At 74.4% G+C, this 55,784-nt stretch carries 46 protein-coding genes; 34 read left to right on the top strand and 12 right to left on the bottom strand.

Annotated elements, in window-relative coordinates; genetic code table 11:
• Positions 1 to 499: 499 nt before the first annotated feature.
• Together tsaE and ACFC1F_RS20295 are read left to right on the top strand one after the other, a co-directional pair.
• Positions 500 to 1,027 carry a tRNA (adenosine(37)-N6)-threonylcarbamoyltransferase complex ATPase subunit type 1 TsaE gene (tsaE, locus tag ACFC1F_RS20300; protein ID WP_376160053.1) on the top strand — a complete coding sequence of 176 codons (528 nt, stop codon included), beginning with the start codon at positions 500 to 502 and terminating at the stop codon, positions 1,025 to 1,027.
• A gap of 245 nt (positions 1,028 to 1,272) precedes the next feature.
• On the top strand, positions 1,273 to 1,491 hold the full coding sequence (locus ACFC1F_RS20295) for a hypothetical protein (protein WP_376160051.1): 219 nt from the start codon (positions 1,273 to 1,275) through the stop codon (positions 1,489 to 1,491).
• Between the two features lie 92 nt (positions 1,492 to 1,583).
• On the opposite strand, the gene ACFC1F_RS20290 is transcribed toward ACFC1F_RS20295, so the two are convergent.
• Entirely contained in the window at positions 1,584 to 2,156 is a 573-nt protein-coding gene (locus ACFC1F_RS20290; RefSeq protein WP_376160058.1) for a hypothetical protein, read from the bottom strand.
• 371 nt (positions 2,157 to 2,527) lie between these two features.
• Between ACFC1F_RS20290 and tsaB the strand changes: the two genes are divergently transcribed.
• From tsaB to ACFC1F_RS20265, 5 genes are all read left to right on the top strand, one after another.
• The gene (gene tsaB / locus ACFC1F_RS20285; RefSeq protein WP_209414091.1) at positions 2,528 to 3,184 is read left to right on the top strand and encodes a tRNA (adenosine(37)-N6)-threonylcarbamoyltransferase complex dimerization subunit type 1 TsaB; all 657 of its coding nucleotides are present in this window, start codon (positions 2,528 to 2,530) and stop codon (positions 3,182 to 3,184) included.
• Positions 3,185 to 3,243: 59 nt separating this feature from the next.
• Positions 3,244 to 3,723 (top strand): ribosomal protein S18-alanine N-acetyltransferase, encoded by a 480-nt coding sequence (rimI, locus tag ACFC1F_RS20280; RefSeq protein ID WP_376160056.1) that lies wholly within the window; start codon positions 3,244 to 3,246, stop codon positions 3,721 to 3,723.
• Complete coding sequence (tsaD, locus tag ACFC1F_RS20275; RefSeq protein WP_376160049.1) at positions 3,716 to 4,804, top strand: tRNA (adenosine(37)-N6)-threonylcarbamoyltransferase complex transferase subunit TsaD; 1,089 nt, start codon at positions 3,716 to 3,718, stop codon at positions 4,802 to 4,804. Before rimI ends, tsaD begins: the two co-directional genes overlap by 8 nt.
• Positions 4,801 to 5,064: a hypothetical protein gene (locus tag ACFC1F_RS20270; RefSeq protein ID WP_376160047.1), complete on the top strand. Its 264-nt coding sequence runs from the start codon at positions 4,801 to 4,803 to the stop codon at positions 5,062 to 5,064. The genes tsaD and ACFC1F_RS20270 overlap by 4 nt, the downstream gene beginning before the upstream one ends.
• Positions 5,065 to 5,155: 91 nt before the next feature.
• Entirely contained in the window at positions 5,156 to 6,082 is a 927-nt protein-coding gene (locus ACFC1F_RS20265; protein WP_376160045.1) for a polysaccharide deacetylase family protein, read from the top strand.
• A 44-nt stretch (positions 6,083 to 6,126) separates the two neighbouring features.
• On the opposite strand, the gene ACFC1F_RS20260 is transcribed toward ACFC1F_RS20265, so the two are convergent.
• The gene (locus tag ACFC1F_RS20260; RefSeq protein WP_376160043.1) at positions 6,127 to 7,323 is read right to left on the bottom strand and encodes a methyltransferase domain-containing protein; all 1,197 of its coding nucleotides are present in this window, start codon (positions 7,321 to 7,323) and stop codon (positions 6,127 to 6,129) included.
• The gene (locus tag ACFC1F_RS20255) at positions 7,320 to 7,634 is read right to left on the bottom strand and encodes a hypothetical protein (protein WP_376160041.1); all 315 of its coding nucleotides are present in this window, start codon (positions 7,632 to 7,634) and stop codon (positions 7,320 to 7,322) included. The genes ACFC1F_RS20260 and ACFC1F_RS20255 overlap by 4 nt, the downstream gene beginning before the upstream one ends.
• Positions 7,635 to 7,882: 248 nt before the next feature.
• Between ACFC1F_RS20255 and groES the strand changes: the two genes are divergently transcribed.
• The 3 genes from groES to ACFC1F_RS20240 all read left to right on the top strand — a co-directional run bounded on the left by groES (position 7,883) and on the right by ACFC1F_RS20240 (position 11,091).
• Entirely contained in the window at positions 7,883 to 8,188 is a 306-nt protein-coding gene (gene groES, locus ACFC1F_RS20250) for a co-chaperone GroES (RefSeq protein WP_014136232.1), read from the top strand.
• Between the two features lie 134 nt (positions 8,189 to 8,322).
• The gene (gene groL / locus ACFC1F_RS20245) at positions 8,323 to 9,951 is read left to right on the top strand and encodes a chaperonin GroEL (protein ID WP_209414095.1); all 1,629 of its coding nucleotides are present in this window, start codon (positions 8,323 to 8,325) and stop codon (positions 9,949 to 9,951) included.
• Positions 9,952 to 10,083: 132 nt separating this feature from the next.
• Positions 10,084 to 11,091, top strand: coding sequence for a LysR family transcriptional regulator (locus tag ACFC1F_RS20240; RefSeq protein ID WP_376160039.1), 1,008 nt, complete (start codon positions 10,084 to 10,086; stop codon positions 11,089 to 11,091).
• Positions 11,092 to 11,196: 105 nt separating this feature from the next.
• Here the strand turns inward: ACFC1F_RS20240 and ACFC1F_RS20235 are convergent, their stop codons facing one another.
• On the bottom strand, positions 11,197 to 11,523 hold the full coding sequence (locus ACFC1F_RS20235; protein ID WP_148644417.1) for a WhiB family transcriptional regulator: 327 nt from the start codon (positions 11,521 to 11,523) through the stop codon (positions 11,197 to 11,199).
• Positions 11,524 to 12,084: 561 nt separating this feature from the next.
• Between ACFC1F_RS20235 and ACFC1F_RS20230 the strand changes: the two genes are divergently transcribed.
• The 4 genes from ACFC1F_RS20230 (at position 12,085) to ACFC1F_RS20215 (ending at position 16,849) form a co-directional block, all read left to right on the top strand.
• Positions 12,085 to 12,696, top strand: coding sequence for a response regulator transcription factor (locus tag ACFC1F_RS20230; RefSeq protein WP_014136228.1), 612 nt, complete (start codon positions 12,085 to 12,087; stop codon positions 12,694 to 12,696).
• 500 nt (positions 12,697 to 13,196) lie between these two features.
• The gene (shbA, locus tag ACFC1F_RS20225) at positions 13,197 to 13,796 is read left to right on the top strand and encodes an RNA polymerase sigma factor ShbA (protein ID WP_148644972.1); all 600 of its coding nucleotides are present in this window, start codon (positions 13,197 to 13,199) and stop codon (positions 13,794 to 13,796) included.
• Positions 13,797 to 14,056: 260 nt separating this feature from the next.
• A complete protein-coding gene (guaB, locus tag ACFC1F_RS20220; protein WP_376160037.1) occupies positions 14,057 to 15,559 on the top strand; it encodes an IMP dehydrogenase in 1,503 nt (500 codons plus the stop codon).
• A gap of 162 nt (positions 15,560 to 15,721) precedes the next feature.
• Positions 15,722 to 16,849 carry a GuaB3 family IMP dehydrogenase-related protein gene (locus ACFC1F_RS20215; protein ID WP_148644419.1) on the top strand — a complete coding sequence of 376 codons (1,128 nt, stop codon included), beginning with the start codon at positions 15,722 to 15,724 and terminating at the stop codon, positions 16,847 to 16,849.
• A gap of 93 nt (positions 16,850 to 16,942) precedes the next feature.
• On the opposite strand, the gene ACFC1F_RS20210 is transcribed toward ACFC1F_RS20215, so the two are convergent.
• Positions 16,943 to 17,506: a hypothetical protein gene (locus ACFC1F_RS20210; RefSeq protein WP_376160035.1), complete on the bottom strand. Its 564-nt coding sequence runs from the start codon at positions 17,504 to 17,506 to the stop codon at positions 16,943 to 16,945.
• Positions 17,507 to 17,758: 252 nt separating this feature from the next.
• Here ACFC1F_RS20210 and ACFC1F_RS20205 point away from each other — a divergent pair, with 252 nt between their 5' ends.
• Positions 17,759 to 19,768 carry a protein kinase gene (locus tag ACFC1F_RS20205; RefSeq protein ID WP_376160033.1) on the top strand — a complete coding sequence of 670 codons (2,010 nt, stop codon included), beginning with the start codon at positions 17,759 to 17,761 and terminating at the stop codon, positions 19,766 to 19,768.
• A gap of 15 nt (positions 19,769 to 19,783) precedes the next feature.
• Here ACFC1F_RS20205 and ACFC1F_RS20200 read toward each other — a convergent pair whose 3' ends face one another.
• Complete coding sequence (locus ACFC1F_RS20200) at positions 19,784 to 20,338, bottom strand: SHOCT domain-containing protein (protein WP_376160031.1); 555 nt, start codon at positions 20,336 to 20,338, stop codon at positions 19,784 to 19,786.
• Positions 20,339 to 20,395: 57 nt separating this feature from the next.
• Between ACFC1F_RS20200 and ACFC1F_RS20195 the strand changes: the two genes are divergently transcribed.
• The 7 genes from ACFC1F_RS20195 to ACFC1F_RS20165 all read left to right on the top strand — a co-directional run bounded on the left by ACFC1F_RS20195 (position 20,396) and on the right by ACFC1F_RS20165 (position 32,982).
• Complete coding sequence (locus ACFC1F_RS20195; RefSeq protein WP_376160029.1) at positions 20,396 to 21,490, top strand: hypothetical protein; 1,095 nt, start codon at positions 20,396 to 20,398, stop codon at positions 21,488 to 21,490.
• Between the two features lie 148 nt (positions 21,491 to 21,638).
• On the top strand, positions 21,639 to 23,381 hold the full coding sequence (locus tag ACFC1F_RS20190) for a protein kinase (protein WP_376160027.1): 1,743 nt from the start codon (positions 21,639 to 21,641) through the stop codon (positions 23,379 to 23,381).
• Between the two features lie 121 nt (positions 23,382 to 23,502).
• Positions 23,503 to 25,146 (top strand): succinic semialdehyde dehydrogenase, encoded by a 1,644-nt coding sequence (locus tag ACFC1F_RS20185; protein WP_376160025.1) that lies wholly within the window; start codon positions 23,503 to 23,505, stop codon positions 25,144 to 25,146.
• Between the two features lie 47 nt (positions 25,147 to 25,193).
• The gene (locus ACFC1F_RS20180) at positions 25,194 to 27,011 is read left to right on the top strand and encodes a GMC oxidoreductase (RefSeq protein WP_376160023.1); all 1,818 of its coding nucleotides are present in this window, start codon (positions 25,194 to 25,196) and stop codon (positions 27,009 to 27,011) included.
• 394 nt (positions 27,012 to 27,405) lie between these two features.
• Complete coding sequence (locus ACFC1F_RS20175; protein ID WP_376160021.1) at positions 27,406 to 28,965, top strand: hypothetical protein; 1,560 nt, start codon at positions 27,406 to 27,408, stop codon at positions 28,963 to 28,965.
• A gap of 1,122 nt (positions 28,966 to 30,087) precedes the next feature.
• Positions 30,088 to 31,683: a glutamine-hydrolyzing GMP synthase gene (guaA, locus tag ACFC1F_RS20170; protein ID WP_209414104.1), complete on the top strand. Its 1,596-nt coding sequence runs from the start codon at positions 30,088 to 30,090 to the stop codon at positions 31,681 to 31,683.
• A gap of 207 nt (positions 31,684 to 31,890) precedes the next feature.
• The gene (locus ACFC1F_RS20165) at positions 31,891 to 32,982 is read left to right on the top strand and encodes a ubiquinol-cytochrome c reductase iron-sulfur subunit (RefSeq protein WP_376160019.1); all 1,092 of its coding nucleotides are present in this window, start codon (positions 31,891 to 31,893) and stop codon (positions 32,980 to 32,982) included.
• 11 nt (positions 32,983 to 32,993) lie between these two features.
• Here ACFC1F_RS20165 and ACFC1F_RS20160 read toward each other — a convergent pair whose 3' ends face one another.
• Complete coding sequence (locus tag ACFC1F_RS20160) at positions 32,994 to 33,218, bottom strand: hypothetical protein (RefSeq protein WP_376160017.1); 225 nt, start codon at positions 33,216 to 33,218, stop codon at positions 32,994 to 32,996.
• On the bottom strand, positions 33,215 to 34,681 hold the full coding sequence (locus ACFC1F_RS20155; protein WP_376160015.1) for a PspC domain-containing protein: 1,467 nt from the start codon (positions 34,679 to 34,681) through the stop codon (positions 33,215 to 33,217). Before ACFC1F_RS20155 ends, ACFC1F_RS20160 begins: the two co-directional genes overlap by 4 nt.
• 262 nt (positions 34,682 to 34,943) lie before the next feature.
• Between ACFC1F_RS20155 and ACFC1F_RS20150 the strand changes: the two genes are divergently transcribed.
• The 6 genes from ACFC1F_RS20150 to pcrA all read left to right on the top strand — a co-directional run bounded on the left by ACFC1F_RS20150 (position 34,944) and on the right by pcrA (position 42,376).
• A complete protein-coding gene (locus ACFC1F_RS20150; protein WP_209414137.1) occupies positions 34,944 to 36,284 on the top strand; it encodes an ATP-binding protein in 1,341 nt (446 codons plus the stop codon).
• Positions 36,285 to 36,294: 10 nt separating this feature from the next.
• Positions 36,295 to 36,981 carry a response regulator transcription factor gene (locus tag ACFC1F_RS20145; protein WP_209414136.1) on the top strand — a complete coding sequence of 229 codons (687 nt, stop codon included), beginning with the start codon at positions 36,295 to 36,297 and terminating at the stop codon, positions 36,979 to 36,981.
• A 91-nt stretch (positions 36,982 to 37,072) separates the two neighbouring features.
• Positions 37,073 to 37,375 carry a hypothetical protein gene (locus ACFC1F_RS20140; RefSeq protein WP_376160013.1) on the top strand — a complete coding sequence of 101 codons (303 nt, stop codon included), beginning with the start codon at positions 37,073 to 37,075 and terminating at the stop codon, positions 37,373 to 37,375.
• Positions 37,375 to 39,075, top strand: coding sequence for an alpha/beta hydrolase (locus tag ACFC1F_RS20135; RefSeq protein WP_376160011.1), 1,701 nt, complete (start codon positions 37,375 to 37,377; stop codon positions 39,073 to 39,075). Before ACFC1F_RS20140 ends, ACFC1F_RS20135 begins: the two co-directional genes overlap by 1 nt.
• Positions 39,072 to 39,632, top strand: coding sequence for a hypothetical protein (locus ACFC1F_RS20130; protein ID WP_376160009.1), 561 nt, complete (start codon positions 39,072 to 39,074; stop codon positions 39,630 to 39,632). Before ACFC1F_RS20135 ends, ACFC1F_RS20130 begins: the two co-directional genes overlap by 4 nt.
• Positions 39,633 to 39,709: 77 nt before the next feature.
• Positions 39,710 to 42,376 carry a DNA helicase PcrA gene (gene pcrA, locus ACFC1F_RS20125; protein WP_376160007.1) on the top strand — a complete coding sequence of 889 codons (2,667 nt, stop codon included), beginning with the start codon at positions 39,710 to 39,712 and terminating at the stop codon, positions 42,374 to 42,376.
• A gap of 60 nt (positions 42,377 to 42,436) precedes the next feature.
• On the opposite strand, the gene ACFC1F_RS20120 is transcribed toward pcrA, so the two are convergent.
• Positions 42,437 to 43,246: a M23 family metallopeptidase gene (locus tag ACFC1F_RS20120; protein ID WP_376160006.1), complete on the bottom strand. Its 810-nt coding sequence runs from the start codon at positions 43,244 to 43,246 to the stop codon at positions 42,437 to 42,439.
• Between the two features lie 335 nt (positions 43,247 to 43,581).
• Here ACFC1F_RS20120 and ACFC1F_RS20115 point away from each other — a divergent pair, with 335 nt between their 5' ends.
• Positions 43,582 to 43,989, top strand: coding sequence for a cobalamin B12-binding domain-containing protein (locus tag ACFC1F_RS20115; RefSeq protein WP_148644434.1), 408 nt, complete (start codon positions 43,582 to 43,584; stop codon positions 43,987 to 43,989).
• Positions 43,990 to 44,051: 62 nt separating this feature from the next.
• Here the strand turns inward: ACFC1F_RS20115 and ACFC1F_RS20110 are convergent, their stop codons facing one another.
• Positions 44,052 to 45,638, bottom strand: coding sequence for a DUF5691 domain-containing protein (locus ACFC1F_RS20110; RefSeq protein WP_376160004.1), 1,587 nt, complete (start codon positions 45,636 to 45,638; stop codon positions 44,052 to 44,054).
• A 52-nt stretch (positions 45,639 to 45,690) separates the two neighbouring features.
• Complete coding sequence (locus ACFC1F_RS20105; RefSeq protein ID WP_376160002.1) at positions 45,691 to 47,013, bottom strand: SWIM zinc finger family protein; 1,323 nt, start codon at positions 47,011 to 47,013, stop codon at positions 45,691 to 45,693.
• A 176-nt stretch (positions 47,014 to 47,189) separates the two neighbouring features.
• On the opposite strand from ACFC1F_RS20105, the gene ACFC1F_RS20100 reads away from it, so the two are divergent.
• From ACFC1F_RS20100 to sucD, 5 genes are all read left to right on the top strand, one after another.
• Positions 47,190 to 48,272, top strand: coding sequence for an AAA family ATPase (locus ACFC1F_RS20100; protein ID WP_376160000.1), 1,083 nt, complete (start codon positions 47,190 to 47,192; stop codon positions 48,270 to 48,272).
• 37 nt (positions 48,273 to 48,309) lie between these two features.
• The gene (locus tag ACFC1F_RS20095; RefSeq protein ID WP_376159998.1) at positions 48,310 to 50,646 is read left to right on the top strand and encodes a DUF5682 family protein; all 2,337 of its coding nucleotides are present in this window, start codon (positions 48,310 to 48,312) and stop codon (positions 50,644 to 50,646) included.
• A gap of 23 nt (positions 50,647 to 50,669) precedes the next feature.
• Positions 50,670 to 51,842: a VWA domain-containing protein gene (locus tag ACFC1F_RS20090; protein ID WP_376159996.1), complete on the top strand. Its 1,173-nt coding sequence runs from the start codon at positions 50,670 to 50,672 to the stop codon at positions 51,840 to 51,842.
• A gap of 338 nt (positions 51,843 to 52,180) precedes the next feature.
• Positions 52,181 to 53,353, top strand: coding sequence for an ADP-forming succinate--CoA ligase subunit beta (sucC, locus tag ACFC1F_RS20085; RefSeq protein ID WP_209414114.1), 1,173 nt, complete (start codon positions 52,181 to 52,183; stop codon positions 53,351 to 53,353).
• 19 nt (positions 53,354 to 53,372) lie between these two features.
• A complete protein-coding gene (gene sucD / locus ACFC1F_RS20080; protein WP_209414115.1) occupies positions 53,373 to 54,254 on the top strand; it encodes a succinate--CoA ligase subunit alpha in 882 nt (293 codons plus the stop codon).
• Between the two features lie 78 nt (positions 54,255 to 54,332).
• Here sucD and ACFC1F_RS20075 read toward each other — a convergent pair whose 3' ends face one another.
• Positions 54,333 to 55,490: an RNA polymerase sigma factor gene (locus ACFC1F_RS20075; protein ID WP_376159993.1), complete on the bottom strand. Its 1,158-nt coding sequence runs from the start codon at positions 55,488 to 55,490 to the stop codon at positions 54,333 to 54,335.
• Positions 55,491 to 55,784 lie beyond the last annotated feature (294 nt).

Here is a 55,784-nt window from a genome sequence, read left to right as displayed (position 1 = left end):
CCCCGGCGCCCCGGGGGCGGGGGGGGGGGGGGGGGTGGGCTGGGGGGGGGGCGGTGGTTTGCTCTACCACCCCCCGCAGGGGCCGGGCGGCTCGGCGGGGTCCCGCCCCGGCCCCCCCGGCGTACGGGACGACCGCGGGGCGCCAGGTGCGGGCGGACGTTCTGGGCAGCGGCCGGGGCCTGGCCGCTGGTGGCCGTCGTTCCGCGGACGGCGAGGGCGGCGAGGGCGGCGAGGGCGGCGAGGGTGACGGGGGCGGGGGCGGTGGCGATGACGGAGGCCGAGGCCAGGGCGGCGACGGTGGAAGTCGCGAGACCGCGACGGACTTCATGGAGTGTGACTTCGCGCGGGGGTCTTGAACCGCCGGCCCCGGCCGCCAAGGCGGTGATACCGGTGCAGACCGGGCCCGGAGCGCGGGCGGGCGGGGATGTGGCACCGTAGCGGGGGCGCCCGGTGGTCGGCGCGCCGCCGTACGGAACGCACCGAAGGGCTTGATTCACGCATGGGCTCGCACGCCACCCTCACCGTCGCCACCCCCGAGCGGATGGGCCGGCTCGGCCGCGAGCTGGCCGCGCTGCTGCGGCCCGGGGACCTCGTCCTGCTCTCCGGCGAGCTGGGTGCGGGGAAGACCACGCTGACCAGGGGTCTGGGGGAGGGGCTCCAGGTGCGCGGGGCGGTCACGTCGCCGACCTTCGTGATCGCGCGGGTGCACCCGTCGCTGGTCGGCGGCCCGTCGCTGGTGCACGTGGACGCGTACCGGCTGGGCGGGGACCTCGACGAGATGGAGGACCTCGACCTGGACGTCTCGCTGCCGGAGTCGGTGGTGGTGGTCGAGTGGGGCGAGGGCAAGGTCGAGCGGCTGTCCGAGGACCGGCTGGAGGTCCGGATCGAGCGCACCCTCGGTGGCGCGGCGGACGAGGACGACGCGGACGAGGACGACCTGCACGACGACGACCTGGACCCGCGCCGGGTGGTGCTGACCGGGATCGGACCGCGTTGGGCCGGGGTGGAGCTGGCGAAGCTCGCCTGAGCCCGCGCCCGACCCGTCCGGCTCCGCCCGACCCGTCCGGCTCCGCCCGACCCGCCCGGCTCCGCCCGACCCGGCGGGCCCTCGCTTCTGCCCCCCGTCCCCCCGTCGCCGCCCCCGTCCCTCCTCGCCGCGCCCGGCCCCGTCGCCGACGGTTGCCGACAGGCTGTCGGCAAAGTGTTGCGGGCGGGGGACCGGGCGTGATGGGATAGGTGCTGCGGTTAGGTCTGCCTAACTAGGGAGGCGCCATGTCGAGCACCACCCCCGCCCCGGAGCGCGCGCCGCGCGGCACCGGGGCCGGAGAGCCCGCCCGCAGTGTCCAGGGCGCGCCGATGCGAGCCCTGCTGGCCGCGTGTGCGGCTGCGGAGGCGGTCTCCACCCCGCCGGAGCGCCGCGAGGGCGCCAGGGCGGCAGGGGTGCCGGACGAGCCTGCCGGGCCGGCGGCCCGAACCCCGCGCGCGGCCTGAAGCCGCCGCCTGCGCCCATCCCGCCTGCGTCCCTCCTACCTGCGCCCCTTCCGTGGGTGCCCCGCGGGGCACCCCGCAGGGCGCCGGGCGGGTCAGGCGATCACGACCACCTTGGTGCCGTTCGGCGCGAAGTCCCAGAGCAGCTGGCTGTCGGGACGGCTGCTGCGGATGCCACCGGTCTTGGTCTTCGGGTCGGCGGTCGGCGTGGCGCCGTCCACGGCCGCGCTGAAGCCGAACACCACGCCGTTCTGCTGGGCGAAGCGCACCACGTGCTCGATCTGGCGGCCGTCGGTGCCGGTGCTGGTGGGGGTCCGGCTGTAGACCGGGTAGCTGCCGGGGACCGGCTCCACCGAGCCCGGCGTGACCGCGAACTCGGCCACCACCTGCGGGTTCTTCTTGGGGTCGACCAGCCAGACGTGGTGACTGCCGACCGAGTAGACGACCCGCAGGCCGGTGCCCGAGACGGTGGGCAGCGCGGGCGAGGTCGGGGTGGCCGAGGCGGTGGGGGTGGCCGAGGCGGCCGGTCCGTTCGACGACGCGGACGCGGTGGTGCTGGGGCGGGCGCCGCCCGCGCGGTCCTGCGCGCCGTTGGCCTGGAAGGCCAGCAGGCTCACCACCGCGAGGGCCCCCAGGGTCAACCCCGTGACCACCACTCCAGGACCCATCTTCGCCACGTGTGCTCCCACCGCCGTCCCAAAACCCGTCGGCCCCATCGTGCCAGGTCCGTCCGCCGGGACCCGCACCCCGTAGGACGTGTGTTCCGGATCCGGACACCTTCTCGATCGGGCGGGGCGGAACCGGGAACGTAGACGGAGCAGGGCAGGTCGGAAACCCGGGCCGGAAGCCAAGGCGGAACCGGGAACGTAGGCGGGGCAGGGCAGGTCGGAAACCGGGCCGGAAACCGGGCCGGAAACCGGGGCCGGGAGCCGGACGGCACTCGGGCGGGACCCTGCCGGGACCCGGACGGCACCCGGGCCGTGGCGGGCGGGGCAAGACCGGCGGCCGTCCCCCGCCCCGGCCGGTCTAACCTTGACCCGTGCTGCTGCTCGCGTTCGACACCGCTACCCCCGCCGTCACCGCCGCCGTCCACGACGGCACGGCGGTCCTCGCCGAGACCGACCAGGTCGACGCCAGGCGTCACGGTGAACTCCTCCTGCCCGCCATCGACCGGGTGCTCCGGACGGCAGGCGTCGACAAGCACCGGCTGACCGGCATCGCGGTGGGCGTCGGCCCGGGCCCGTACACCGGGCTGCGGGTCGGCCTGGTCACCGCCGCCGCGCTCGGCCACGCGCTCGGCATCCCGGTGCACGGCGTCTGCACCCTGGACGCGATCGCCCACCAGGCCCGCGCCGAGGGCCTGGCCGGCGAGCCGTTCACGGTGGCCACCGACGCGCGCCGCAAGGAGGTCTACTGGGCCTCGTACGACGCCGACGGCCGCCGCACCGAGGGCCCCGCGGTGGACCGCCCGGCCGAGCTGACGCCGCATCCGCGCGCGGTCGGCGCCGGCGCCCTGCTCTACCCGGACGCCTTCCCGGGCGCGCACGGGCCCGAGCACGTCTCGGCCGGCGCGCTGGCCGGCTTCGCCGCCGCCGAGCTGGCCGCGGGCCGAGAGCTGCTGCCCAACGTGCCGCTCTACCTGCGCCGCCCGGACGCCCAGGTCCCGGCCGGCTACAAGGCGGTGCTCCCGGCGTGACCGGTCCGAGCAGCGCGACCCGCCCCGCCGGCGCGGCCGCCACCGCCACCCTGCGCCCGATGCGCTGGTGGGACATCGCCCCGGTGATGGAGCTGGAACTGGAGCTCTTCCCGGAGGACGCCTGGTCCACCGGGATGTACTGGTCCGAGCTGGCCGAGGCCCACCCCGGTGGCACCCGCCACTACACCGTCGCCACCACCGCCGACGGCGCGATCGTCGGCTACGCCGGGCTGATGGTGGTGGCCGGCGAGGGCGACGTGCAGACCATCGCCGTCGACCACCGCCACCAGGGCACCGGCCTCGGCGCGGCACTGCTGGCCGACCTCGTCCGGGAGGCCGCCCGGCGCGGCTGCACGGAACTGCTGCTGGAGGTGCGGGTCGACAATCCGCGCGCCCAGCGGCTGTACGAGCGGTTCGGCTTCGAGCCGGTCGGCATCCGTCGCGGTTACTACCAGCCGGCCAACGTCGACGCGCTGGTCATGTGCCTCCACCACCCAAGCACCGAACCGAAGGACCTGAAGGAAACCCGCCATGGCTGACGAACCGCTCGTCCTCGGCATCGAGACCTCCTGCGACGAGACCGGTGTCGGCATCGTGCGCGGCACCACGCTGCTCGCCGACGCGGTCGCCTCCAGCGTCAACGACCACGCCCGGTTCGGCGGTGTGGTGCCCGAGATCGCCAGCCGCGCGCACCTGGAGGCGATGGTCCCGACCATCCAGCGCGCCCTGGACACCGCCGGCGTCAAGGCGAGCGACCTGGACGGCATCGCCGTCACCGCCGGCCCCGGCCTGGCCGGCGCGCTGCTGGTCGGCGTCAGCGCCGCCAAGGCCTACGCCTGGGCGCTGGACAAGCCGCTGTACGGGGTCAACCACCTCGCCTCGCACATCTGCGTGGACCAGCTGGAGCACGGCCGGCTGCCCTCGCCCACGATGGCCCTGCTGGTCTCCGGCGGCCACTCCTCGCTGCTGCTCAGCGAGGACATCACCAGCGACGTCCGCCCGCTCGGCGCGACCATCGACGACGCGGCCGGCGAGGCCTTCGACAAGGTGGCCCGGGTGCTCGGCCTGGGCTTCCCCGGCGGCCCGGTGGTCGACCGCACCGCCCGCGAGGGCGACCCGAAGGCGATCGCCTTCCCGCGCGGCCTGAGCGGCCCGAAGGACCCGGAGTACGACTTCTCGTTCTCCGGCCTGAAGACCGCCGTCGCCCGCTGGGTGGAGGCCAGGCGCCGGGCCGGTGAGGAGGTGCCCGTCGCGGACGTGGCGGCGTCCTTCCAGGAGGCGGTCACCGACGTGCTGACCCGCAAGGCGGTCAAGGCCTGCCGGGAGAACGGCGTCGACCACCTGATGATCGGTGGCGGGGTGGCGGCCAACTCTCGGCTGCGCGAGATGGCCCAGCAGCGCTGCGACAAGGCCGGTATCCGGCTGCGGGTGCCGCGTCCGGGCCTGTGCACCGACAACGGTGCGATGGTCGCCGCGCTCGGCGCCGAGATGGTCTGGCGCGACCGCGCGCCGTCCTCCTTCGACCTCTCGGCCGACTCCTCGCTGCCCGTCACCGAGGTCCACGTCCCCCACACCGACTTCCACGGCCAGGCCTACCAGGCGCTGGGCGGGGAGAAGTGACCACCACCGCCGCCATGTGGGAGGCCCGGGCCGCCGACGGGCGCGGCGCGGAGCTGGCCGAGTGGGTGCGGGAGACCGCGCTGCCCGCGCTGCGCGGCTCGGCCGGCCTGGTCCGCACCGAGCTGTTCGGTGCGCCGGGCGACCGCGTACTGCTCGTCACCTGGTGGACGGGGGAGCCGGTGCCGGTGGCAGAGCCGCCCGCCGGGCTGGTCGGCCGCCCGGTGCACCGCTGGTCCTTCGTCAGCCAGCATGTGGAGTAGCCGCTCGTAAGCCTGTCCGGGAACCGAACACCCGGCCGCTACCGTGCACATAGCTGAGAGACGGCTGGACGGGACCGGGGAGCGCGGCGCGGTGAAGAGGTACGGGCGGGGCAGGGCGAGGACGTACGCGGTGGGGGCGCTGGCCCTGCTGGCCGCCGCCACGGGATGCGGCAGCGGCGGCAGCGGCGGGTCCGGCAAGGCGGCCATGGTCGCCACCACGCCCGCCGCGGCGCAGTCCTCCGGCGCCGCCTCCGGGACGCCCGCCGGCCGGACCCCGGGCGCCACCACGCCCGCCGCGGCGCCGGCCGCCGGGGACGCCGCGGCCTGGGCGAAGTGGAACCTCAAGCCGCTGCCGCCCGCCCCCGCGCCGCCCGCCGACAAGCCGGTGAAGCTCCAACGGACGGGCCCGGTACCGGTGTTCAGCGACGTGAAGACCGCCGACAAGGTCGTCTTCGTCACCATCGACGACGGCGCCGAGAAGGACCCGAAGTTCGTCGAGATGCTGACCGACCTCAAGGTGCCGGTCTCGATGTTCCTGACCCGCGACATCGTCAAGGACAACTACGGCTACTTCAAGCCGCTCCAGGCGCTCGGCAACCACGTCCAGAACCACACCGTGGACCACCCGGTGATGAGCAAGATCCCGGCGGAGAAGCAGAAGTCCGAGATCTGTGACGCCCAGTCCGCGCTCACCCAGCAGTACGGCACCGCGCCGCTGCTGTTCCGCCCGCCGTTCGGGGACGGCGCCAACACGCCGACCCTGAACACCTCCGTGCAGCAGTGCGGCCCGCGGGCCATCGTGCTCTGGCGCGAGTCGATGCAGATCCACGACATGCAGTACCAGGCGGCGGACCAGAAGCTGAAGTCCGGCGACATCATCCTGGCGCACTTCCGCGGCCCGAAGGAGCTCAAGGGCGCGACGATGACGCAGATGTTCGGCGAGCTCCTGGCCCGGATCCAGGAGCAGGGCTTCGCAGTGGCCCGGCTGGAGGACTACATCCAGGCCCCGACCGCCTAGGCTCCCGACCTCCCAGGCCCCCGTCCGCCTGGGTCTCCGACCGCCTACGGCGCCTGGACCGGCCGGCCGAGCATCATCAGCGGGCCGTGGTCGGTGCGGCTGAGGATCACCGTGACGGAGTTCGGGCCGCTCGGCTTCAGCTGGCGGCGCAGCTCCTCCGGGGTGATCGCCATCCCGCGCTTCTTGATCACCACCGTGCCGACCCCCCGCTCGCGCAGCAGCGCCTTCAGCTTCTTGATGTGGAACGGCAGCACGTCGGTGAGCTCGAAGGCGTGCGCGTACGGGGTGGCGACCAGCTCGTCCGAGGTGACGTAGGCGATCTTCGGGTCGATCAGCCGGCCCTTCACCTGCCCGGCCACCTCGGCGACCAGGTGGGCGCGGATCACCGCACCGTCCGGCTCGTACAGGTAGCGGCCGACCGGGCCGGCCGGCGGGTCGGGCAGGTCGCCGCCGACGAGTGAGGCGCCCTGCGGCAGCAGGGTGGCGCGGTGCGGGCGCCGGGCCCCGGTGCCGAACCAGAGCACCGCCTCCTTGACGTCGCCGTGGTCGGAGACCCACTCGGCCTCGGCGTCCGCCGGGACGGCCTCGTGCGGGATGCCGGGGGCCACCTTCAGCGCGCCGACCCGGGTGCGCCGGCCCGCCTCGACCGCCCAGGAGAGCGGCGGGGCGTACGCCTCGGGGTCGAACACCCGGCCGCGCGCGGTGCGGCGGGCAGGGTCGGTGAAGACCGCGTCGAAGCCGGTGACGTCGACGTCGGCGACGTCCGCGCAGCGCACCTCGACCAGGTCGGACAGGCCCAGTGCGGCGGCGTTGGCGGCGGTGGCGGCACAGGCCGCCGGGTCCCGGTCGACCGCGAGCACCTCGATCCCGGCCCGGGCCAGCGCGAGCACGTCCCCGCCGATCCCGCAGCAGAGGTCGGCGAGCCGGCGCACGCCCAGCCCGGCGAAGCGCTGCGCCCGCCACTCGGCGACGCTGCGCCGGGTGGACTGCTCGACCCCGTTGGGCGTGAAGTACATCAGGTCGGCGTCCTCGCCGAACTTGGCCCGCGCCCGCTGCCGCAGCCGGGCCTGGCCGAACGCCGCCGACACCAGCTCCGCGGGGTGCTCCCGCCGCAGCCGGGTGGCCAGCGCCAGCTCCTCCTCGGGGGCGAACTCGCGCAGTTCGGCGAGCAGGGCCTGGCCCTGGGGGGTCAGCAGGGGCTGCAGGTTCTCGGTCTCCACAGGGCCATTCTCGCCGGTCACAGACCGGGCAGGCCCAGGCAGAGCCAGAGCGTGGGCAGGAAGGGTGCCAGGACGGCGGCGACCGGCAGGAGCTCGTACCCGGCCCGCCGGCTGCGGAGCATCACCGGCAGCGGGACGGCGACGCAGGCGGCCGCCGCGGTGAACAGGCCCACGGTGAGGACGACGTCGTGTCCGCCGTGCACGGCCGCGGCGACGGCGAGCGTCAGCAGGAGGACCCCGACCGGGACGGCCGCGAGGAGCAGGAGGGCCACGAGCGCGAGCAGGGCGTCCCGCGGCCGGGACGGTCCGATGCGGACCGGGGTGTTGGCCATGGCGCAAGTCTGGCCCGGGGAGGTCCGTCGCACATGAGTACGGATACTCATCGCGCCGCCCGAAACGCACGGGCGCGCCGTTGGCACTCTGGTTGACTGAGTGCTAACCGCGGCCTATGGTCGTCCTTGGCACTCTCCACCAGGAGAGTGCTAACGCGAAGAAGCGTGTCTGACCCCCGCGACGGCAGATCCGCAGGTTCGCCACTACCCGTTAGACAACCCCGTAATCTCCGAAGGGGAGCTCGGACGTGACCACCAGCAGCAAGGTTGCCATCAAGCCGCTCGAGGACCGCATCGTGGTCCAGCCGCTCGACGCCGAGACCACCACGGCCTCCGGCCTGGTTATCCCGGACACCGCCAAGGAGAAGCCCCAGGAGGGCGTCGTCCTGGCCGTCGGCCCGGGCCGCTTCGAGGACGGCCAGCGTCTGCCGCTCGACGTCGCCGTCGGTGACATCGTCCTGTACTCGAAGTACGGCGGCACCGAGGTGAAGTACCAGGGCGAGGAGTACCTCGTCCTCTCGGCGCGCGACGTTCTCGCCATCATCGAGAAGTAAGCAGCACCGAGAAGTATCAGTCGTTCCAGCCCGCCCCGGATCCGTGTCCCAGTGACAGGGGCCCGGGGCGTGGTTGTTGGTTCACGTAGTCCGGCGGCCGGCGTGCCGTCCGCAGCCCCGAGGGAATAGGGAACATGGCGAAGATCCTGCAGTTCGACGAGGACGCCCGCCGCTCGCTGGAGCGCGGTGTCAACAAGCTGGCCGACACCGTCAAGGTGACCATCGGCCCCAAGGGCCGCAACGTCGTCATCGACAAGAAGTTCGGCGCGCCGACCATCACCAACGACGGTGTCACCATCGCGCGTGAGGTCGAGCTGGACGACCCGTACGAGAACCTTGGCGCGCAGCTCGTCAAGGAGGTCGCCACCAAGACCAACGACGTCGCGGGTGACGGCACCACCACCGCCACCGTGCTGGCCCAGGCCCTGGTCAACGAGGGTCTGCGCAACGTCGCCGCCGGCGCCGGCCCGGCCGCCCTGAAGAAGGGCATCGACAAGGCCGTCGCCGCGGTCTCCGAGCACCTGCTGTCCATCGCCCGCGAGATCGAGGGCAAGGACGACGTCGCCGCCGTCGCGTCCCTCTCCGCGCAGGACACCCAGGTCGGCGAGCTGATCGCCGAGGCGATCGACAAGGTCGGCAAGGACGGTGTCATCACCGTCGAGGAGTCCAACACCTTCGGCGTGGAGCTGGACTTCACCGAGGGCATGCAGTTCGACAAGGGCTACCTCTCGCCGTACTTCGTCACCGACGCCGAGCGTCAGGAGGCGGTCCTGGAGGACCCGTACATCCTGATCAACCAGGGCAAGATCTCCTCCATCCAGGAGCTGCTGCCGCTGCTGGAGAAGATCCTGCAGGGCGGTGCCTCGAAGCCGCTGCTGATCATCGCCGAGGACGTCGACGGCGAGGCGCTGTCCACCCTCGTGGTGAACAAGATCCGCGGCACCTTCAACGCGGTCGCCGTCAAGGCCCCGGGCTTCGGTGACCGCCGCAAGGCGATCCTCGGCGACCTGGCCACCCTGACCGGTGCCACCGTCATCTCCGAGGAGGTCGGCCTCAAGCTCGACCAGGCCGGTCTGGACGTGCTGGGCACCGCCCGCCGCGTGACGATCACCAAGGACGAGACCACCGTCGTCGACGGTGCCGGTGACGCCGAGGCCGTGGCCGGCCGTGTCGCCCAGATCAAGGGCGAGATCGCCAACACGGACTCCGACTGGGACCGCGAGAAGCTGCAGGAGCGCCTGGCCAAGCTGGCCGGCGGCGTCTGCGTCATCAAGGTCGGCGCCGCCACCGAGGTGGAGCTGAAGGAGCGCAAGCACCGCCTGGAGGACGCCATCTCGGCGACCCGTGCCGCGGTCGAGGAGGGCATCGTCGCCGGTGGTGGCGCCTCCCTCGTCCACGCCGCCAAGGTGCTGGAGGGCGGCCTGGGCCTGTCGGGTGACGAGGCGACCGGTGTCGCGGTCGTCCGCAAGGCGCTGGCCGAGCCGCTGCGCTGGATCGCCCAGAACGCCGGCCTGGAGGGCTACGTCATCACCCACAAGGTCGCCGAGCTGGAGGCCGGTCACGGCTTCAACGCGGCCACCGGTGAGTACGGCGACCTGCTGAAGGCCGGCGTCATCGACCCGGTCAAGGTGACCCGTTCCGCGCTGGAGAACGCCGCCTCGATCGCCTCCCTGCTGCTCACCACCGAGACCCTCGTGGTGGAGAAGAAGGAAGAGGAGGCCGACAACGGCCACTCGCACGGCGGTCACGGCCACTCCCACTGACGCCTGATCAGTGACCGGAGGCCCGGTCCCTGCTCCTCCGGGAGCCGGGCCGGGCCTCCGGCGTTGGGCGTGTTCAGCGTTCAACTATCAGGAGAATTTTGCATATGGCAAAGCTTGGCTTATAACTAAGGCATGATCGAGGCCCGCCACCTGCGCGTCCTGCGTGCCGTCGCCCGCACCGGCTCCTTCTCCGCCGCCGCCCGCGAGCTGGGCTGTACGCAGCCCGCCATCAGCCAGCAGATGAAGGCCCTGGAGAAGTCCGTGGACACGCCGCTGGTGGTCCGCTCCGGGCGCGGCATGCAGCTGAGCGAGGCCGGGCGGGTGCTGCTCAAGCATGCCACCGGAATCCTGGCCGGGCTCTCCGCCGCGGAGGAGGAGGTCGCGGCGATCGCCGGACTGCGGGCCGGGCGGGTGCGGCTGGTCTCCTTCCCGACCGCCAGCTCCACCCTGGTGCCGCCGGCCGTCGCCCGGCTGCGGGACGGCCATCCGGGGGTCCGCGTGTCGCTGGTCGAGGCGGAGCCGCCGGAGTCGCTGGCGATGCTGCGCGGCGGCGAGTGCGAGGTGGCGCTGGCCTTCCGCTACCCGCAGGCCCCCGGCGGCGCCCCGGCGCCGGCTGCCCTCCCCGCGCACGGCACGCCGCGCGAGGCGCGGGCCGAGGCCAACCTGGAGGCCCAGCAGCTCAGTGCGGGGACCGACTGGTCCGACCTGGTGGTCACCCCGCTGCTGGACGACCCGCTGGTCGGACTGCTGCCCGCCGCGCACCCGCTGGCCGGGCGGGGCGACGGGCCGGTGGAGCTGGCCGAGCTGGCCGGGGAGCAGTGGATCGCCGGCTGCCCGCAGTGCCGGGGGCACCTGGTGGAGCTCTGTGCGGGGGCGGGCTTCGAGCCCCGGATCGACTTCGCGACCGACGACTACCCGGCGGTGGTCGGCCTGGTGGCGGCCGGGCTCGGGGTTGCGGTGCTGCCGGGGCTGGCGCTGGAGTCGGTGCGCCCTGACGGCGTGTCGGCGGTGCCGGTGCGGACCGCCTCGGGGGCGCCCGCGGTGCGGCAGGTGGTCGCCCTGACCCTGCCGGACCTCGCCGAGGTGCCGGCCGTGGCGCTGATGCTGGAGCGGCTGGCGGGCGCGGCCGCCGGGCGCTGACCCCGGCTCATGCGGCCGTACGCGTCTCCCGGCGCGGAGCGGCCGCCCGGGCGGCGTGAAGCGCCGCGAAGAAACGTTTCTCCACGGCGCGTCGCGGGCGAGCGTCTAGCGCTGCAGCCCCGTCGGCGCGGCCAGCGGCACCTCCACCAGACGGTTGCGCGAGCGTCCCATCATCTCCTCGCGCTCGTCCTCGGTCAGGCCTCCCCAGACGCCGTACGGCTCCCGGACCGCCAGCGCGTGCGCCGCGCACTCGGTGCGTACCGGGCAGCGCATGCAGACCTCCTTGGCGCTGGCCTCGCGCGAACTGCGTGCGGCGCCGCGCTCGCCCTCGGGGTGGAAGAAGAGCGAGCTGTCCACGCCGCGGCAGGCCGCGGAGAGCTGCCAGTCCCAGAGATCGGCGTTGGGGCCGGGGAGGCGGGAGAAATCTGCCATGGCTCATTCCCTTCAGAGGCTCGTCGGCCACGGGCCGGTCACCGGCGGGCTCGGGCGGTGCGGCACGGCGAGGCTTCGATGCGCTGGTGTGGACACCTGGAAATATGACTTACGGCAACTCCATGGACAAGTCACCCACAGAGTGGCACAACAGTCAATGACCATACAAAAGCTATAAAAACGGGCAAAGTGGGCATGGACTTCGGCGGGCGCGGCCGTGGCAATCGGGTGGCCGACGGGCGCACGGCACCGGGCACCGGTGTGCGGGTCGTACGCCGACCGCGCGCGAGCTGCACAAAAGTGCGGCGTGTGCACCGCGATGCGGCTGATCGGTAACGGGTTGGCCACGTACAGTGGTGGAGATGGCCCTGAAAGCCGTAACTCATTCGAGTGACGGTCGTTGGAAGTGCGGAGGCGGTTAGCGGGCGCCGGACGTCGGGAACGATCGCGGGGAAGTTCAGGCGATCGGCACGTAGTCCGTCGCCAATCGGCCGTGTCGGAGAGATTCGTACCAGCCAGGAGGCTCAACGTGACGCGGATCAGCTGCGGAGGACGACGGTCATGACTTCCGTTCTCGTTTGCGACGATTCCCCGCTCGCCCGCGAGGCGCTTCGCCGCGCGGTCGCGACCGTACCCGGTGTCGACCGGGTCACCACCGCGACGAACGGGGAGGAGGTCCTCCGCCGCTGGGTGGCCGACCGCTCCGATCTCGTTCTGATGGACGTCCGGATGCCCGGCCTCGGCGGGGTCGAGACGGTGCGGCGGCTGCTGTCCGCCGACCCGGGTGCGCGGATCATCATGCTCACCGTCGCCGAGGACCTCGACGGCGTCGCCCTCGCGGTGGCAGCCGGCGCCCGCGGGTACCTGCACAAGGACGCCTCGCGCGCCGAGCTGCGGGCCACCGTCACCCAGGCCCTCGCCGACCCGACCTGGCGGCTCGCCCCGCGCCGGCTGCGCAGCCCCGACATGGGTGCCGCGCCGACGCTGACGGCGCGTGAGATCCAGGTGCTGGAGGGCATGAGCCACGGCCGCAGCAACGCCGAGATCGGCCGTGAGCTGTTCCTCTCCGAGGACACCGTGAAGACCCACGCCCGGCGGCTGTTCAAGAAGCTCGGCGCCTCGGACCGCGCGCACGCGGTGGCCCTGGGCTTCCGCTGGGGCCTGGTCCGCTGACCACGGGCGGCGCCGCCGGGCGCGGCGCGCTGCTGGAGGTTCCTCCCGCCGGGGCGTGTGACGTTACGGTCCCGAGGTTGCACCATGGAGTAGTGGAGCACCTCGGGGACCAGCGGACAGGCGCTGCGGCGGACCACGCGGCCGCAGGACACTCGGCGGACGGCGCGACGGACGGGACCGCCGACGGCGGCGGGGCGGGAGGCACGGTGCAGGAGGGGCCGGTGGTGCGCGGCGGCGCGGTGCCCGGTGCCGCACCGCATAACGTTCCGGTGCACAACTCCGGACGCGGTGCCGCGTTTTCCCGTTCGACCAGGCACCATGGACCGATGCGTGACGACGTTGCCGGTGCTGCCGGCGAGGCGGACCCGGTGGAGGCCGAGCCCTCCGGCCCGGGCGGCGCTCCGTCGTACGCGGATTCCGGCGACGGCGAGCCGGGCCACGGGACCGACCACGGCGCCGGCGAGGACGTGACCGTCGGCGGGGCGGGTGTCGGGAGCGGGATCGGCCGGGCGCCGGTCCTCGGTACCGGCGGCTCCCCCCTGGTCGGTGAGCTGGTCGCGGCGGCCGTCCGCGGCGAGGGTCCGGCGATCGACGCGCTGCTCGCCTACGTCCACCCGCTGGCACTGCGCTACTGCCGCGGCCGGCTGGTGCGGCTGCCCGGCGGGGCCCGTCACCACGTGGACGACGTCGCCCAGGAGGTCTGCGTGGCGGTGCTCTGCGCGCTGCCCCGCTACCGGGACCAGGGCCGGCCGTTCGAGGCCTTCGTCTACGGCATCGCGGCCCACAAGATCGCCGACCTCCAGCGGGCCGCGATGCGCGGGCCCGGCTCGACCGTCGTCCCGCAGGACGACCTGCCGGAGGTGCCGGACGAGGCGCTCGGCCCGGAGGAGCGGGCGCTGCTCAGCAGCGACGCGGCCTGGGCCAAGGAGCTGCTCTCCAACCTGCCGGCCCGTCAGCGCGAGCTGGTGCTGCTGCGGGTGGCCGCCGGGCTGTCGGCGGAGGAGACCGGCGAGGTGCTCGGAATGTCGCCCGGCGCCGTCCGGGTCGCCCAGCACCGGGCGCTCAGCCGGCTGAGGGCGCTCGCGGAGGAGTCCTCCTGAATCCGGCGCCCGGCCGGCTCGTCGGAATGGTCCACGGGCGCCGGGTGTTGTCAAGGGCACACGAGTTCACATTCGCGGTGCCAGTACCATGGGGTATCGGCGCCTGGGCGGGTTGCCAAAGTTTCGCGGGTGCGAGCGGGGTTCCCCTGGAGGTTCCTCCGAAGACACCGAGCTTTCGGCGGCCTGAGCGAGTGAGCGATGACAGCGCCCCCACCCTCAGGGCGCGAGCGGAATAGGCCGGCCACGGAAGGTACCCCCAAATGTCCTACAACGCCGCAGGCGTACCCGAGAAGTTCGCGATGCTCGGGCTCACGTACGACGACGTGCTGCTGCTGCCCGGGGCCTCCGAGGTGCTGCCGAACCAGGTCGACACCTCCTCGCGGGTCTCCCGGAACGTGCGCGTCAACATCCCGCTGCTCTCCGCGGCGATGGACAAGGTCACCGAGGCGCGGATGGCGATCGCGATGGCCCGCCAGGGCGGCGTCGGCGTGCTGCACCGCAACCTGTCCGTCGAGGACCAGGCCAACCAGGTCGACCTGGTGAAGCGCTCCGAGTCCGGCATGGTCACCGACCCGATCACCGTCGGCCCGGAGACCACCCTGGCCGAGGCCGACGCGCTCTGCGCCAAGTTCCGCATCAGCGGCGTGCCGATCGCGGACGAGGCGGGCAAGCTGCTCGGCATCGTCACCAACCGCGACATGGCCTTCGAGTCGGACCGCAGCCGCCAGGTCCGCGAGATCATGACCCCGATGCCGCTGATCACCGGCAAGGTCGGCATCTCCGGCGAGGACGCGATCGCCCTGCTCCGCCGCCACAAGATCGAGAAGCTCCCGCTGGTCGACGACGAGGGCCGGATCAAGGGCCTCATCACCGTCAAGGACTTCGTCAAGGCCGAGAAGTACCCGAACGCCGCCAAGGACGCCGAGGGCCGTCTGCTGGTCGGTGCCGCCGTGGGCGCCAGCGCCGAGGCGTTCGACCGGGCCCAGGCCCTGGTCGAGGCGGGCGTCGACTTCCTGGTCGTGGACACCTCGCACGGCCACAGCCACAACGCCCTGGCCTGGATCGCCAAGATCAAGGCCGCCGTCGGCGTCGACGTGGTCGGCGGCAACGTCGCCACCCGCGACGGCGCCCAGGCGCTGATCGACGCCGGCGTGGACGGCGTCAAGGTCGGCGTCGGCCCCGGCTCGATCTGCACCACCCGCGTGGTCGCCGGCATCGGCGTCCCGCAGGTCACCGCGATCTACGAGGCCGCGCTCGCCTGCCAGGCGGCCGGCGTGCCGGTCATCGGCGACGGTGGCCTGCAGTACTCGGGCGACATCGGCAAGGCGCTCGCCGCCGGTGCCGACACCGTGATGCTGGGCTCGCTGCTGGCCGGCTGCGAGGAGTCGCCCGGTGAGCTGCTGTTCATCAACGGCAAGCAGTTCAAGTCCTACCGCGGCATGGGTTCGCTGGGTGCGATGCAGTCGCGCGGGCAGGCGAAGTCCTTCTCCAAGGACCGGTACTTCCAGGGCGAGGTCACGTCGGACGAGAAGCTGATCGCCGAGGGCATCGAAGGCCAGGTCCCCTACCGCGGCCCGCTCTCCGCGGTGCTGTACCAGCTGGTCGGCGGTCTGCGGCAGACCATGGGCTACGTCGGCGCGGCCACCGTGGCCGAGATGGAGAGCAAGGGCCGGTTCGTCCGGATCACCTCGGCGGGCCTCAAGGAGAGCCACCCGCACGACATCCAGATGACCGTCGAGGCGCCGAACTACACGAGCCGCTGACGCGCTGAACGCCGAGGGGCCCGTCGCTTCCGCAGCGACGGGCCCCTTCCGCGTGTCCGGGGGGCGGGCCGTCGCGGCGCGCCGACGGGCCGGTGCGGGATACTGGGGGCGGCCGGGGTGACCCGGCGGGCATGAGCAACAAACCAGAAGGGCTCGAACGAAGTGACTGAGATCGAGATCGGGCGAGGCAAGCGCGGCCGCCGGGCGTACGCATTCGACGACATCGCCGTCGTCCCCAGCCGGCGTACGCGTGACCCGAAGGAGGTCTCGATCGCCTGGCAGATCGACGCCTACCGTTTCGAGCTGCCGTTCCTGGCCGCCCCCATGGACAGCGTGGTCTCCCCGCAGCAGGCGATCACGATCGGCCGCCTCGGCGGCCTGGGCGTGCTCAACCTGGAGGGCCTCTGGACCCGCTACGAGGACCCGCAGCCGCTGCTGGACGAGATCGCCGCGCTGGAGGACGAGGCCGCCGCGACCCGCCGCCTGCAGGAGATCTACGCCGCCCCGATCCGGGCCGAGCTGATCAAGCAGCGGATCCAGGAGGTCCGCGACTCCGGTGTGGTCACCGCCGCCGCGCTCTCCCCGCAGCGCACCGCCGAGTTCTCCAAGGCCGTCGTGGACGCCGGCGTCGACGTCTTCGTCATCCGCGGCACCACCGTCTCCGCCGAGCACGTCTCCGGCGCCGCCGAGCCGCTCAACCTCAAGCAGTTCATCTACGAGCTGGACGTCCCGGTCATCGTCGGCGGCTGCGCCACCTACACCGCCGCGCTGCACCTGATGCGCACCGGCGCGGCCGGTGTCCTGGTCGGCTTCGGCGGCGGCGCCGCCCACACCACCCGCAACGTCCTCGGCATCCAGGTGCCGATGGCCACCGCCGTCGCCGACGTGGCCGCCGCCCGCCGCGACTACATGGACGAGTCCGGCGGCCGCTACGTGCACGTGATCGCGGACGGCGGCGTCGGCTACAGCGGCGACATCCCGAAGGCCGTCGCCTGCGGCGCCGACGCGGTGATGATCGGTGCCGCACTGGCCCGTGCCACCGACGCGCCGGGCCGGGGCTTCCACTGGGGCATGGAGGCCGTGCACGAGGAGCTGCCGCGCGGCAAGCGGGTGGACCTCGGCACCGTCGGCACCACCGAGGAGATCCTCACCGGCCCGTCGCACACCCCCGACGGCACCATGAACCTGTTCGGCGCGCTGCGCCGCGCGATGGCCACCACCGGCTACACGGAGCTCAAGGAGTTCCAGCGGGTCGAGGTCACGGTTAACCCGGCGCTCAACCACCGCTGAGCAGCCGTGCAGTGACGGAACGGGGCCCCGCCGGACGCGATCCGGCGGGGCCCCGTCGCGTCCGGGCCGGCCCCGGCCGGGGCCGGGGCCGCGCTAGCTCGGGGTGGCCGTCCGCCGGGTGAGCAGGAAGCCGCCGATCACGGCGATGCCGTAGAAGACGAGGTCCAGCGGGTGCCGGTCGGCGCGCCAGAGCCGTAGGGCGTCGCCGAGCAGTTCGCCGTACGGGGTGCCCGTCAGGTGGTGCAGGCGCAGCGTCCGGCCGAGCAGCTGGCCGAGGAAGAGCGCGCCGGCCGCCAGCAGCGCGCCGAGCGGCGGCAGCACGTGGCTGCGGCCGCCGAGCCGGCCGAGCGGCCAGGCGACTGCGGCGGCCAGGGCGATGGCGAGCCAGCCGATGCCGCCCTCGACCCGGGCCACGGCGGCGCCGTAGGCGAGCGCGCCGGCCAGCATCGCGGCGACGGCGGCCACGACGGCCGGACCGGTCCGCCGTCGGCGCGAGGGCGCGTCGGCGGGCGCGGGCCGGTAGCCGGTCACCGGGGCGCCGGGCATGCCGGGGGCGACGTAGCCCTCGGGGATCTCCGGTTCGGGCGCGACGGAGAAGTGCTGGGCGGTTCGCGGACGTCCCGACTGGCCGTCAGCGCCGGGTGCGGGTGCGGTCATGGGCGTCGAATCCCCCCGGAAAGACTGTGAGCGGCCGAACGTTAGCAGCGCCCCGGGCCGGTCGGACAGCGTTTTCGATCACAGATCGGGCACGGAGCGCCGAGTTCGGCCGGGCCCGGACACGCGTGGCCGGGGGCCGGGTGGTCGCGGGCCCCCGGGACAGGGGATGATGGAGGCTTGGCGTTCGGGCCCGGCGTCGGGCCGACGCGCTGTCACCTCGACCGGCCAGCACCACATGGGGGAACGTTCCGAATGACCGAGGCGCAGGGTTCCACCGGCCGCCTTCTGGCCGGACGCTACCGGCTGGACGCGGTGCTCGGACGCGGCGGCATGGGCACCGTCTGGCGAGCCCATGACGAGATGCTGGGCCGGATCGTCGCGGTCAAGGAACTGCGGATGCACGGCAGCGTCGACGAGGACGAGAAGCACCGGCTGATCGTCCGCACGCTGCGCGAGGCCAAGGCGACGGCCCGGATCCGGCACAACTCGGCGGTCACCGTCTTCGACGTGGTCGAGGAGGACGACCGGCCGTGGATCGTCATGGAGCTGGTCGAGTCCCGCTCGCTGGCGGACGTGATCAAGGAGGACGGGCCGCTCGCGCCCGCCCGGGCCGCCGAGATCGCGCTCGACGTGCTGGGCGTGCTGGTCGCCGCGCACGCGCTCGGCATCCTGCACCGCGACGTGAAGCCGTCCAACGTGCTGATCGGCGAGGACGGCCGGGTCGTGCTCACCGACTTCGGCATCGCCAGCGTGGAGGGGGACGCCTCGGTGACCTCCACCGGGATGCTGGTCGGCGCGCCCTCGTACATATCCCCGGAGCGGGCCCGCGGGCAGAAGCCCGGTCCGCCGGCCGACCTCTGGTCGCTGGGCGGCACGCTGTACGCGATGGTCGAGGGCCGGCCGCCGTACGACCGGGGCTCGGCGCTGGCCACCCTGACGGCGGTGATGACCGAGGAGCTCGGCGCGCCGCTGAACGCCGGGCCGCTGCGGCCGGTGATCGAGGGGCTGCTGGAGAAGGACCCGGTCGAGCGGCTGGACGCCTCGCAGACCCGGTCGATGCTGAAGCGGGTGGTGGCCGAGGCCACCGCGCGGGCGGAGTCGACCACCGAGCACGCGATGCCGGTGAAGCCGGCGGCGCAGGACAAGGGCGCGGCGGAGACCGGGGACGGGGCCGCCGTGGCGGCGGAGAAGCCGGCCGCCGCGAAGCCCGCCGTGAAGCGGCCGGTCGGCGGGCTGCTCGGTACCGTCCGGGTCGGCAGCCGGGCCAAGGACGCCGAGGCCGCCGGGGAGGCCCGGGAAACCGGCGCCACCGCGGCCAGTGACGAGAAGGGCGGCGCCGGGACTGCGGAGAAGCCCGCGGCCGGCGCGCCGGCGACCGAGCCGATCCGGCCGGTCACCAGCGAGTGGACCCTGGGCGCGACCCAGGCGGCCGGGGCCGACCCGCGCACGGGCCGGCGGCGGCTGGCCGTGGTCACCGTGGTGCTGGTCCTGGTGCTGATCGCCGGGGTGGTCGCGGTGCTCCAGGCCGTCGGCGGCTCGGACGACCGGTCGACCAAGGGCGCGGGTGGCACCGCCCCGGCGGTGGCGGTCACCACGTCCCCGACGGACAAGCCGACCTCGGCGACATCGCCCTCGTCGGCCACCTCGCCCACGTCCGCCTCGTCGGCCGCCACGGCGCCGGCGGGCGGCCCGGCGAGTCAGGCGGCGTCCGGCACCCCGGCGGCGTCCACCGGGGCGCCGGCCCCGGTGCAGACCTCCGCCGCACCGGGCACCCCGTCGGCCGTCCCGCCGTCCCCCACCGCACCGGCCGGCCCGGCCGTGCCCGCCGGCCACCACGAGTACAAGGACCCGTCCGGCTTCTCGGTCGTGCTGCCGGACTGGCTCCAGCCGGCCGGCTCGGAGGCGACCCGCCGGACGTTCAAGGGCAACGGCAGCACCCTGAAGATCGAATGGACCACCACCCCCGGCGCGAGCGCCGTCGCCGACTGGCAGGAGTCCGAGCCCGGGCTGCGCGGCCAGGTCTCCAACTACCAGCGGGTCCAGCTCCAGACCGTCGCCTACCGCGAGTGGACCAACGCCGCCGACTGGGAGTGGACCAACGGCAACCCCCGGATGCACTCGCTCAACCGGGGTTTCGTCACCGGCACGCCCGCCAAGTACGGCTACGCGATCTACTGGACCACCCCGGACGCGGACTGGAACGCGCCGGCGAACACCCAGGCCCGCCAGGTCGCCTTCGACTCCTTCCAGCCCGCGCCGTAGCCGCTCGCGGCCGGCTCAGCCGATCAGGCGCTGCTTGGCGCGGCTGAACTCCTCGGCGGTGAGCGCCCCGGCGGTGTGGAGGGCGGCGAGGCGCTCCAGCTGGTCCAGCAGCTCGGCGCCGGAGGCGGCGGGTGCGGCGGGTGCCGCGGGTGCCGCGGCCGGCGTGGCGGGCAGCTCCTGTGCGGCGGTCCGGGCCAGCCGGGCGGCGGCCTTGAGCTGCTCGGCGAACACCTCGGCCTTGACCACGTCCTCGAACCGGTGCGAGCCGGTCAGGGCGACCACCAGCAGCACCTCGCCGTTGAGCCGGGACCTGCTGACGGTCGCGTCGGTCACCGCGGAGAGCGGAACCGGGACGGGCGGCTTCCCGTCCTTCAGGAAGAGCAGCCGGTGCGTGGTGAGGACCAGTACGCCCTTGCGGAAATGGTCGGGGTGGCGCCCCGCGGTGGAGGCGACCGGCCTCTCGTCGGGCGCCACGTTCGCCTCCACGGTGCGCAGGGCCGCGGCCCGGGTGTCACTGTTGCTGTTGCCGGCCACGTCGAAGGCCGCGTCGATCAGATCGGTCCAGTCCATGTGATCGAGCGTAGACCGGCGGCCAACTAGGCTGGGGCGCGAGCGAGAGGAACACGCATGCGAGCGGGTCCGGTTCAGGTGCTGGCGGGGCGTTACCGGCTGACGGACCGTCCGGAGGAGCTGCGCGCCTTCGCGGTGGACGAGGTGACCGGGGGCGCGGTCCTGCTGCGCGGCCTGGAGCTGCCGGCGGTGCTGACGGGCGGTCACGATCCGGACGAGGTGGTGCCGGAGCAGGGCGAGCGGCTGGTCCGCCGGGTGGCGGCGGCCGGTTCGACGGCGCCCACGCACCCCAGGCTGCTGCAGGGGGCCGGGGCGTTCGTCGAGGGCGAGCTGCTCTGGACGGTCGAGGAGCGGCCGGCCGGGGTGTCGCTGGCCGACCTGCTCGCGGCCGGGCCGGTTCCGCCGTACCGGGCGGCCGAGTTGGCGGCCGACCTGGCCGGCGCGCTGCGGGCGCTGCACGAGGCGGGGCTCGCGCACGGCAATGTGACCGCCGAGTCGGTGCTGGTCTGCGAGGACGGCGCGGCGCTGCTGGGCGGTCTGCTGCCGGGGGTGGCCGAGGAGGCGCTGGCCGAGGAGCTGGGCGGGCCCGGCGGGCGCCGCCGCTACGACGTGCGGGCCACGCTGGTCGGCCCGGTGGCGGAGCGCTGGCCGCTGGACGGCGGCCCGGCGGGCGACTGCTGGGCGCTGGGCGTGCTGGTGCAGCGGCTGGTGACCGGCCGTTCGCCGTTCCCGGACCGCGGCGTGCCGGAGCTGGTCACGGCGGTGCGGGACGGCCGGCGGGAGCCGTCGTCGGTGTGCGGGCCGGTGGCGCCGGTGGTGGAGCGGCTGCTCCAGCCCGACCCGACGCTGCGGCCGACCGCGGTGGGCGTCCGGCAGGAGCTGGCGGACCTGCTGGCGGGTGCGCCGGAGCCGGCCGACGAGGAGCGGGCGGCGCGGGCCCTCGCGCTGCGGCCGGACGGCCCGCTGGTGCCGTTGACGCCGCGGCGGCGCGGCCGGGGCGGGCCGCCCGTGGAGCCGGTGGCGGCGGAGGCGGGTCCGGAGCCGGGCCGGCGGCCGTTGATACCGCCGGCGCTGCTCGGACCGGTACTGGTGGGCGGGGTCTTCCTGCTGCTGTTGCTCGGGGTGGCGGCCGTCGTCGTGTTCGCGGGCTGATGTTCGCAGGCTGACGGTGTCCGCCGGGCCCGTGTGGACGACCGGGTGGGCGGGGGAGATTACCGGGGTGCGGCCGGTGCGCCTAATGTGTGCGTCAGATCTGTTCGATAAGTGGTCTGCACGGGCCCTCCCGTCGAGGTGACGGCAGGTGGAAGAGGGGGAGCGGTCGCCGATGGGCGTGCAGGACCGGCCGGAGGCGGCCGAGGCGGAGCGGCTGCTGGCCGGACGCTACGAGCTGGGCGACCGGCTGGGCCGCGGCGGCATGGGCACGGTCTGGCGGGCCTGGGACCGGATGCTGGACCGCGAGGTCGCGGTCAAGGAGCTGACCGTCAGCCACCTCCCGGAGGAGGAGCTGCAGATCCTGCACGCCCGGATGAAACGGGAGGCCAGCGCGGCCGCCCGGATCAAGCACCCCGGCGTGATCACCGTGCACGACGTCCTGGAGCAGGACGGCCGGCCGTGGATCGTGATGGAGCTGGTCGACGGCCGGTCGCTGGCCGACGTGATCAGCCAGGACGGCACGCTCCAGCCGCGCGCCGCCGCCGAGGTGGGCGGCCAGGTGCTGGCCGCGCTGCACCGGGGCCACCAGCTGGGCGTGCTGCACCGGGACGTGAAGCCGGCCAACGTGCTGCTGGAGCGCGGCACCGGGCGGGTGGTGCTGCTGGACTTCGGCATCGCGACGTACGAGGGCTCGACCGAGCTGACCCGGCCGGGCGACCTGGTCGGCTCGCCGGACTACCTGGCGCCGGAGCGTGCCCAGGGCGACCGCCCCGGCCCGGCCTCCGACCTGTGGGGCCTCGGGGCGACGCTGTACGCGGCGGTCGAGGGCGAGTCGCCGTTCCGCCGGACGTCGCCGCTGACCACGCTGGCCGCGGTGGTCGGTGATCCCCTGCCGGAGCCGCGCCGGGCCGGGGCACTCGGGCCGGTGCTGGCCGCGCTGATGGCCAAGGACCCGGCCGACCGGCCCTCCGCGGACGAGGCGGCCCGGATGCTGGCGGAGGTGCAGGCCGGGCACACCATGGGCTTCAAGCCCGTCGCACCGGTGAAGACGCCGACCCAGTCGGTGCCGGTGGTGGACCGGACCGAGGAGCCGTCCGTACCGGCGCCCGCCGCCGAACCCGAGACCACGGCCGGGCAGCCCACGCCGCCGGCCACCGTGACGGACACCGCGCCCGCCGCCGCGGGACCCGGCGCGTCCCCCTCCGTTGGGGCGCCCACCGGGCCGACCGCGCCGGTGGTGCACCCCGTCGCGCCCGCGCGCCGGCCGACCGGACGCCGCAACGCGCTGCGGCTCGCCGCGATCGGGCTGACCGTCGCCGTGGCGGCCGCAGGGGTGACCCTCCTGGCCACCCGGCACACCGACACCCCGGTCGCCGACCCGTCCCCGACCGTCACCGGCGTGCCGCAGCCCACCGGGTCCGGCGAACCCGATCCCGCGCCCACGGGCTTCCGCTGGGTGGACGACCCGGCGGGCTTCCGCTTCCCGCTGCCGGTGGCCACCCCGCCCTGGCAGCGCAGCACCGACACCGCCAACCAGATCTTCTACAGCCCGGACAACAAGTCGCACTACCTCCAGTTCGCCGTCACCGTCGGCCAGTCGGTCAAGCCGCTGGAGCACATGCGGCAGATGGAGGCCACCGTCTCCAAGCTCAAGGAGTACCGCCAGCACAAGCTGACCAGCGTCGCGGTGAACGGCCACGACGCGGCGGTCTGGGAGTTCAGCTACGCGGCCAAGGAGGGCGGCCGCCGGCGGGCGATCGAGGCGGAGTTCATCGACGACGACGGGACCGGCTACGCCGTCTACCTGTCCTGCCCCGACACGGACAAGGACTGGCCGGAGGGCGAGCGGCGGTTCACCACGGTGCTCAACCACTTCACCCCGACCCGCTGACCCGCCGGGCTCCCGAACGGCTGGGCCCGGCCGGCCCGGCGGCCCGGCAGCCCCGCGGCGCGGGCAGTTTCTTGTTACCCACGGGTACCGAACCGGCCGCCGAGCGCCTAGGCTGCGCCGTATGACGGACCTCACAGCAGATTCCACGGCCCTCCGGCACCCCGGTGCAGGGGCCGCGGACCGCAACCCCGCCGCCCCCGGGGGCGGCCGCACGGTCGCCGCGGCCGTCCCGTCGTCGCTGGTCGCCCGTCTCGCCGGCGGGATCACCGCGACCGGCGAGCCCAGCCTGGTGGAGACCGTCGCCCCGCTGACCGGCGAGCAGTTGGCCGCCCTGCCGCGGTCCACCCCGGCCGACGTCGAGGTCGCCTACGAGCTGGCCCGCCGCGCCCAGCCGGCCTGGGCCGCGCTGCCGGTACGCCGGCGCGCCGCCGTCCTGCTGCGCTTCCACGACCTGCTGCTCAGGCGCCAGGACGAGGTGCTCGACCTGATCCAGGCCGAGACCGGCAAGGCCCGGCTGCACGCCTTCGAGGAGGTGATGGCCGTGGCCGGGGCCGCCCGGCACTACGGCCGCGCCGCGCACGGCTACCTGCGCGACAAGCACCGCGCCGGCGCCCTGCCGCTGCTCACCCGGACGATCGAGGCCCGCCGGCCCAAGGGCGTGGTCGGGCACATCTCGCCGTGGAACTACCCGCTGGAGCTGTGCATCGGCGACGCGCTGCCCGCCTTCGTGGCCGGCAACGCCGTGGTCAACAAGCCGGACACGCAGACCGCGCTGACCGCGCTCTGGGCCCGCGAACTGCTCGTCGAGGCAGGCCTGCCGGCCGACCTCTGGCAGATCGTGATCGGCGACGGCCCGGTGATCGGCCCGGCCGTGGTCGACGGCGCCGACTACGTCTCGTTCACGGGCTCCACCCGCACCGGCCGCGAGGTCGCCCAGCGCGCCGCCGCCCGGCTGGTCGGCGCCTCGCTCGAACTCGGCGGCAAGAACGCCATGCTGGTGCTGGCCGACGCCGACCTCGACCGGGCGGCCGAGGGCGCCGTCCGCGCCTGCTTCTCCTCGGCCGGGCAGCTCTGCATCTCGATCGAACGACTGCTGGTCCACCGCTCGGTGGCGGAGGAGTTCCTGGCGAGGTTCGCCGAGCGCACCCGCGCGCTGCGCCTCGGCGGCGGCCTCGCGTACGGCGCCGACATGGGCTCGCTGGTCTCCGTCCGGCAGCTGGACGCCACCACCCGGCACGTGGAGGAGGCGGTCAAGGCGGGTGCCACCGTGGTGGCCGGCGGCCGGCCCCGGCCGGACCTCGGCCCGTTCTTCCACGAGCCGACCATCCTGGACGGCGTCACCCCCGAGATGGCGGTCTGCACCGAGGAGACCTTCGGTCCGGTGGTCTCGGTCTACCGCTTCGACACCGAGGACGAGGCGGTGGCCGCCGCCAACTCCACCCCGTACGGGCTCAACTCCAGCGTCTGGACGAAGGACCTGCGGCGCGGCCGGGCGGTCGCGGCCCGGCTGCGCACCGGCACGGTGAACATCAACGAGGCCTACGCCGCGGCGTACGGCTCGGTCGCCGCGCCGATGGGCGGCATGGGCGACTCCGGGCTCGGCCGGCGGCACGGCTCCGAGGGCATCCTGCGGTTCACCGAGGCGCAGACCATCGCCGGCCAGCGGCTGATGCCGCTCGCGCCCTCGTTCGGGCTGGACGACAGGCAGTTCGCCGCGGTGTTCACCGGCGGGCTGCGGGTGCTGAAGGCGCTGCGGTTCAAGTAGGCCGGTCCGGCCGTCGGTTCACAACTCTCCCGAAGGAGCACTGGCACATGGTGGGGTCCCGCAACGAGACCGGGTTCGACTACGACGTGGTCGTGATCGGCTCGGGCTTCGGTGGTTCGGTCTCCGCGCTGCGGCTGACCGAGAAGGGCTACCGGGTCGCCGTCCTGGAGGCCGGGCGGCGCTTCGAGCGCGACGAACTGCCCAAGAACTCCTGGGACCTCGCCAACTACCTGTGGGCGCCCAAGCTCGGCATGTACGGCATCCAGCGGATCCACCTGCTGGCCAACGTGCTGATCCTGGCCGGCGCCGGGGTCGGCGGCGGCTCGCTGAACTACGCCAACACCCTCTACGTGCCGCCGAAGCCGTTCTTCGAGGACCGCCAGTGGGCCCACATCACCGACTGGCAGGAGGAGCTGGCGCCGTTCTACGACCAGGCGCAGCGGATGCTGGGCGTCCGGATCAACCCGACCGTCACCCCCTCCGACGTCCACCTGCGGGCGGCCGCCGAGAAGATGGGCGTCGGGGACACCTTCCACATGGCGCCGGTCGGGGTCTTCTTCGGCGACGGCAAGGACTCCGACGGCGCGGCCAAGGCGGCGCCCGGCGACGAGATCGCGGACCCGTACTTCGGCGGCGCCGGCCCCGCGCGGCGGGCCTGCGTGGAGTGCGGCGAGTGCATGACCGGCTGCCGGCACGGCGCCAAGAACATGCTCACCGAGAACTACCTCTACCTGGCCGAGCGCGCCGGCGCCGAGATCCACCCGCTCACCACGGTGGCCCGGATCCGCGAGTACGCCGACGCCGACGGGAACCAGGGCTTCAAGGTGGACGTCCGCCGGACCGACTCCCGCTCCACCACCGACCCCGTGAAGGCGGGGGCGCGGACCATCACCGCCGCCCGGGTGGTGGTCGCGGCCGGCACCTACGGCACCCAGTCGCTCCTGCACCGGATGCGCGACGGCGGCCACCTGCCCGGCATCTCCGCCCGGCTCGGCGAGCTGACCCGGACCAACTCCGAGGCGCTGGTCGGTGCGCAGACCACCGACCGGCGGTACGGCGCGAAGGCGGACTTCACCAAGGGCGTCGCGATCACCTCCTCGATCCACCCGGACGAGAACACCCACATCGAGCCGGTGCGCTACGGCAAGGGCTCCAACGCCATGGGCGCGCTGTCGATCGCACAGGTGAAGGGCGGCGGCCAGGTGCCGCGCTGGCTGCGCTACGCGGGGACGACCGTGCGCCACCCGGTGACCTTCGCCCGCTCGATGAACAAGCACCGCTGGTCCGAGAAGACGATCATCGGCCTGGTGATGCAGTCGCTGGACAACTCGATCACCGTCTCGCTGAAGAAGAAGGGCCTCGGCAAGGGCCAGCTGACCTCCACCCAGGGCCACGGCGCGCCCAACCCGACCTGGATCCCCGCCGCCGAGAAGGGCGCCCAGGCGCTGGCCGAGGAGATCAACGGCTTCGCGGGCAGCGCGGTCGGCGAGATCTTCGACATCCCGATGACCGCCCACTTCCTCGGCGGCTGCCCGATCGGCGACTCCGCCGAGACCGGCGTGGTCGACCCGTACCACCGGCTCTACGGCCACCCCGGGATCAGCGTGGTGGACGGTTCGGCGGTCTCCGCCAACCTCGGGGTGAACCCCTCGCTGACGATCACCGCGCAGGCCGAGCGGGCCATGTCGATGTGGCCGAACAAGGGCGAGGACGACCGGCGCCCGGCCCCGGGCGAGGCGTACCGGCGGGTGGCGCCGGTCGCGCCGGTGCGCCCGGTGGTGCCGAAGGAGGCCTTCGGGGCGCTGCGGCTGCCGTTGCTGGCCGTCCCCGAGGTGCCGAAGAAGCGTGGTGCGCAAGCCTCCTGACCCCTCGCCGGGGCCGGCCGACGACGCGCCGCAGCCGGTTGACAGCGGTCCGCGCACGGTGGGATAAACAGGCTCCCTGGGGGACCAGGGGCTTGTTCTCACGGGGGGATCACGGTCCATGGCCATCTGCGCATCGTGCGGCGCGGCTTCGGCGGAGGGGGCGCTCGGCTGCGCCTCCTGCGGACGGCCGATGGCGCCGCCCCCGCCTGCTACGGCGCCGCCCGCGCCCTCCGCGGCGCCATCCGCCCCGCCCGTCGTGCCCCCGGCGCCGCCGTCCGCGCCGGGGTACCCGCCTCCGGCGGCGCCCGTCCCGCCGGCCCCGTCCGGCCGTCCGGCGCCCGTCCCGCCCGGTCATCCGGCGCCCGGGTACGCGCCGCCGGCCGTCCCGCCGGCGGTGGGCAGTTGGGGCACCGGCCGGCCCTACGACCCGGCCGCCGCGCAGCCCGCCGCACTGCGGTGGCTCACCGGCGAGGACTGGCGCCCGGCGCTCAAGGCGGTGGTCGCGCCGGTCGCGGTACTGCTGCTGGCCGCGCTGATCGCGGCGGTCCCCGGCGACTACGACCTCGGCTACCGCTACGACTCGCCCGGGTACGGCGACCGGTTCGGCACCGCTCTGGCGATGGCGCTGGCCGCCCTCGGCGCGCCGTTCAAGCTGGGCCTCACCGGTCACGTGTTCCGGGGGGAGGACGGCCCGTCGATCCTGGTGCGGACGGTGCCGATGACGGTCACCGCCTTGTGGCTGCTCGCGCTCTGGCTCGGCCTGCGGGCCGGCGTCCGCCTCCGCCAGGCCCGCACCGGTGAGCAGCAGACCCGGGCGCAGGCGGCCGGCGAGGCCGTCCGCACCGCCCTGGTCACGGCCGGCGCGACGCTGCTGGTCGGCCTGGTGGGCGGTGCCGACTGGAGCCCGTCGGGCGCCCGCGGGCCGGGCTTCGGGAGTTACTACGGGGACGTGCAGTACGGCTCGGACTCGGGCTGGCTGGAGGCGGTCGGCTGGAGCGCCCTGCTGGCCGGGCTGCTCGCCTTCACGGTGTACGGGACGGACGCGCTGCGCTGGGCGGCCTGGCGCAACCGCGCCGTGCGCGGCTGGGCGGTGGCCGGGCTGGCCGCGGGCCGGGCGGCGGCGGTGTCGACGGGGCTCGCCGCGTTGGTCGGGTTCGTGCTGATCGCGGTGCAGGACGAGGGCTGGGCGACCGGCACCTCGGTGGCCTTCCTGCCGAACATCGGGCTGACCCTGCTCGGTCTGGGGTCGGGGGCGACCCTCCGGGCGGGCGCCGGCGCCGGCCGCTACGACGGCTACTACGAGGACGGGCCGGGCTACGGCTCCGGGGGCCCGGGCGACGAGTTCTCGGTCTTCGACCTCCACGGCGAGACCGCCGACTGGCGGTGGACCCTGCTGCTCGCCCTGGCCGCGGCGGCCTACCTCGGCTGGACGGCCCACCGGCGCGGGCTCGACGCCGCCGACCGGATCCGGCTCGCCGTCGTGTACGCGGCCGGGCTCACCCTGCTGATGGAGGTCGCCGGTTTCGTGGCGACCTCGGGCAGCGGCTCGTTGAGCGGGCGCAAGGGCGGCGCCGACGACTTCTCGGTCGGCCTGCACTTCGGGAGCCAGCTGGCGGCCAACGTGGTCTGGGCGGCGGTGGGCGCGCTGGCCGTGCCGCCGCTGCTGGCGGCCATCCGCGGCGGCCGGGCCGCCGCTGTCGGCCGGCCCGGTGCGGTGCCGCCGCAGAGCGGTCCGTACGACGGCGCGGTGCACCCGGGCGTGGTCCAGGACATCGGCGTGTTCGTGCCGGGCCAGGGGCAGGGCCCGGACCAGGGCCAGGGCCAGGGCCGGCGCCAGGCGGCGGGAGTCGGTGAGGTGATCGGCTCGCACGAGGCGCCGCCATCGCCCGGCCCCGCCGCACCGGAAGCCGGCGGGGAGGCCGTCGACCCGGACGTCTGGCGCAAGCAGCCCTAGCGCAAGCAGCCGTGGCGCAAGCAGTCGTGGCGCGAGCCGGGGCACGGGCCCTGACGGCCCGCGCCCCTCGTGCGGGCCCGGGCGCGCCCGCACGGGGCCGGACAGGGGCTGCGCGGGGCCGGACAGGGCAAAGGGCCCCGCGGGGGAACGGGGCCCTTTGTCGCTCAGCACGCGGCGCCAGGGCTGCGCCGGTGCTGGGTGACGGCGCCGGGGGAGGAGCGCCGTCCTGTCGGTTGGCTTCTGGGACGGAGCCGCCGCAGCGCCGGCGTGGGTGTGCCGGTCGCGCGGGGCGCGCACGCTCACGGTGCGGCGGGCCGGTGCACATGACTGCGCAGGGCCTTCGCTCACGGAGCGTGAGGTGACAATCGTTGCCACCAAGGGTCTCGGCGGCACCGGGTCGGGCCTCCGTAGTGGACCTTCGGCCACCGGGAGAACCTCTTCCAAGCAGCATCGTGCTGGACGGAGGGCTTGCTCTGCAACCGATTCGGCATGATTCGGCACAGTCCATTTTCGGCCCGGCCGGTCCGGGGAGGTCTGCCGGGAGTCCTCGGGCGGCCCGCCGGGAGGTCCGGGAAGGCGGGTTCGATGATCACGGTGTGTAGTGGTGCGGGCCGGAGCGCACGGGGACGCGCGTAGCGGCGCGGGACGGTGAACGATGTGCGCCTGGGTTGCGCCGGGGTGCGGCGGCCGGCCTCCGGGCGTCCCCGGGGGCCGGCCACCCCACCTCCTTGGTCCAGTCGCGGCCGGGGTCGCTGTCCCCTGCTGTCCGGCCGCTGCACCCGCGCACGGTCCCACGGCGCACCGCTCCCGGCGGGGCCGGGACCGCGGCGGCGCCACGCGCACCGGTGGACTGGGTCGAGCTCCACGCGTGGTCCTGCACGTCCGTACGGCGGCGCCCCTGGCCGGGGCGGAGGCGGCGCACCTGGCGGGTGCGGCGCGGTCGTACGGTCGTCAGAAGCAACGAACCGACGGCCCGTGCGGTCACGGTCCCTTGGACGGGCAGACGAGTGAAAGCGACCCGCCCGGTAGACTCGACCCCAGACCCCCGCTCGTCGCCCGCCGCCGCCCTTCGGAGGAAGTGCTGCGCGCGACACCTTTCGTACCGCTGCCGGAAGGCCGTCCGTGTCCTCTGCTATTCCCGACCAGTCCGTACCTGAGACCGACACCGTCCTGGTGGTCGACTTCGGTGCCCAGTACGCCCAGCTCATCGCCCGCCGGGTGCGTGAGGCCCGGGTCTACAGCGAGATCGTGCCGAGCAGCATGCCGGTCGCCGAGATGCTCGCCAAGAACCCGAAGGCGATCATCCTCTCCGGCGGTCCCTCGTCGGTCTACGAGGAGGGTGCGCCGCAGCTCGACCGCGCGATCTTCGAGGCCGGGGTTCCGGTCTTCGGCATGTGCTACGGCTTCCAGCTGATGGCCAAGACGCTCGGCGGCACCGTCGACAACAGCGGCGCCCGCGAGTACGGCCGCACCCCGCTGACCGTCTCCCGCACCGGCTCGACCCTGTTCGAGGGCGTCCCGGCGCAGCACTCGGTCTGGATGTCGCACGGCGACGCCTGCTCGGCCGCCCCCGAGGGCTTCACCGTCACCGCCTCCACCGACGTGGTGCCGGTCGCGGCCTTCGAGAACGACGAGGCCCGGCTCTACGGCGTCCAGTACCACCCCGAGGTGCTGCACTCCGACCACGGCCAGCAGATCCTGGAGCACTTCCTCTACCGCGGCGCCGGCATCGCGCCGACCTGGACCACCGGCAACGTGGTGGACGAGCAGGTCGCGCTGATCCGCGCCCAGGTCGGGACGAAGCGGGCCATCTGCGGCCTCTCCGGCGGCGTGGACTCCGCGGTCGCGGCCGCCCTGGTCAACAAGGCCATCGGCTCGCAGCTGACCTGCGTCTACGTCGACCACGGCCTGATGCGCAAGGGCGAGACCGAGCAGGTCGAGAAGGACTTCGTCGCGGCCACCGGCGTGCAGCTGAAGGTCGTCGACGCCCAGGAGCGCTTCCTGAACGCGCTCGCCGGGGTCTCCGACCCCGAGGAGAAGCGCAAGATCATCGGCCGTGAGTTCATCCGGGTCTTCGAGCAGGCCCAGGCCGAGATCGTGGCCGAGGCCGGCGAGCACGGCGAGTCGGTGGAGTTCCTGGTCCAGGGCACCCTGTACCCGGACGTGGTGGAGTCCGGCGGCGGTACCGGCACCGCCAACATCAAGTCCCACCACAACGTCGGCGGCCTGCCCGAGGACCTCCAGTTCGAGCTGGTCGAGCCGCTGCGCAAGCTGTTCAAGGACGAGGTCCGGATGGTCGGCCAGGAGCTCGGCCTGCCGGAGGAGATCGTCCAGCGCCAGCCGTTCCCCGGTCCCGGCCTGGGCATCCGGATCGTCGGCGAGGTCACCAAGGAGCGCCTGGACCTGCTGCGCGAGGCCGACGCGATCGCCCGCGAGGAGCTGACCGCGGCCGGCCTGGACCGCGAGATCTGGCAGTGCCCGGTCGTGCTGCTGGCGGACGTCCGCAGCGTCGGCGTCCAGGGCGACGGCCGCACCTACGGCCACCCGATCGTGCTGCGCCCGGTCTCCTCCGAGGACGCCATGACGGCCGACTGGTCGCGCCTGCCGTACGAGGTGCTGGCGAAGATCTCGACCCGGATCACCAACGAGGTCAAGGACGTCAACCGCGTGGTCCTGGACTGCACCAGCAAGCCGCCGGGCACCATCGAGTGGGAGTGACCACTCCCGCCGGACGGCCGTGAAACGGCCCTGATCCGGTATTGAACGGCCGCGCCGTCGTTCCCGTACACCAGGGAGCGGCGGCGCGGCCGTTCGCGGTGGGCGGGGGCCCATCGGGTGGGACCTCCCACCGAAAACGTTCACAAGCGTGCAGAATGCGACCGGACCTGTCAGGCGGTTGGCAGGCCGTGAAGGAAGGTGTGAGGGATGACGGAGGCCAGCAGCCCCACGGTGGCCGGCGGCCCCGAGGAGGCCGGCAGCCCCACGGTGGTCGGCGGCTCCGTGGCGACCGGTGCGGGGGCGACCGGTGCGGGGGCGGACGGCTGGGCCGGACGGGCGGCGCGGCTCAAGGCGACCGCCTCGCGGTACGCGCTGCTGCCGCTGCGGATCTTCCTCGGCGCCACCTTCGTCCACGCGGCGCTCGACAAGCTCTCCGACGCGCACTACCTGGCGGGCGCGGGTGACCCGGCCTCCTTCGTCTCGCAGACCGGGGCGGTCAAGGGCGCCAGCCCGATCTCCTTCCTGCTCGGCACCGCGCTCGACCACCCGACCCCGTTCGCGCTCGCCGTCGCCTTCGGCGAGCTGGCGGTCGGCCTCGGCACCCTGCTCGGCCTCTGGGGCCGGATGGCGGCCCTCGGCGGCGCACTGATCAGCCTGAGCCTCTGGCTCACCGTCAGCTGGAACGTGTCGCCGTACTACCTCGGCAACGACCTCGCCTACCTGATGGCCTGGACCCCGCTGCTGCTGGCCGGCACCCCGTACCTCTCGCTGGACGGCTACCTGGCCGGGCGGGCCGCCCGCGAACGCGCGCGCGGGCTGGCGGAGGGTCACGCCCGGCGGCGGGCGCTGGTGGACGGCGGGATCGCGGCCGTCGCGATCGGCGGCGCGGGGCTGCTCACCGGATCGCTGACCGCCACGTTCGGGCGGGACAAGAAGGCGCTCGGCCCGTCCGCCGCCCCGGCCGCAGCCGGGAAGACGCCCGCCGGACCGCCCGTCTCGGTGGCCGCCGCGAGCGTCCCGGTCGGTGGCTCGGCCCAGGTCAAGGACCCGGCCACCGGCGACGCGGTCTACATCGTCCAGCCGAAGGCCGGCCAGTACTGCGCCTTCTCGGCGGTCTGCACCCACTCCGGCTGCGCCGTCGACGCGCCGAAGAACGGTCAGCTGTACTGCCCGTGCCACGGCTCCCGGTTCGACGCGGCCACCGGCGCCGTGGTCAACGGCCCGGCCACCAAGCCGCTGCCCAAGTACGGTGTCACCAAGGACGGCGACAAGCTGAACCTCGGGCCGCTGCAGAGCTGAGCGGGCGGGTCCTAGTCGAGGGTGCCGTGGTCCGGCGCGTCGCCGCGGCCGCGCCGGGCCACCGCCGCGACCGCCCCCGCCAGGCCGCCCACGCCCAGCACGATGAAGGTGACCGGGATGACGATCCGGCCGTTCACCGACATGTCGTTCAGCGCCGCCACCAGGTAGAGCACCGCGATGACGGTGAACAGCCCGCCCGCGATCAGCGAGAAGGGATCGAGCGGGTGCTTCCTCACGACTGGACCACCTTGATGTCGCCGAGCCCGACCGTCAGCTTCAGGTCGAGCGTGCCTTTGGATGTGTGACCGTTCAACGGGTGGTACTGGTACGTGCGGCTGACGTTCTCGGTGGAGACCGGTTCCCCCGGGGCCTTGACGTCGCCGAGCAGGACCCGTGTGGTCAGGTTGACCGTGACGTCCGACGGCAGGGTGACGGTCAGCTCGCCGGCGCCGAGCTGCACCGTGGTCGCCACGGTGGCGCCCGCCGGGTCCAGCCGGCCGAGGTCCAGCCGGATCTCGCCCGCACCGAGGGTGTAGCGCTCGTTCAGGTCGTCCGCCGAGACGACGGTCCAGCTGCGTTCGCCGGCCGCGTTCTGCATGGAGTCCGGCGCGTGGCCGACGAAGGCGAGCCCCAGGGTGAGCAGCAGCCCGGGCACGACCAGCCGGCGGGCCCGGCCGAACTTCGCCCCGACGAGCAGCGTCAGGCCGACGACCAGCAGGGCGGTCGCCAGCACGGCCGAGCTCACCACGGTGACGCTGTGGTGCCCCTCGGCGGCGGCCCAGACCGCGCTGGCCGCGCCGACCGCCAGCAGGACCCCGATCAGACCGAGCGGCGAGTGCTCGCGGTGGTGATGGCGCACCACCACCGGCGGCCGGGGCGGGACGGCCGGGCCGCCCTTGCGCAGCGGGTCGCCCTGCGGCAGGTCGGCGCGCTGCCACCACGGCTGGGCCGGGCCGCCGGGCGGCGGGGCGGCGGAGCCGTGCGGGGCGGCGCCGGTGTCGCCGTACGGGTTGCGCTCGGGGTGGCGCGGGTCCCAGAGGTAGCCGCTCGGGCTGTCGGCCGGCACCGCGCCGGCCGCCCGCTCCCGGGCGTGCCGCTCGTGGGCCCGCTCGTCCTCGCCGGTCCGCGCCTGCTCGTCGGTCGGCGGCCAGGAGTAGGCGGAGGCCGGCCCGGACCCGGGGAAGTAGCGGTCGTACGGGCCGTGGCGGCGGTTGCGGCCGCGCCGGCGCCCGCGCTCCCGGCCGTGGCGGCGCTCCGGGTCGTACCGGACGGCCAGGAAGACCAGGCCGCCGAGCAGCATCAGCGGGAACATCTGGTCGCCGTCGCCCATCGAGGCGAAGAAGACGCCGGTGCCGATCACGGTCAGCAGCACCGCGCCGACCGACTGGCCGTCCACTCGGCCGGTGAGCACCCGCTGCAGCTCGGTCCGGCCGGGCCGGCTGCCGCCCTTGCCGTCCGCGACCGGCTCGGTCGGGACGACCAGCCAGGCCAGTCCGTACAGGAAGAGGCCGAGGCCGCCGGAGAGGCAGAGCACCACCGTCACGACGCGGAAGACCACCGGGTCGATGTCCAGGTGCCGGCCCAGGCCGCCGCAGACACCGGCGACCACGCGGTGGTGCTCGGTCCGGTTCAGCGGAGGGCGGTCCGGTGCGGGCGGGGCGCTCGGCCCGGCCTCCTGGATGCGGTGGTCTTCGGTCATGGCCACCATCCTGGTGGCTCCCGGGCGCCCGCCCAACCGGTGCGGTCCCTGTCCGTACCCTGACTTGTCCCTGAGAACAGCCAGGGATCCACCCTGATGCGTCCGGGCCCGCCCGCGTGGAACCATCGGTGGCGTGGCAGCCCCTGGTACCGATCCCCGTCCGCTCGTCCCCGACGCCCCGCCGTCGCAGGGCGCCGATCCGTCCGTCCCCGGCGACGGGCCGGCGCCGTACCGCAGGCTCTACCGGAGCCCGCAGGGCCGGATGCTCGGCGGTGTCGCGCACGGGCTCGCGGTGCACCTCGGGCTCCCGGTCGCCTGGGTCCGGGGCGCCTTCGTGCTGCTCTTCTTCGCCCAGGGCATCGGCGCGCTGCTGTACGCGGCGTTCTGGTTCGTGGTGCCGATAGGCATCGGCGAGCCCGCTCAGCGCGGCGGCGCGCACTGGGTGTACGTCAACGGGGCGTTCGTACCGGCCGGCTCCTGGCAGGCCTCCGGCGCGTCCGGCGCGGAGCTGAGCAAGGGGCGGCGCGGCTGGATCGGCCGGCTGCGGGAGCTGCTCCAGCACGCGCTGCAGGGCGAGCCCGCCGCCGAGCCCGGCGCCGAGCCGGCGCAGGTCCGGGCCGCCTCGAAGGGCCAGGGCGGCCTGGGGCAGCTCGCCGCGCTGGTCATGGTGGTGATCGGCCTGATCGCCCTGCTGAACGCGCTCGGCGTGCAGACCGCGCGGCCGTACACCTGGCCGCTGCTGGCGATCGGCGTCGGCGTCGCGCTGGTCTGGCGGCAGGCCGACGACTCGCGCTGGCAGCGCTGGTTCGGCCTGGAGGAGGGCGAGAAGCGGCGCGGCGCCTACACCCGGGTCGGCGGCGGCGTGCTGCTGGTGGTGGCCGGCACCATCGCCTTCCTCGCCATGCAGGGCAGCGGCTCCACGCTCGGCTCGGTGATCGAGGCCTCGCTCGCCGTGCTGGCCGGCGTGCTGGTGCTGGTCGGCCCGTACGCGCTCCGGATGTGGCAGGACCTCGGCGCCGAGCGGACCGCCCGCATCCGCGCCCAGGAGCGTGCCGAGATCGCCGCGCACGTCCACGACTCGGTGCTGCACACGCTGACCCTGATCCAGCGCCGGGCCGAGGACCCGAAGGAGGTGCTGCGGCTCGCCCGGGCCCAGGAGCGCGAGCTGCGGCTCTGGCTCTACCGTCCGGAGGCGGCCGCCGAGGAGGCGCCGGACACCATGGCGGAGAGCCTGCGCGCCGTGGTCGCCGAGGTCGAGGACCGCCACGGGGTCCCGGTCGAGCTGGTGATCGTCGGCGACTGCCCGATGGACGAGCGGATCGCGGCACAGATGCAGGCCGCGAGGGAGGCGACGGTCAACGCGGCCAAGTACGGTGGCGGAGGACCGGTCCAGGTCTACGCCGAGGTCGAGGGGAGGACGGTGATGGTGTTCGTCCGCGACCACGGTCCCGGCTTCGACCCCGACACGGTGCCCGAGGACCGGATGGGTGTCCGCGAGTCGATCCTCGGCCGGATGAAGCGCAACGGCGGCACCGCACGGGTGCGGCCGGCGCCGGACGGCGGGACCGAGGTCGAGCTGGAGATGGAGAGAACGAATGACTGAGGCAGCGCCGATGGGGGTGCCCCCGGCCGACGGCGAGGGGCGGGTCGCGCGGGTCGTGCTGGTCGACGACCACCGGATGTTCCGCACCGGGGTCCGGGCCGAGATCGGGCGCACCGAGGCGACCGGGATCGACGTGGTCGGCGAGGCCGATGACGTCGAGTCGGCGGTCCGGGTGGTCGCCGAGACCAGGCCGGACGTGGTGCTGCTCGACGTCCACCTGCCCGGCGGGGGCGGGGTCGAGGTGCTGCGCCGCTCGGCCGGGCTGATGGGCGAGCAGGGCGGGGTGAAGTTCCTCGCGCTCTCCGTCTCCGACGCCGCCGAGGACGTGATCGGCGTGATCCGCGGCGGTGCCCGCGGCTACGTCACCAAGACCATCACCGGCACCGACCTGGTCAACGCGATCTTCCGGATCTCCGACGGCGACGCGGTGTTCTCGCCCCGGCTGGCCGGTTTCGTGCTGGACGCCTTCGCCGCCACCGACACCCCGCCGGTGGACGAGGACCTCGACCGGCTGACCCAGCGCGAGCGCGAGGTGCTGCGGCTGATCGCGCGCGGCTACGCGTACAAGGAGATCGCCAAGCAGCTCTTCATCTCGGTGAAGACGGTGGAGAGCCACGTCTCGGCGGTGCTGCGCAAGCTCCAGCTGAGCAACCGGCACGAGCTGACCCGCTGGGCCACCGCCCGCCGCCTGGTCTGACGCAGCGATCGGGACGCTCTGTTGATCGTCCACTGCGGATTGTTAGCCTGTCTGTGGCCCGGCACCCGCCGGGCCACAGACAGGGGGGAACATGGGGGACGCAGTCAAGGTCGATCCGCACGGCCTGACGAACGTGGGGAAGAAGACACAGGAGATCGCCGCCCTGATGCCGGGCGAGCTGGGGCGAATACAGAAACCGTCCGACGAGGCGGTCGCCGTACTCGGAGGCTGGTCCACGGGAGCCGCGCTCGCCGCGTGCACGCAGGCCTGGGAGGACCGCCTGCGCGCGCTCGCCGCGGAGGTCGACACCAACGGCCTCAACATGGTGACCGCTGCGAAGAACTACACGGACGCCGAGTTCTCCGTGTACGGCGGCATGGGCGGTGGCCGCTGATGGTCGACTTCCTCCAGCTCCGGGATGCCCGGCCGGACAAGTTGCGCGCGGCCGCGGAGGCCTATGAATCGTTGGGAAAGGTGAACGGCGAGCACTTCGAGGCGGTGAAGGAGGCTGCTCGCTGGATAAGCCACGGGGGCAAGTGGACGGGTACGGCCGCCGAGGCCGCGACGAAGAAACTCCAGCAGACGAACACCAGGCTCGACGGCTCGCACAAGGCGTTGCACGCCACTGCCGTACTCCTGCGGGAGGCCGGTGAGGCGTTCGAGCTCGCCCAGGCCAAACTCCACGGCGCCGTCGACGAAGCCGTGCGAGCCGGATTCACGGTCGGATCGGACGGCTCCATCACGTATCCCGCGCCGACGGAGGCCGACAAGCACGACGGGGACTACGACGCGCCGAAACGTGCCCAGGCACTGGTCAACCGCATCAACCAGGCCCTCACCGAAGCCACCTCCGCCGATCAGCGGGTCGCTGATCGGCTGGGCAAGATCACCGCGGGCGTCAAGGCCGGCTACGAGCTGAACCCCGATGCGGCGACCACCGAGCTGGACGCGATCGAGGAGCTCGGACGGCAGCTGACCGCGGCCGGCTGGCCGGCCAAGGACGCCTCGCCGGCGCAGGTGCACGACTGGTGGATGGGCCTCTCGTCGGTGGAGCAGCAGAGGCTCATCGCCGAGCACCCCGACCAGCTCGGCAACCGGGACGGGATCCCGGCGGCGGCACGTAACCAGGCCAACCAGATCCTGCTGCCGCGGCTGATCGAGCAGTACGAGAAGAAGGAGAAGACGGGCCACCTGTCGGACGCCGAGAAGAAGAAGCTGGAGGGCTTCAAGGACATCCAGAAGCGGATCGACGGAAAGCTTCCCGATGGTGGCGGGCCGGGCTCCAACCCGCCGCTGCTGCTGTTGGGGATCGGCGACCAGGGGCAGGGCCGCGCGATCCTGTCCTGGGGCGACCCGGACAAGGCACGGAACGTCTCGTCGATGGTGCCCGGACTGAACAGCGACCTGTCGGGCGCCGGAAAGGGCGACGCATCCTCGGCACTGCGGGTCTACCGGTCGGCCGAGACGGCCGCGACGGACAACCACGAGCCCGGCGGGCCGAGTATCGCGTCCGTGTTCTGGCTGGGTTACGACGCCCCGCAGCTGGACGGCCCCTCAGTGCTCACGAAGGAGCGGGCGGTCGACGGAGGGGCCGCGTACAACCAGTTCATCACCGGGCTCCGTGCCAGCCACGAGGGCTGGCCGGCGCACATGACCTCGATTGGGCACAGCTACGGATCCCTGGTGGTCGGACAGTCGACCCAACGCCCCGGCGGCCTCGCCGCGGATGACATCGTCCTGGTCGGCAGCCCGGGTGTCGGGGTGGACAAGGCGTCGAAGCTCGGGGTCGGCGCGGACCACGTGTACGTCGGCACGGCCAAGGCCGACCCGGTGGCCGCCGCTCCAGCCCCCGGGATGCTCGTTCCCGGCGTCGCGGCGTACGAGGCGCTGGTGCACCCCGACGGTTCCTGGCACGGGACGGATCCGGCCAGCCAGACCTTCGGTGGGCAGCGCTTCGCGGTGGCGGACGGAACGGTGGACGACTCCCACGACAACTACTTCGGGAAGCGCGACAAGGGCGGTGACTCGCTCGCCAACATCGGCAGGATCGTGAGCGGCCACGGGAGCACGATCACCCGGCAGGATCCGAGGTGAGGCTCACGGTGCGGCGGGTAGCGGTGCCCGTGGTGGTGCTGGCGCTGATCGGCTGGTGCTTCTGGCCGGAGTCCGATGAACCGGCCGTGCCGGTCGACCGGGCGCAGCAGCAGATCGAGGCCGAACTCACCGCGGTGGCGGGGGCCTTCCAGCCCGGACTCCAGTGGACCGAGGCGGGCTACGGCAGCGAGGCTTACCTGACCGGATTCTGCGGTACCGCCGGATGCAAGAAGACGGGCCGGGGCGCACTGTCCGCCGGCCAGGTGGCTCGGGTCCGGATCACGCCGAGGAGGTGGAGCGAGCCGCTCGACGTGGTCCAGGCGCTTTGGTCCGGGAAGGGCTACTCGGTCCGGCGCGAAGGGGGTTCCGTGGAGGTGAACGGCTCGCGGTTCAGCCTCCGGTTCGACGTGGACGTGAACGGCTGCGCCAGGCTGGAGGCCTCCGTTTTCGACGTCGTCGACACCACCGGGCCCGACGGGTACGGCGGCTTCACCCAGGGGCCGAAGGACAGCTACAAGGAGTGCGCAACCATCGACGACCCGTACTGGTCGCACTGATGGCGTCAGGCCCGCCCGGTCCGGAATCCTTCGGGCCGGGCTGGCCTGTCGGTGCGTGGCCATAGACTCGGAGTGCCATGAGTAGCCTCTTTGACGACCTCCCGCTCCCCGGTTTCGAGGCCCCCGCCGCCGGGCCCGCCGCCGGGTCGAAGCAGCAGCCCGCCGCCGCGCCCATTGACGAGGAGCCGCCGCCGTACGAGGACGACGTCCCGTACGACGCGTACGAGGAGGCGATCCCGGAGGGGCTCTTCCGGACCGACCACGCCGCGGAGACCGAGCGGGACTCCTGGTACCGCAACGGCGCCCCCCGCACCGTGGTCGACCCGGTCCAGCTGCTGGAGGGGATGAACGACCCGCAGCGCGAGGCCGTGCTGCACGCGGGCTCGCCGCTGCTCATCGTGGCCGGCGCCGGCTCCGGCAAGACGCGGGTGCTGACCCACCGGATCGCCCACCTGCTGGGCGCCCGCGGGGTGCAGCCGGGCGAGATCCTGGCGATCACCTTCACTAACAAGGCGGCCGGCGAGATGCGCGAGCGCGTCGAGCAGCTGGTCGGGCCGCGGGCCCGGGCGATGTGGGTCTCCACCTTCCACAGCGCCTGCGTGCGGATCCTGCGCCGCGAGTCCAAGCTGCTCGGCTTCACCTCGTCGTTCTCGATCTACGACTCGGCGGACTCGCAGCGGCTGATGTCCCTGGTCTGCCGGGACCTCGACCTCGACCCGAAGCAGTTCCCGCCGAAGTCCTTCACCGCGAAGATCAGCAACCTGAAGAACGAGCTGATCGACGAGGAGACGTACGCGGACCAGGCCGCCAACCCGACGGAGAAGAAGCTCGCCGAGGCGTACTTCCTCTACCAGCGGCGGCTGCGCGAGGCCAACGCGCTCGACTTCGACGACATCATCATGACGACGGTGAACCTGCTCCAGGCCTTCCCCGACGTCGCGGAGCACTACCGGCGGCGGTTCCGGCACATCCTGGTCGACGAGTACCAGGACACCAACCACGCCCAGTACATGCTGGTGCGCGAGCTCAGCGGGGGCGCCGTCGCCAGTGCCCCGAAGCGCACCGCGGACGGGGACTTCGTGAACCCGGCGGCCGGGCGGCTGGCCGAGGTGCCGCCGGCCGAGCTCTGCGTCGTCGGTGACGCGGACCAGTCGATCTACGCCTTCCGCGGCGCGACGATCCGCAACATCCTCCAGTTCGAGGAGGACTACCCGAACGCGACCACGATCCTGCTGGAGCAGAACTACCGCTCCACCCAGACCATCCTGAGCGCCGCCAACGCCGTCATCGAGCGGAACACCAGCCGCCGGGAGAAGAAGCTCTGGACGGCCGGCGACCACGGCGAGAAGGTCGTCGGGTACGTCGCGGACGACGAGCACGGCGAGGCCCAGTTCATCGCCGACGAGATCGACCGGCTGACCGACGCGGGCGACGCCAAGCCCGGCGACGTCGCGATCTTCTACCGGACCAACGCGCAGTCCCGTGTGTTCGAGGAGGTGTTCATCCGGGTCGGCCTGCCCTACAAGGTGGTCGGCGGGGTGCGCTTCTACGAGCGCAAGGAGGTCAGGGACGTCCTGGCGTACCTGCGGGTGCTCTCCAACCCGGAGGACACCGTGCCGCTGCGCCGGATCCTCAACGTGCCCAAGCGCGGCATCGGCGAGCGGGCCGAGGCGATGATCGACGCGCTGGCCTCGCGCGAGCGGATCTCCTTCGCGCAGGCGCTCCAGCGGGTGGACGAGGCGTACGGGATGGCCGCGCGGTCGGCGAACGCGGTGCGCAAGTTCAACGAGCTGATGGCCGGGCTGCGGCAGGTCGTCGCCTCGGGCGCCGGGCCGGCCGCGGTGCTGGAGGCGGTGCTGGAGGAGACGGGGTACCTCGCCGAGCTCCAGTCCTCGACCGACCCGCAGGACGAGACCCGGGTGGAGAACCTCCAGGAGCTCGCGTCGGTGGCCCTGGAGTACGAGCAGGACCCGGGCGAGCGGCCCGACGCGGGCGAGGACGGTGCGCCGCCGGTCGGCTCGCTGGCCGACTTCCTGGAGCGGGTCGCGCTGGTCGCCGACTCCGACCAGATCCCGGACGAGGACGAGGAGGGGCAGGGCGTCATCACGATGATGACCCTGCACACCGCCAAGGGCCTGGAGTTCCCGGTGGTCTTCCTGACCGGCATGGAGGACGGGATCTTCCCGCACATGCGGGCGCTCAACCAGGTCAAGGAGCTGGAGGAGGAGCGGCGGCTCGCGTACGTCGGGCTCACCCGCGCGCGGGAGCGGCTCTACCTGACCCGCTCGGTGCTGCGCAGCGCCTGGGGCCAGCCCTCGTACAACCCGGCCTCGCGGTTCCTGGAGGAGATCCCGGAGAACCTGGTCGAGTGGAAGCGGACGGGGGCGGCCCCGGTGCCGGCCTCGCGCGGGTACTCCTCGGGGTCGTCCTGGGGCGGCAGGTCCACCGGCTCGGGCTTCGGCGGCTCGGGTGGGTCCGGCGGTTCCTCGCGCGGCGGGGCGCGCGGCGGGGCTGCGGCCTCGCCGAAGGCGGGCTGGGGGCAGTCGGCGCGGCGGGCCGGCGCGGCGGTCGAGCGGGAGGTCGTGGCCCTGGCGGTCGGGGACCGGGTCACCCACGACACCTTCGGGCTGGGCACGGTGGTGGCCACCACGGGCGTCGGGGACAAGGCGCAGGCCACCGTCGACTTCGGGACGGAGGGGCGCAAGCAGCTGCTGCTGCGGTACGCGCCGGTGGAGAAGCTCTGACGGCCGGCGGCCCCCGGGCCGCCGGCCGGGCAGCCGGTGCCCGGACGGCCGACGGCTCGGTCAGCGAGGGTCCAGGCCGTTGGCGAGGAACCACGGCAGCGGGTCGACCGGCCCGCTGCCGCCGGGCGGCCGGATCTCGAAGTGCAGGTGCGGCCCGGTGCTGTTGCCGCTGCTGCCGACGAAGGCGATGACGTCGCCCTGCTTCACCGGCCCCTTGCGGATCTTGTACGCCCGCAGGTGGCAGTACCAGGCCTCGGTGCCGTCGGACATCTTCAAGATCGTCATGTAGCCGTACGACGGGTTCCACTGCGTGCGGATCGTGCCGTCGGTGACGGCCATGACCGGGGTGCCGCCGTCGACGGGGAAGTCGATCCCGGTGTGGCGGTTGGCCCAGTGGGTGCCGGCCTCCCCGAACAGCTCGCCGAGGCCGTGCTGGGCGACCGGCATGACCACCTTGGGCTGGGCCGGTTCGGCGGTGGGCTCGGCGGCCGGCTGGGCGGCCGGGGCGGGGGCGGGCTGGTCGCCGGAGAGCGGCTGGCGGGCGTCGCCGCGTGAGGCCTGGCCGGCGCCGTCCACGGCGATCGCCTGCTGGGCGGCGGCCCGGGCGGGCGCGTTGTCCGGCGCGTCCGCGGCCGTGGCCTGCTCGGGAACCAGGCCGGCGGCCTGGGTGCGCTGCTGGCCGGCCTCGCCCTGGACGGTGACGGCGGCGGCCGCCGCCACTCCGAGCGCGGCCACCGAGGGCAGGGCGACGCGCAGCAGCGCCGTCCGGGTGGCGGCCTTGGCGGCGCCGCGGCGCTGGGCGCGCGACTGCTCGCGGGCGGCCAGGCGCAGCTCCGCCCGGGTCGGGCGGGCGGCGGCGTCGGGAGCCATCGGGGGCTGCCTCCTCGGTGGGCCTCGGGCACGTCGTCGGGCGAGGGGAAAACTGCCGAGACTGTAGCCGTAACGCCGACATGCGGACAAAAGTCCGTAAGTCAAGAGGGGAGTTGGCGGGCTGTGGACGGATTTTTGCGGGCCCGCCGGTGGAAGACTCGAGGTGACCGGCGGGTAGCAAGCGGTTGGGCTGTGATTTTCCCCTCCTCTTGAGGGGCGGCACGGTCGGCGGGGCCGGGTGGCGCTAACCTCCCCTCAGGTTTGTTATTGGTGGTTAACCGCGCCCGTGCCCGACGAGGTCTGGGGTGGTGGACGACGAAGTCCAGGAGGCAGTGATGGGTGTGTCAGGGCCGATCCGTGTGGTGGTCGCCAAGCCCGGGCTCGACGGTCACGACCGCGGCGCCAAGGTCATCGCGCGTGCCCTGCGCGACGCCGGTATGGAGGTCATCTACACCGGCCTGCACCAGACGCCCGAGCAGATCGTCGACACCGCGATCCAGGAGGACGCGGACGGCATCGGGCTGTCGGTCCTCTCCGGCGCGCACATGACGCTCTGCGCGCGGGTGCTGGAGCTGCTGAAGGAGCGCGAGGCGGAGGACATCAAGGTCTTCTGCGGCGGGATCATCCCGGACGAGGACATCGTCGAGCTCAAGGCCATGGGCGTCGCCGACATCTTCACCCCGGGCACGCCGACCCGGGACGTGGTGGCGTGGGTCGAGGCGAACCTCCGGGCCGCCGGCTAGGACCGCCGCCCGACGGGCCGGTACGGGGATCACCCCCGTACCGGCCCGCGTGCGTTCCCGGGTCAGGCGCCGAGCTCGGCGAGCATGGCCTCGCGGAACCGCAGCGTGGCGGCCAGCCGGGTGAAGGTCTCGGCCCAGGCGGTGGCGGGGGCGGTGCCGGCGGCCAGCTCCTCGACGGCGGCGGCGGTCCCGGGGGCGAGCGCGCGCTCGGTCATCCCGAGCACCCCGCTGTGGCTCCACGGGTACGCGCCGGAGGCGGCGGCCCGGGCGAGGGCGGCGACCACGGCGGTGGAGAGCGGCGGCGTCCACGGGGTGGCGCAGGCGCCGAGCAGTTGGAAGGCCTCGCCGAGGCCGTGCACCTCGATGAACGCGGCCGTCCAGGCGGCGCGTTCGGCGGGCGGCAGGACGGAGAGCAGCTTGGCGGGGGCGCCCGTCGTCCGGGGCGGGCGGGCCCGCCGGTGGTCCGGCGCGGGGACGGGGGCCGGGCCGAGGAGCGCCCGGGCCCAGCCGGCGTCCTGCTGGCGGACGGCGGCCCGGGCCCAGGCCTCGCGCAGGTCGTCGGCCCAGCTGCTGTTGGTCTCGTCGATGCTGTCGCCGACCCGCAGGGTGAGGAGCTCGCCCGGGGTCAGGCCGGTGGTCTCGTGCCAGACGGCCAGCGGCGCCGCGGCGATCACCTCGCCGAACCACCAGGCCCGTTCGCCGCGCCCGGTCGGCGACCTGAGCGGTATGCCGTCGCGCTGCATCGCCGGGTCGCATTCGGCGGGCGGGGTGACCAGCAGGTGCGTGCCGCGCTCGGAGAGGCGGACGGCGGCCCGGGCGCGTTCGGCCATGCGGCCGGCGAGGGTGGAGCCGGGGAGTGTCGAGAGCAGTTCGGCGGCGGTGGCGCGGACGTTCTTGCTGCGGTCGCCGAGGGCGGCTTCCAGGAAGGGCTCGTCCGCGAGGGAGAGGCCGTCCTGGAGGGCGTCCAGGAAGAGCAGGCGGTCCTCGGCGCGCTCGCCGGGCCAGGTGCTCCGGAGCAGGGCGAGGCCGGCGGCGGGCTCGCTGCGGCGGAGCAGCGTGAGGTGGGTGACGCGCTCGGCGAAGAGGCCCTCGTGCCAGAGGCGGTCGTCGCCGGGCCCGGCGGTGCCGGCGGGTGCTCCGGCGGTGGTGCGCAGGACGAAGCGCCAGTCGGGGTTGCGGGGGGCGAGCCAGCGGCCGAGCGGGCCGGCCAGGGCGACCGCGTCGGGCCGCAGCTCGCTGCGGGCGCGGGCGGCGTCGAGCAGCGCCGGGACGAGCACGGCGGGCGGGCGGAAGCCGCGGGCCCGGGCGGTGGCGAGCCACTGGGGGAGCAGTTCGGCGAGGCCGGCGAGGGCGGCGGTGCCGGTGCCGCGGGTGCCGAGGAGGACGGAGAGGCGGCGGGCGGCGGGGGCGGGGAGCTCGGGGCGGTCGTCCTCGGGGGCGGGGTCGGGGAGGGGCCCGGCGACGGGGGTGGGGAGGGCGCCGGCCCGGCGGCGGACGGTCTCCAGGGCGGCGAGTTCGAGGAGGGCGGTGGCGGAGTCGGTGCGGTCGACGGCCTGGTGGGCGGGGGACTCGCCGTGGAGCTCGGGGAGCGCGCGGCGGTCGGTGCCGAGGAGGGCGGTGGTGCGGAGGGACTCCCAGGGGTCGGGCACGTGGGCTCCTGAGGTTGTGGTGTGGGTGGTGCGGGCGCTCGGCGGGCGCCGGTTACGGGGTGGTGAGGTTGATCGGGCGGTGGTCGGGGCCCCAGGCGGTGACGGGGGTGAAGCCCCGGTGACCGTGCTCGCCGAAGACGGTGAGGGGGCGGCCGGTGGAGACGGCGGCGAGCCGCCAGAGGGCGGGCTCGGGGGTGGCGGCGCGGTGGACGGGGAGGGTGTGCCGGCCGTCGGTGAGGTGCCAGCCGTCGGGGGTGAGGACGGGGACGGTGGCGGTGAGGACGGTGGGCCAGGCGTCGAGCCAGGGGTCGTCGGCGACGGCGGTGCCGTACCCGGCGACGGCCTCGGCGGCGGTGAGGCCGGGCGGCGGGGTGGCGGGGCCGGGCTCGGGGGCGCCGTAGCGGGTGCCGAGGACGGCGCGCAGCGGGCGGGCGCCGGGGTGGAAGGCGAGGTCGGCTTCCAGGACGTGGCCGGTGGGGAGGGCGAGGTCGGGGGCCTGGCCGGGGCGGCCGAAGGCGAGCAGGAGGGCGGTGCGGCCGGTCTTGGCGCCGCGCAGCCAGAGGCGGCGGGTGGTGAGGCGGTCGTCCGCGCCGCCGTCCATCGGCGAGGTGCGGCTGCCGAGGACGTGCCAGCGGTCGCGGACGGTCGGGCCGGACAGGAGGTCGGCGGTGTCCGTGGTGTAGCCGACCCGGGCGCGGACGGTGGCGGCGAGCGGGGCGGGCAGTTCGTCGACCCGGGTGGCGGCGGTGGCGAGCAGGTGGAGCATGGCGTACTCCTCGAGGAGGTGCTGCTGGGGGGTGCTGTCGAGTTCGCGGACGCGGGCGGCGAGGCCGGTCGCCTGGGCGTCGACCATGCGGGCCGCGACCTCCTCCCAGGGGCCGCCGGCGGACCGGTCGGCCAGGCCGTGGCGGATCCGGTCGGTCAGCCGCAGCCGCAGTTCGGCGGCGCCGGCGGCGACCCGGGCGGAGCGCTTCTCGGCGCGCCGGCGGGCGGCGGCCGGGTCGGCGGGGGCCTCGGGCCGGACGGGGCGCAGCCCGGCCCGTTCCCGTCGCGCCGTCAGCCAGTCGGACGCCCAGTCGGTGGGCTCGGCGGCCGGGACGGACCCGGGGGTGCCGCTCCAGAACAGCAGCAGCCCGAGGGCGTGCTTGCAGGGGAACTTCCGGCTCGGGCAGGTGCACGTGTAGGCGGGCGTGGCCAGCTCGACCACCGTCCGGTAGGGCGTGCGCCCGTTGCCGCCGCACTCGCCCCAGAGCGCGCTGCCGTCGGTGCCCGTGGCCGACCAGGACGCGGGCGAGGAGAGCTTGCCCGCGGCCTTCCGCGAGGCGGCGTCGGGCGCCAGGGACAGGACGTGTTCGGTGCTCCAGCGTTCCTCCATGCCGACGACGGTAGATCCGGGGACTGACAGTCCCGGTGGCCGAACTGAGGTCCGGTCAGGATTGTCAGTGGGCCGGTGCAGGCTTGTTCCCGCAGGCCGGGACGCCGACCTGGCTCCCCCCGATCACCTCGCCGCCCGCCACGGGTGTGTCCGGCGGCCGACCCGAAGGAGCCCCTATGACCGACGTTCTGCGGCAGCACGCGGAGCACGCCTTCGCGGCGGAGCTGGCCGCGCTGGCCGCGCAGGACGACCGTCCGCGCCCCGAACGCTGGAAGCTGTCCCCGTGGGCGGTGGCCACCTACCTGCTGGGCGGCGAACTGCCGGACGGAACGGTGGTCACGCCCAAGTACGTCGGGCCGCGCCGGGTGGTCGAGGTCGCCGTGACGACGCTGGCGACGGACCGCGCGCTGCTGCTGCTCGGCGTGCCGGGGACGGCGAAGACGTGGGTGTCGGAGCATCTCGCGGCCGCGGTCAGCGGCGATTCGACGCTGCTGGTGCAGGGCACGGCCGGTACGCCGGAGGAGGCCCTCCGGTACGGGTGGAACTACGCGCAGCTGCTGACCAACGGGCCGAGCCGGGAGGCGCTGGTGCCGTCGCCGCTGATGCGGGCGATGACGGACGGGAAGATCGCCCGGGTCGAGGAGCTGACCCGCATTCCGGCCGACGTGCAGGACAGCCTGATCACCGTCCTGTCGGAGAAGACGCTGCCGGTGCCGGAGCTGGGCGGCGAGACGCAGGCGGTGCGGGGCTTCAACCTGATCGCCACCGCCAACGACCGGGACCGCGGCGTGAACGAGCTGTCGAGCGCCCTGCGCCGGCGGTTCAACACCGTGGTGCTGCCACTGCCCGGCTCGCTGGAGGAGGAGGTGGAGATCGTCACCCGGCGGGTCGGCCAGCTCGGCCGCTCGCTGGAGCTGCCCGAACTGCCCGGCGGCGCCGAGGAGATCCGGCGGGTGGTCACCGTCTTCCGCGAGCTCCGGGCCGGGGTCACGGTGGACGGCCGGACGAAGGTGAAGTCGCCGAGCGCCACCCTGTCGACGGCCGAGGCGATCTCGGTGGTGACCAACGGCATGGCGCTGGCCGCGCACTTCGGGGACGGCGTGCTGCGGGCCGGGGACGTCGCCGCCGGTGTGATCGGGGCCGTCGTGCGCGATCCGGCGGCCGACCAGGTGGTGTGGCGCGAGTACGTCGAGGGCGTGCTGCGGGAGCGTGACGGCTGGAAGGACTTCTACCGCGCCGCCCGAGAGAACGCCCGCTGATCGCATCGCAGTTCGAGGTTGGAGGAGGGAGGGCGCGATGAGCGAGCGGAACGGCGCAGAGGTGACCCTGCTGGGGGTGCGGCACCACGGGCCCGGTTCGGCCCGCGCGGTGGCGGCCGCGCTGGAGCGGCTGGAGCCGGACGTGGTGCTGGTCGAGGGCCCGCCGGAGGCCGATCCGATCATCGGGCTGGCGGGCGAGAAGACGATGGTGCCGCCGGTCGCCCTGCTCGCCCACGCCGTGGACGACCCGGCCCGCGCCGCGTTCTGGCCGTACGCGGAGTTCTCCCCGGAGTGGGTGGCGATCCGGTACGGCGTCGACGCCGGACTGCCGGTGCACTTCATCGACCTCCCGGCGGCGTACGGCCTCGCGGCGGACACCGGCGCCGGGGAGGGGGCCGGCGGCGCGGGCGCGGAGGAACGGCCGGGGGACCCGATCGGGCTGCTCGCCGAGGCCGCCGGCCACGACGACCCGGAGCGCTGGTGGGAGGACGTGGTCGAGCACCGCTCGCCCGGCGCCGACGCACTGGCCCCGTTCGCCGCGGTGGCCGAGGCGATGACGGCGCTGCGCGAGGCCGGGGTGGCGGGCGGCGCCGCCCGGCGGGACGACCTGCGCGAGGCGTACATGCGCCGGCAGATCAGGGCCGCCAAGCGGGCGGGGCACCGGCGGATCGCCGTGGTCTGCGGCGCCTTCCACGTGCCCGCGCTGGCCACCATGCCGACCGTCGCCCACGACCGGGCCCTGCTGGCCGGCCTGCCGAGGAAGGTGAGGACCGACATCACCTGGGTGCCCTGGACGCACCGCCGGCTCGCGCAGGCCGGCGGCTACGGCGCCGGGATCGTCTCGCCGGGCTGGTACCGCCACCTGTTCGCGGAACCGGGCGACCCGCTGCCCTCCTGGCTGACCAGGGCCGCCGAGCTGCTCCGGGCCGAGGACCACCCGGTCTCCTCCGCCCACGTCATCGAGGCCGTCCGGCTGGCCCGGACGCTCGCCGTGGTCCGCGGCCGCCCGCTGGCCGGCCTGGCCGAGACGCTGGACGCCGTCCGCGCGGTGATGTGCGACGGCTCGGACGTCGCCCTCGCCCTGGTGCAGGACCGGCTGGTGATCGGCGACGCGCTCGGCGAGGTCCCGGACGGCGCCCCGGCGGTGCCCCTCCAGCGGGACCTCACCGGGCTCCAGCGCTCGCTGCGGCTCAAGCCCGGTCCGGAGCCGCGCGAGCTCGACCTCGACCTGCGCGAGGAGACCGGCGCGGCCCGCTCCCGGCTGCTGCACCGGCTGCGGCTGCTCGGCATCGACTGGGGCGTGCCCGTCCGGTCCGCGGTGAGCTCGACGGGCACGTTCCGCGAGAGCTGGCGGCTCTGCTGGCAGCCCGATTTCGCCGTCCGGATCGCCGAGGCCGCCCAGTGGGGCACCACGGTCGAGGCCGCGGCGGCCGGGAAGGCCGCCGCCACGGCCCGGGCGGCGACGGAACTCGCCGAGCTGACCGGCCTGGTGGAGACGTGCCTGCTCGCCGGGCTCGGCGGCGCCCTGCCGGCGGTGATGCGGGTGCTCGCCGACCGCGCCGCGCTGGACACCGACGTCGCCCACCTCGCCGGCGCGCTGCCCGCGCTGGTCCGCGCACTGCGCTACGGCGACGTCCGCGGCACCGACGACGGTGCGCTCGCCGGGGTCGCGGCCGGCCTCGCCGACCGGATCTGCGCCGGCCTGCCGCCCGCCTGCACCGGGTTGGACGCCACCCGCGCGGCGGCGATGCGCGGCCACCTCGACGAGGTGCACGGCGCGATCGGCCTGCTGGCACCGGACGGCGACCTCGCCGAGCGGTGGGCCGCCACCCTGCGGGCGGTCGCCCGCCGCGAACCGGCCGGAGGCCCCGCCACCGGCGCTCCCGGCCTGCTGCGCGGCCGCGCCGTCCGGCTGCTGCTGGACGACGGACGCCTCGACCCCGAGGAGGCCGGCCGCCGGATGGGCCTGGTCCTCTCGGCCGCCAACGCCCCGGCCGACGCGGCCGGCTGGGTCGAGGGCTTCCTCGCGGGCGGCGGCGCCCTGCTGCTGCACGACCCGCGCCTGCTGGGCCTGCTCGACGCCTGGCTGACGGCGGTGCCGGCCGAGGCCTTCACCGACGTGCTGCCGCTGCTGCGCCGCACCTTCTCCGCCCTGGAGGCGGGCGTCCGGACCACCGTCGGCAGCCGGGTCGCGGCCGGCCCGCTCGGCGCCGAGCCGGCGGCGGACGACGACACCGGTCCCGGGCTCGACCGGGCCCGGGCCGACGCCGCCCTGCCGGTGGTCGCGACACTGCTCGGCCTGCCCGGCCGCCCGGCCGACCCCGGCGGCGGCGTGGCACGCATCCCGCGCCAGGCCGCCGGCCGCGACACCTGACCGCAGACCACGAAGGAGCACCGATGGCAGTGACCACCCCCCTCGCCGCCGAGGAGCGGCTGCGCCGCTGGCGGCTGGTGCTCGGCGGCGAGGCGGACGGCACGGGCTGCACCCTGCGCGGCCGGGACGCCGCCATGGACGGCGCGCTCGGCGCGCTGTACCGCGGGGCGCCCGAGGAGGGCCGGGCGGGCCGGGCGGGTCGCCGCGGCGCGGGCCTGGGCGCCTCGGCGCCGCAGGTGGCGCGCTGGCTGGGCGACATCCGCGCGTACTTCCCGTCCACCGTCGTCCGGCTGATGCAGCAGGACGCCATCACCCGGCTCGGCCTGGACCGGCTGCTGCTGGAGCCGGAGATGCTGGAGGCCGTCGAGCCCGACGTCCACCTGGTCGCCACCCTGCTCTCGCTCAAGCACGCGCTGCCCGAGACGACCCGGGAGACGGCCCGCGCGGTGGTCGGCAGGGTGGTCACCGAGCTGGAGCGCCGGCTCGCCGACCGCACCCGCGCCACCCTGGGCGGCGCGCTGGACCGCAGCGCCAGGGTGAACCGCCCGCGCCACCGCGACATCGACTGGGACCGCACCATCCGGGCCAACCTGAAGAACCACCTGCCCGAGCACGGCACGGTCGTCCCCGAGCGGCTGGTCGGCCACGCCCGGGCCCGGCGCGCGGTGAGGAAGGACGTCATCCTCTGCGTCGACCAGTCCGGCTCGATGGCCCCGTCCGTCGTGCACGCGGCCGTCTTCGGCGCGGTGCTCGCCTCGATGAGGTCGCTGGACACCCGCCTGGTCGTCTTCGACACCGCGGTGGCCGACCTCACCGAGCAGCTCACCGACCCGGTGGACGTCCTGTTCGCCACGCGGCTCGGCGGCGGCACCGACATCAACCGGGCGCTCGCCTACTGCCAGTCGAGGATCACCCGCCCGTCGGAGACGGTCGTGGTGCTGATCAGCGACCTCTACGAGGGCGGCGTCCGGGACGGGATGCTCAAGCGGGTGGCGGCGATGAAGGCGGCCGGCGTCCAGTTCGTCGCGCTGCTCGCGCTCTCCGACGAAGGCGCCCCCGCGTACGACCACGCGCACGCGGCGGCGCTGGCCGCGCTCGGAGCCCCCGCGTTCGCCTGCACGCCCGACGCCTTCCCGGAGATCATGGCGGCGGCGATCGAGCGGCGGCCGATCCCGGTGCCGGAGCGGGAAACCTGATCACCCGGGGTGCGGGTTCACCCGGACGAGCGAACCCGCACCCGCCCGGACCCCCCGTTCCGCCCTCCCGCTGAGCAGGGCGCCCGACACGCGGAGGCAGGCTCGCTGTGACGGTTCTCACCCAAGACGGGCCGGTCCCGGGCGAAACACTCCCGTCGTCCGGGGATAACCTGCCAGACGGACGTGACGCGCGTGTTGATTGACGTGTGCGCCCGTGGCTGTGTGGGCCGCAAGGCCGTACTTCTGCGTACCCGCACCGCCCCGACGACCCGCAGCGAAGATCCTGCCGTGGCACGCTCGTAGAGACACAATCCGCGACCACGAACAAGGACAAACACGTGGACCTGTTCGAGTACCAGGCGAGGGACCTCTTCGCCAAGCACGGTGTTCCCGTGCTTGACGGTGATGTCATCGAGACCGCCGCAGACGCTGCCGCCATCGCGGAGCGCTTCGGCGGCCGCGCCGTCGTCAAGGCTCAGGTGAAGGTGGGTGGCCGAGGCAAGGCCGGTGGCGTGAAGCTCGCCGCCGACCCGGCGGACGCCGTCGCCAAGGCCGAGGCGATCCTCGGCATGGACATCAAGGGCCACACCGTTCACAAGGTGATGCTGGCCCAGACCGCGGACATCAAGGACGAGTACTACGTCTCGTTCCTGCTGGACCGCACCAACCGCACCTTCCTGGCCATGGCCAGCGTCGAGGGCGGTGTGGAGATCGAGGTCGTCGCCGAGCAGAACCCCGACGCGCTCGCCAAGATCCCGGTCGACGCCAACGAGGGTGTCACCCCGGAGAAGGCCGCCGAGATCGTCGCCGCCGCGAAGTTCCCGGCCGAGATCGCGGACCAGGTCGCCGACGTCCTGCAGAAGCTCTGGGTCGTCTTCATCAAGGAGGACGCCCTCCTGGTCGAGGTCAACCCGCTGATCAAGTCCGGCGACGGCAAGATCATCGCGCTCGACGGCAAGGTCTCCCTGGACGAGAACGCCGAGTTCCGCCAGCCCGAGCACGAGGCGCTCGAGGACAAGGCCGCCGCCAACCCGCTGGAGGCGGCGGCGAAGGCCAAGGGCCTGAACTACGTCAAGCTCGACGGCGAGGTCGGCATCATCGGCAACGGCGCGGGTCTCGTCATGAGCACCCTCGACGTGGTCGCCTACGCGGGCGAGAAGCACGGCGGCGTCAAGCCCGCCAACTTCCTCGACATCGGTGGCGGCGCCTCCGCCGAGGTGATGGCCAACGGCCTGGAGATCATCCTGGGCGACCCCGACGTCAAGTCGGTCTTCGTCAACGTCTTCGGTGGCATCACCGCGTGCGACGCCGTGGCCAACGGCATCGTGCAGGCCCTGGAGCTGCTCTCGTCGAAGGGCGAGGCCGTCACCAAGCCGCTCGTCGTCCGTCTCGACGGCAACAACGCGGAGCTGGGTCGCAAGATCCTCGACGACGCGAACCACCCGCTGGTCCAGCGCGTGGACACCATGGACGGCGCGGCCGACCGCGCCGCCGAGCTGGCCAACAAGTAAGGAAGGGGACTTTCACACCATGGCTATCTTCCTTACCAAGGACAGCAAGGTCATCGTTCAGGGCATGACCGGCGCCGAGGGCATGAAGCACACCCGCCGCATGCTCGCCTCCGGCACCCAGATCGTCGGCGGTGTCAACCCGCGCAAGGCCGGCACCACGGTCGACGTCGACGGCACCGAGATCCCGGTCTTCGGCTCCGTCGCCGAGGCCATGAAGGAGACCGGCGCCGACGTCTCCGTCCTCTTCGTGCCGCCGGCCTTCACCAAGGCCGCCGTCATCGAGGCCATCGACGCCGAGATCGGCCTGGCCGTCGTCATCACCGAGGGCGTCCCGGTGCACGACACCGCCGCCTTCTGGGCCTACGCCGGTTCGAAGGGCAACAAGACCCGGATCATCGGCCCGAACTGCCCCGGCCTGATCAGCCCCGGACAGTCGAACGCCGGCATCATCCCGGCCGACATCACCACCTCCGGCAAGATCGGCCTGGTCTCGAAGTCGGGCACCCTGACCTACCAGCTCATGTACGAGCTGCGCGACATCGGCTTCTCCTCGGCCGTGGGCATCGGCGGTGACCCGGTCATCGGCACCACCCACATCGACGCCCTCAAGGCGTTCCAGGAGGACCCGGAGACCGAGCTCATCGTCATGATCGGTGAGATCGGCGGCGACGCCGAGGAGCGTGCCGCGGCCTACATCGCCGAGCACGTCACCAAGCCGGTCGTCGGCTACGTCGCGGGCTTCACCGCCCCCGAGGGCAAGACCATGGGCCACGCCGGCGCCATCGTCTCCGGCTCCTCGGGCACCGCCCAGGCGAAGAAGGAGGCCCTTGAGGCCGCCGGTGTCAAGGTCGGCAAGACGCCGTCCGAGACCGCCCGCCTGGCGCGCGAGCTCATCGGCTGACGCCACCCGCTCGTCGAGCGCCCCCGTCCGGAATCCCGGGCGGGGGCGCTCGCCGTTGCGGCGGCCGGCCGGCGGGTCTCAGCGGTCGGTCGCGCAGGGACGCAGGGACCAGAGGGTGCACGCGACCGGGCCGGTCGCGGCCGGGCCGGGCGGGGGCAGGGCGTCGGCGGAACGCCCCGCGGCCGGCAGCTCCCACAGGCGGCCCCCGGGCGGCGGCGGGTCGACCACCACCGGTTCGACGCCCGGCGTGGTGCTGCACCAGAGGCTGCGCACGCCCGTGACCGGGGCGTCCGGGGGAGCGGGGACGGCGCCGTCGGCCGCCGGAGCGCAGAGCGTCGGGGCGGGCGTCCCGCCGGGCCGGAACAGCTTGCCCGGCCCGCCGCCGGCCAGCGTCGCGACCGCGGCACCGGCGACGGCCACCGAGATCAGCGCCGCCGCGCCCGTCCGGGTGGCGGAGGCCAGCCCGTACCGGGCCCGCAGCAGGGGCACCGCAGGGCGGTGCGGCTGCGGGCAGCCGCGGACCGCCGCCCGGTGCAGCAGCGCGCTCAGCCGGTCCGCGAAGCCGTCCGCCGCCGGGTCCGGCCCGGCCAGCTCCGGCACCCACTGCGCCAGCGCCGTCCGGGCCGCCCAGACCCGGCCCTCGGCGGCCGCCAGCGTCGACTCCACCTCGACGGCCACCGCGGCGGCCGGCAGGCCCAGGCCGTCGTGCAGCACCAGCGCCCGGCGCTGCGGGCGGGAGAGCCGCTTGAGCGCCTTGAGCAGCGCGCGGTCCCGGTCGGTCAGCCGGTCGTGGTCCGGCAGCACCGCCTGCGACTCGTCGGCCGGGCGGACCTTGATCCGGCGGTGCGGCAGCCGCCACGCGTGCGCCCGGCGCGGACCGCCCCGGTGCCACGGCGACAGCGCCGCCTCACAGGCCCGCGCCCGCACCCACCCCTCCGGGTCGGGGCCGGCGGCGACGTCGTCCCACTGCCGCCGCGCCTCGCCGAAGGCCCGCTGGACGCAGTGCGCGGCGCGGTGCCGGCACGCGGTGAGGAGGAAGACCTGCTGGACGAGACGGGTGTGGGCGGACTCGTACAGCTCCTCGAAGGCCGGGGCCGCCGCGGTCGTGGCGTCCTTGCGGGGCGGGGGCCCGGGCTCCGGCCGGTCGTGCTCCCCGCGCCGGGGCGCGGCGTCCGGCCTGCCGCCCGGACCGGCGGTCCGCCGGGCCGGGGCCGTGGTGCTCCGCTGCCCGTTCACGGGGGCCGGCCGCCCGCCCGCCGACGCACGGAGGTCGGCGGGTGCGGTGGGCGCGGCGGTGGGTGCCGGGTCGGTGCAGGGCGGTGCGGCGGGTGCGGTGGCGGGAGTCGGGTCGGCGGGTGCGACGGCCGGGGGCGCCTCGGCCTCTCCCGGGCGGCCTCCGGCCGGGCCCGACTTCCCGCCGTCTGCGGCGCCGCGGTCGGTGGCGGCCGGCGGGGGCGAGGGCGCCGGTGCCGGGGCCTCGGTGGCGTCCGGCCGGGGGCCCGGCGATCAGCACCAGGACCAGCACCACGG

The organism is Kitasatospora sp. NPDC056181 (assembly GCF_042266225.1).
Lineage (GTDB): Bacteria > Actinomycetota > Actinomycetes > Streptomycetales > Streptomycetaceae > Kitasatospora.
This window is presented reverse-complemented; position numbering and strand designations above follow the sequence as displayed.

Coding starts and splice junctions, on each gene's coding strand:
- tsaE (WP_376160053.1), top strand. CDS start 500: ATGGGCTCGCACGCCACCCTCACCGTCGCCACCCCCGAGCGGATGGGC.
- ACFC1F_RS20295 (WP_376160051.1), top strand. CDS start 1,273: ATGTCGAGCACCACCCCCGCCCCGGAGCGCGCGCCGCGCGGCACCGGG.
- ACFC1F_RS20290 (WP_376160058.1), bottom strand. CDS start 2,156: ATGGGTCCTGGAGTGGTGGTCACGGGGTTGACCCTGGGGGCCCTCGCG.
- rimI (WP_376160056.1), top strand. CDS start 3,244: ATGCGCTGGTGGGACATCGCCCCGGTGATGGAGCTGGAACTGGAGCTC.
- tsaD (WP_376160049.1), top strand. CDS start 3,716: ATGGCTGACGAACCGCTCGTCCTCGGCATCGAGACCTCCTGCGACGAG.
- ACFC1F_RS20255 (WP_376160041.1), bottom strand. CDS start 7,634: ATGGCCAACACCCCGGTCCGCATCGGACCGTCCCGGCCGCGGGACGCC.
- groL (WP_209414095.1), top strand. CDS start 8,323: ATGGCGAAGATCCTGCAGTTCGACGAGGACGCCCGCCGCTCGCTGGAG.
- ACFC1F_RS20240 (WP_376160039.1), top strand. CDS start 10,084: ATGATCGAGGCCCGCCACCTGCGCGTCCTGCGTGCCGTCGCCCGCACC.
- ACFC1F_RS20235 (WP_148644417.1), bottom strand. CDS start 11,523: ATGGCAGATTTCTCCCGCCTCCCCGGCCCCAACGCCGATCTCTGGGAC.
- ACFC1F_RS20230 (WP_014136228.1), top strand. CDS start 12,085: ATGACTTCCGTTCTCGTTTGCGACGATTCCCCGCTCGCCCGCGAGGCG.
- guaB (WP_376160037.1), top strand. CDS start 14,057: ATGTCCTACAACGCCGCAGGCGTACCCGAGAAGTTCGCGATGCTCGGG.
- ACFC1F_RS20210 (WP_376160035.1), bottom strand. CDS start 17,506: ATGACCGCACCCGCACCCGGCGCTGACGGCCAGTCGGGACGTCCGCGA.
- ACFC1F_RS20205 (WP_376160033.1), top strand. CDS start 17,759: ATGACCGAGGCGCAGGGTTCCACCGGCCGCCTTCTGGCCGGACGCTAC.
- ACFC1F_RS20200 (WP_376160031.1), bottom strand. CDS start 20,338: ATGGACTGGACCGATCTGATCGACGCGGCCTTCGACGTGGCCGGCAAC.
- ACFC1F_RS20195 (WP_376160029.1), top strand. CDS start 20,396: ATGCGAGCGGGTCCGGTTCAGGTGCTGGCGGGGCGTTACCGGCTGACG.
- ACFC1F_RS20185 (WP_376160025.1), top strand. CDS start 23,503: ATGACGGACCTCACAGCAGATTCCACGGCCCTCCGGCACCCCGGTGCA.
- ACFC1F_RS20180 (WP_376160023.1), top strand. CDS start 25,194: ATGGTGGGGTCCCGCAACGAGACCGGGTTCGACTACGACGTGGTCGTG.
- ACFC1F_RS20165 (WP_376160019.1), top strand. CDS start 31,891: ATGACGGAGGCCAGCAGCCCCACGGTGGCCGGCGGCCCCGAGGAGGCC.
- ACFC1F_RS20155 (WP_376160015.1), bottom strand. CDS start 34,681: ATGACCGAAGACCACCGCATCCAGGAGGCCGGGCCGAGCGCCCCGCCC.
- ACFC1F_RS20150 (WP_209414137.1), top strand. CDS start 34,944: ATGCTCGGCGGTGTCGCGCACGGGCTCGCGGTGCACCTCGGGCTCCCG.
- ACFC1F_RS20145 (WP_209414136.1), top strand. CDS start 36,295: ATGGGGGTGCCCCCGGCCGACGGCGAGGGGCGGGTCGCGCGGGTCGTG.
- ACFC1F_RS20140 (WP_376160013.1), top strand. CDS start 37,073: ATGGGGGACGCAGTCAAGGTCGATCCGCACGGCCTGACGAACGTGGGG.
- ACFC1F_RS20135 (WP_376160011.1), top strand. CDS start 37,375: ATGGTCGACTTCCTCCAGCTCCGGGATGCCCGGCCGGACAAGTTGCGC.
- pcrA (WP_376160007.1), top strand. CDS start 39,710: ATGAGTAGCCTCTTTGACGACCTCCCGCTCCCCGGTTTCGAGGCCCCC.
- ACFC1F_RS20120 (WP_376160006.1), bottom strand. CDS start 43,246: ATGGCTCCCGACGCCGCCGCCCGCCCGACCCGGGCGGAGCTGCGCCTG.
- ACFC1F_RS20115 (WP_148644434.1), top strand. CDS start 43,582: ATGGGTGTGTCAGGGCCGATCCGTGTGGTGGTCGCCAAGCCCGGGCTC.
- ACFC1F_RS20105 (WP_376160002.1), bottom strand. CDS start 47,013: ATGGAGGAACGCTGGAGCACCGAACACGTCCTGTCCCTGGCGCCCGAC.
- ACFC1F_RS20100 (WP_376160000.1), top strand. CDS start 47,190: ATGACCGACGTTCTGCGGCAGCACGCGGAGCACGCCTTCGCGGCGGAG.
- ACFC1F_RS20095 (WP_376159998.1), top strand. CDS start 48,310: ATGAGCGAGCGGAACGGCGCAGAGGTGACCCTGCTGGGGGTGCGGCAC.
- ACFC1F_RS20090 (WP_376159996.1), top strand. CDS start 50,670: ATGGCAGTGACCACCCCCCTCGCCGCCGAGGAGCGGCTGCGCCGCTGG.
- sucD (WP_209414115.1), top strand. CDS start 53,373: ATGGCTATCTTCCTTACCAAGGACAGCAAGGTCATCGTTCAGGGCATG.